The sequence below is a fragment of the Amycolatopsis decaplanina DSM 44594 genome, assembly GCF_000342005.1.
In the GTDB taxonomy this organism is placed as follows: domain Bacteria; phylum Actinomycetota; class Actinomycetes; order Mycobacteriales; family Pseudonocardiaceae; genus Amycolatopsis; species Amycolatopsis decaplanina.
Map to the genome: position 1 here is coordinate 401,806 of NZ_AOHO01000055.1, position 47,600 is coordinate 449,405.

Annotated in this window: 51 protein-coding genes and 1 pseudogene (1 of these 52 running past the window's edge); 26 read left to right on the forward strand and 26 right to left on the reverse strand. The window is 69.6% G+C overall.

Annotated elements, in window-relative coordinates:
- From H074_RS19045 to H074_RS19060, 4 genes are all read right to left on the reverse strand, one after another.
- A protein-coding gene (locus H074_RS19045; protein ID WP_007031677.1) for a class I SAM-dependent methyltransferase crosses the window boundary here: on the reverse strand, positions 1-377 show its beginning. 793 nt of this gene lie to the left of the window's left edge; the window shows 377 of its 1,170 coding nt (coding positions 1-377); the start codon lies at positions 375-377; its stop codon lies beyond the left edge, outside the window.
- Positions 378-1,340: a class I SAM-dependent methyltransferase gene (locus H074_RS19050; protein WP_007031678.1), complete on the reverse strand. Its 963-nt coding sequence runs from the start codon at positions 1,338-1,340 to the stop codon at positions 378-380. It abuts the gene before it with no gap.
- 5 nt (positions 1,341-1,345) lie between these two features.
- Positions 1,346-2,125 carry an enoyl-CoA hydratase/isomerase family protein gene (locus H074_RS19055; RefSeq protein ID WP_007031679.1) on the reverse strand — a complete coding sequence of 260 codons (780 nt, stop codon included), beginning with the start codon at positions 2,123-2,125 and terminating at the stop codon, positions 1,346-1,348.
- Between the two features lie 94 nt (positions 2,126-2,219).
- Complete coding sequence (locus H074_RS19060) at positions 2,220-3,032, reverse strand: ABC transporter ATP-binding protein (RefSeq protein WP_007031680.1); 813 nt, start codon at positions 3,030-3,032, stop codon at positions 2,220-2,222.
- A gap of 322 nt (positions 3,033-3,354) precedes the next feature.
- Here H074_RS19060 and H074_RS19065 point away from each other — a divergent pair, with 322 nt between their 5' ends.
- Entirely contained in the window at positions 3,355-3,903 is a 549-nt protein-coding gene (locus H074_RS19065) for a cysteine dioxygenase (RefSeq protein WP_007031681.1), read from the forward strand.
- An 11-nt stretch (positions 3,904-3,914) separates the two neighbouring features.
- Complete coding sequence (locus tag H074_RS19070; protein WP_007031682.1) at positions 3,915-4,310, forward strand: rhodanese-like domain-containing protein; 396 nt, start codon at positions 3,915-3,917, stop codon at positions 4,308-4,310.
- A 7-nt stretch (positions 4,311-4,317) separates the two neighbouring features.
- Here H074_RS19070 and H074_RS19075 read toward each other — a convergent pair whose 3' ends face one another.
- From H074_RS19075 to H074_RS19090, 4 genes are all read right to left on the reverse strand, one after another.
- Positions 4,318-5,151 carry a hypothetical protein gene (locus tag H074_RS19075; protein WP_039922789.1) on the reverse strand — a complete coding sequence of 278 codons (834 nt, stop codon included), beginning with the start codon at positions 5,149-5,151 and terminating at the stop codon, positions 4,318-4,320.
- Between the two features lie 76 nt (positions 5,152-5,227).
- Positions 5,228-5,869 (reverse strand): putative T7SS-secreted protein, encoded by a 642-nt coding sequence (locus H074_RS19080; protein WP_007031684.1) that lies wholly within the window; start codon positions 5,867-5,869, stop codon positions 5,228-5,230.
- A 17-nt stretch (positions 5,870-5,886) separates the two neighbouring features.
- Positions 5,887-6,255 carry a hypothetical protein gene (locus H074_RS19085; protein WP_007031685.1) on the reverse strand — a complete coding sequence of 123 codons (369 nt, stop codon included), beginning with the start codon at positions 6,253-6,255 and terminating at the stop codon, positions 5,887-5,889.
- 21 nt (positions 6,256-6,276) lie between these two features.
- Positions 6,277-7,131 (reverse strand): hypothetical protein, encoded by an 855-nt coding sequence (locus tag H074_RS19090; RefSeq protein ID WP_007031686.1) that lies wholly within the window; start codon positions 7,129-7,131, stop codon positions 6,277-6,279.
- Between the two features lie 322 nt (positions 7,132-7,453).
- On the opposite strand from H074_RS19090, the gene H074_RS19095 reads away from it, so the two are divergent.
- A complete protein-coding gene (locus H074_RS19095; protein ID WP_007031687.1) occupies positions 7,454-7,648 on the forward strand; it encodes a hypothetical protein in 195 nt (64 codons plus the stop codon).
- On the opposite strand, the gene glgP is transcribed toward H074_RS19095, so the two are convergent.
- Positions 7,645-10,185: an alpha-glucan family phosphorylase gene (gene glgP / locus H074_RS19100; RefSeq protein WP_007031688.1), complete on the reverse strand. Its 2,541-nt coding sequence runs from the start codon at positions 10,183-10,185 to the stop codon at positions 7,645-7,647. The genes H074_RS19095 and glgP overlap by 4 nt on opposite strands.
- A 138-nt stretch (positions 10,186-10,323) precedes the next feature.
- On the opposite strand from glgP, the gene H074_RS19105 reads away from it, so the two are divergent.
- On the forward strand, positions 10,324-11,793 hold the full coding sequence (locus tag H074_RS19105; protein ID WP_083920449.1) for a neutral zinc metallopeptidase: 1,470 nt from the start codon (positions 10,324-10,326) through the stop codon (positions 11,791-11,793).
- 78 nt (positions 11,794-11,871) lie between these two features.
- Here H074_RS19105 and H074_RS19110 read toward each other — a convergent pair whose 3' ends face one another.
- A complete protein-coding gene (locus H074_RS19110) occupies positions 11,872-12,843 on the reverse strand; it encodes a tetratricopeptide repeat protein (protein ID WP_007031690.1) in 972 nt (323 codons plus the stop codon).
- A gap of 98 nt (positions 12,844-12,941) precedes the next feature.
- Here H074_RS19110 and H074_RS19115 point away from each other — a divergent pair, with 98 nt between their 5' ends.
- Positions 12,942-13,358, forward strand: coding sequence for a hypothetical protein (locus H074_RS19115; RefSeq protein WP_007031691.1), 417 nt, complete (start codon positions 12,942-12,944; stop codon positions 13,356-13,358).
- A 1-nt stretch (position 13,359) separates the two neighbouring features.
- Here the strand turns inward: H074_RS19115 and H074_RS19120 are convergent, their stop codons facing one another.
- Positions 13,360-13,662 (reverse strand): thiamine-binding protein, encoded by a 303-nt coding sequence (locus H074_RS19120; protein ID WP_007031692.1) that lies wholly within the window; start codon positions 13,660-13,662, stop codon positions 13,360-13,362.
- An 87-nt stretch (positions 13,663-13,749) separates the two neighbouring features.
- On the opposite strand from H074_RS19120, the gene H074_RS19125 reads away from it, so the two are divergent.
- Positions 13,750-14,250, forward strand: coding sequence for a MarR family winged helix-turn-helix transcriptional regulator (locus H074_RS19125; protein ID WP_039922790.1), 501 nt, complete (start codon positions 13,750-13,752; stop codon positions 14,248-14,250).
- Between the two features lie 61 nt (positions 14,251-14,311).
- On the opposite strand, the gene H074_RS19130 is transcribed toward H074_RS19125, so the two are convergent.
- The 4 genes from H074_RS19130 to H074_RS19145 all read right to left on the reverse strand — a co-directional run bounded on the left by H074_RS19130 (position 14,312) and on the right by H074_RS19145 (position 19,364).
- Complete coding sequence (locus H074_RS19130; RefSeq protein ID WP_039922791.1) at positions 14,312-14,680, reverse strand: DUF3817 domain-containing protein; 369 nt, start codon at positions 14,678-14,680, stop codon at positions 14,312-14,314.
- A gap of 203 nt (positions 14,681-14,883) precedes the next feature.
- A complete protein-coding gene (locus H074_RS19135; RefSeq protein WP_007031695.1) occupies positions 14,884-17,271 on the reverse strand; it encodes a GH92 family glycosyl hydrolase in 2,388 nt (795 codons plus the stop codon).
- A 105-nt stretch (positions 17,272-17,376) separates the two neighbouring features.
- Positions 17,377-18,666 carry a flavin monoamine oxidase family protein gene (locus tag H074_RS19140; protein WP_007031696.1) on the reverse strand — a complete coding sequence of 430 codons (1,290 nt, stop codon included), beginning with the start codon at positions 18,664-18,666 and terminating at the stop codon, positions 17,377-17,379.
- Positions 18,667-18,758: 92 nt separating this feature from the next.
- Positions 18,759-19,364 carry a TetR/AcrR family transcriptional regulator gene (locus tag H074_RS19145; protein WP_007031697.1) on the reverse strand — a complete coding sequence of 202 codons (606 nt, stop codon included), beginning with the start codon at positions 19,362-19,364 and terminating at the stop codon, positions 18,759-18,761.
- Between the two features lie 206 nt (positions 19,365-19,570).
- Here H074_RS19145 and H074_RS19150 point away from each other — a divergent pair, with 206 nt between their 5' ends.
- From H074_RS19150 to H074_RS39360, 3 genes and pseudogenes are all read left to right on the forward strand, one after another.
- Complete coding sequence (locus H074_RS19150; RefSeq protein ID WP_039922794.1) at positions 19,571-20,557, forward strand: LacI family DNA-binding transcriptional regulator; 987 nt, start codon at positions 19,571-19,573, stop codon at positions 20,555-20,557.
- Entirely contained in the window at positions 20,554-21,615 is a 1,062-nt protein-coding gene (locus tag H074_RS19155; RefSeq protein WP_007031699.1) for a class I mannose-6-phosphate isomerase, read from the forward strand. The genes H074_RS19150 and H074_RS19155 overlap by 4 nt, the downstream gene beginning before the upstream one ends.
- Positions 21,612-21,752: pseudogene (locus H074_RS39360) on the forward strand (ATP-binding cassette domain-containing protein); the annotation flags it as partial. The gene H074_RS19155 and the pseudogene H074_RS39360, both read left to right, overlap by 4 nt.
- A gap of 35 nt (positions 21,753-21,787) precedes the next feature.
- On the opposite strand, the gene H074_RS19160 reads toward H074_RS39360, so the two are convergent.
- Positions 21,788-22,288, reverse strand: a complete 501-nt coding sequence (locus H074_RS19160; protein WP_235096813.1) for a hypothetical protein — start codon at positions 22,286-22,288, stop codon at positions 21,788-21,790.
- Positions 22,289-22,358: 70 nt separating this feature from the next.
- On the opposite strand from H074_RS19160, the gene H074_RS19165 reads away from it, so the two are divergent.
- The 6 genes from H074_RS19165 to H074_RS19190 all read left to right on the forward strand — a co-directional run bounded on the left by H074_RS19165 (position 22,359) and on the right by H074_RS19190 (position 28,283).
- The gene (locus H074_RS19165; RefSeq protein WP_007031702.1) at positions 22,359-23,405 is read left to right on the forward strand and encodes a sensor histidine kinase; all 1,047 of its coding nucleotides are present in this window, start codon (positions 22,359-22,361) and stop codon (positions 23,403-23,405) included.
- Entirely contained in the window at positions 23,402-24,172 is a 771-nt protein-coding gene (locus H074_RS19170) for a LytR/AlgR family response regulator transcription factor (RefSeq protein WP_007031703.1), read from the forward strand. The genes H074_RS19165 and H074_RS19170 overlap by 4 nt, the downstream gene beginning before the upstream one ends.
- Positions 24,169-24,516 carry a hypothetical protein gene (locus H074_RS19175; RefSeq protein ID WP_007031704.1) on the forward strand — a complete coding sequence of 116 codons (348 nt, stop codon included), beginning with the start codon at positions 24,169-24,171 and terminating at the stop codon, positions 24,514-24,516. Before H074_RS19170 ends, H074_RS19175 begins: the two co-directional genes overlap by 4 nt.
- Positions 24,516-26,249, forward strand: a complete 1,734-nt coding sequence (locus H074_RS19180; RefSeq protein WP_007031705.1) for a sodium/solute symporter — start codon at positions 24,516-24,518, stop codon at positions 26,247-26,249. The genes H074_RS19175 and H074_RS19180 overlap by 1 nt, the downstream gene beginning before the upstream one ends.
- Positions 26,250-26,316: 67 nt before the next feature.
- On the forward strand, positions 26,317-26,658 hold the full coding sequence (locus tag H074_RS19185) for a DUF485 domain-containing protein (RefSeq protein WP_007031706.1): 342 nt from the start codon (positions 26,317-26,319) through the stop codon (positions 26,656-26,658).
- Positions 26,655-28,283 carry a solute symporter family protein gene (locus tag H074_RS19190; protein ID WP_007031707.1) on the forward strand — a complete coding sequence of 543 codons (1,629 nt, stop codon included), beginning with the start codon at positions 26,655-26,657 and terminating at the stop codon, positions 28,281-28,283. The genes H074_RS19185 and H074_RS19190 overlap by 4 nt, the downstream gene beginning before the upstream one ends.
- Before the next feature lie 63 nt (positions 28,284-28,346).
- Here H074_RS19190 and H074_RS19195 read toward each other — a convergent pair whose 3' ends face one another.
- Both H074_RS19195 and H074_RS19200 read right to left on the reverse strand, forming a co-directional pair.
- Positions 28,347-29,090: an isocitrate lyase/PEP mutase family protein gene (locus H074_RS19195; RefSeq protein ID WP_007031708.1), complete on the reverse strand. Its 744-nt coding sequence runs from the start codon at positions 29,088-29,090 to the stop codon at positions 28,347-28,349.
- Positions 29,087-29,551: a carboxymuconolactone decarboxylase family protein gene (locus H074_RS19200; RefSeq protein WP_007031709.1), complete on the reverse strand. Its 465-nt coding sequence runs from the start codon at positions 29,549-29,551 to the stop codon at positions 29,087-29,089. Before H074_RS19200 ends, H074_RS19195 begins: the two co-directional genes overlap by 4 nt.
- A 46-nt stretch (positions 29,552-29,597) precedes the next feature.
- On the opposite strand from H074_RS19200, the gene pdxR reads away from it, so the two are divergent.
- Positions 29,598-30,977 carry a MocR-like pyridoxine biosynthesis transcription factor PdxR gene (gene pdxR, locus H074_RS19205; RefSeq protein ID WP_007031710.1) on the forward strand — a complete coding sequence of 460 codons (1,380 nt, stop codon included), beginning with the start codon at positions 29,598-29,600 and terminating at the stop codon, positions 30,975-30,977.
- An 80-nt stretch (positions 30,978-31,057) separates the two neighbouring features.
- On the opposite strand, the gene H074_RS19210 is transcribed toward pdxR, so the two are convergent.
- Entirely contained in the window at positions 31,058-31,738 is a 681-nt protein-coding gene (locus H074_RS19210) for a peptidylprolyl isomerase (RefSeq protein WP_051071957.1), read from the reverse strand.
- A 146-nt stretch (positions 31,739-31,884) separates the two neighbouring features.
- On the opposite strand from H074_RS19210, the gene H074_RS19215 reads away from it, so the two are divergent.
- A complete protein-coding gene (locus H074_RS19215; protein ID WP_007031712.1) occupies positions 31,885-32,472 on the forward strand; it encodes a hypothetical protein in 588 nt (195 codons plus the stop codon).
- Positions 32,473-32,607: 135 nt separating this feature from the next.
- Positions 32,608-32,961 carry a beta/gamma crystallin domain-containing protein gene (locus tag H074_RS19220; protein WP_007031713.1) on the forward strand — a complete coding sequence of 118 codons (354 nt, stop codon included), beginning with the start codon at positions 32,608-32,610 and terminating at the stop codon, positions 32,959-32,961.
- A 46-nt stretch (positions 32,962-33,007) separates the two neighbouring features.
- Here the strand turns inward: H074_RS19220 and meaB are convergent, their stop codons facing one another.
- Positions 33,008-33,973, reverse strand: coding sequence for a methylmalonyl Co-A mutase-associated GTPase MeaB (gene meaB, locus H074_RS19225; RefSeq protein ID WP_007031714.1), 966 nt, complete (start codon positions 33,971-33,973; stop codon positions 33,008-33,010).
- A 5-nt stretch (positions 33,974-33,978) separates the two neighbouring features.
- Entirely contained in the window at positions 33,979-35,160 is a 1,182-nt protein-coding gene (locus H074_RS19230; RefSeq protein WP_007031715.1) for an acetyl-CoA C-acetyltransferase, read from the reverse strand.
- Between the two features lie 131 nt (positions 35,161-35,291).
- Between H074_RS19230 and mce the strand changes: the two genes are divergently transcribed.
- Entirely contained in the window at positions 35,292-35,741 is a 450-nt protein-coding gene (mce, locus tag H074_RS19235; protein ID WP_007031716.1) for a methylmalonyl-CoA epimerase, read from the forward strand.
- Here mce and H074_RS19240 read toward each other — a convergent pair.
- Positions 35,735-36,301 (reverse strand): TetR/AcrR family transcriptional regulator, encoded by a 567-nt coding sequence (locus H074_RS19240; RefSeq protein WP_007031717.1) that lies wholly within the window; start codon positions 36,299-36,301, stop codon positions 35,735-35,737. The genes mce and H074_RS19240 overlap by 7 nt on opposite strands.
- Positions 36,302-36,317: 16 nt before the next feature.
- The gene (locus tag H074_RS19245) at positions 36,318-36,686 is read right to left on the reverse strand and encodes an SPW repeat protein (protein ID WP_039922799.1); all 369 of its coding nucleotides are present in this window, start codon (positions 36,684-36,686) and stop codon (positions 36,318-36,320) included.
- A 205-nt stretch (positions 36,687-36,891) separates the two neighbouring features.
- On the opposite strand from H074_RS19245, the gene ccrA reads away from it, so the two are divergent.
- The 4 genes from ccrA to H074_RS19265 all read left to right on the forward strand — a co-directional run bounded on the left by ccrA (position 36,892) and on the right by H074_RS19265 (position 41,143).
- On the forward strand, positions 36,892-38,232 hold the full coding sequence (gene ccrA / locus H074_RS19250; RefSeq protein ID WP_007031719.1) for a crotonyl-CoA carboxylase/reductase: 1,341 nt from the start codon (positions 36,892-36,894) through the stop codon (positions 38,230-38,232).
- Positions 38,233-38,336: 104 nt separating this feature from the next.
- Positions 38,337-39,446 carry a coiled-coil domain-containing protein gene (locus H074_RS19255; RefSeq protein WP_007031720.1) on the forward strand — a complete coding sequence of 370 codons (1,110 nt, stop codon included), beginning with the start codon at positions 38,337-38,339 and terminating at the stop codon, positions 39,444-39,446.
- A 105-nt stretch (positions 39,447-39,551) separates the two neighbouring features.
- The gene (locus H074_RS19260; protein WP_007031721.1) at positions 39,552-40,001 is read left to right on the forward strand and encodes a universal stress protein; all 450 of its coding nucleotides are present in this window, start codon (positions 39,552-39,554) and stop codon (positions 39,999-40,001) included.
- Positions 40,001-41,143, forward strand: coding sequence for an adenylate/guanylate cyclase domain-containing protein (locus tag H074_RS19265; protein ID WP_007031722.1), 1,143 nt, complete (start codon positions 40,001-40,003; stop codon positions 41,141-41,143). The genes H074_RS19260 and H074_RS19265 overlap by 1 nt, the downstream gene beginning before the upstream one ends.
- Before the next feature lie 78 nt (positions 41,144-41,221).
- On the opposite strand, the gene H074_RS19270 is transcribed toward H074_RS19265, so the two are convergent.
- From H074_RS19270 to H074_RS19280, 3 genes are read right to left on the reverse strand one after another with little or no spacing between them, the layout of a single operon-like run.
- Entirely contained in the window at positions 41,222-42,454 is a 1,233-nt protein-coding gene (locus tag H074_RS19270) for an aldehyde dehydrogenase family protein (protein ID WP_007031723.1), read from the reverse strand.
- A 52-nt stretch (positions 42,455-42,506) separates the two neighbouring features.
- A complete protein-coding gene (locus H074_RS19275) occupies positions 42,507-43,220 on the reverse strand; it encodes a M50 family metallopeptidase (RefSeq protein ID WP_007031724.1) in 714 nt (237 codons plus the stop codon).
- Between the two features lie 43 nt (positions 43,221-43,263).
- The gene (locus H074_RS19280) at positions 43,264-44,196 is read right to left on the reverse strand and encodes a DNA-3-methyladenine glycosylase family protein (protein WP_007031725.1); all 933 of its coding nucleotides are present in this window, start codon (positions 44,194-44,196) and stop codon (positions 43,264-43,266) included.
- Positions 44,197-44,337: 141 nt separating this feature from the next.
- Here H074_RS19280 and H074_RS19285 point away from each other — a divergent pair, with 141 nt between their 5' ends.
- The 3 genes from H074_RS19285 to H074_RS19295 all read left to right on the forward strand — a co-directional run bounded on the left by H074_RS19285 (position 44,338) and on the right by H074_RS19295 (position 47,484).
- Positions 44,338-45,108, forward strand: a complete 771-nt coding sequence (locus tag H074_RS19285; protein ID WP_007031726.1) for a class I SAM-dependent methyltransferase — start codon at positions 44,338-44,340, stop codon at positions 45,106-45,108.
- Entirely contained in the window at positions 45,105-46,433 is a 1,329-nt protein-coding gene (locus tag H074_RS19290; protein ID WP_007031727.1) for a M20 family metallopeptidase, read from the forward strand. Before H074_RS19285 ends, H074_RS19290 begins: the two co-directional genes overlap by 4 nt.
- 91 nt (positions 46,434-46,524) lie before the next feature.
- Entirely contained in the window at positions 46,525-47,484 is a 960-nt protein-coding gene (locus H074_RS19295) for a S1C family serine protease (RefSeq protein ID WP_007031728.1), read from the forward strand.
- Positions 47,485-47,600: the final 116 nt, after the last annotated feature.

Sequence of the window (47,600 nt, forward strand, 5' to 3'; positions counted from 1 at the left end):
TCCGATCCCAGCGCCCGGGAGGCGACGCGGGCGATCTCGACCAGGTCCGCGCCGACGGAACACGTCACGTCATGGACGTCGCGACCGGCGAGCCGCGAAGCCCGGTGCCGGGCGACCAGAGTGGCGCTGGCCTGCTGGAGGGCGTCGCCGGTGAACAACCACGAGCCCGCGGAGTCCAGTTTGGGCGAGGACTTCCGCCGCAGCACCACCGTTTCCAGTACCGCGGCCGCGTGGTCCGGGGCGATCCGGCGCACGGCGGCGACGTCGGCGATGCGGGTCTTGTCGGTCAGCGGCAGGGACGAGCATTCGTCGAGCGCCGCGCTTCCCGCGCCGGAGCGCAGGAAGGCGACGTCGTCGAGCGTGAACTGATACGGCACCTACGGACGCTTGGTACCGGTGATCATCACGTTGTAGAACAGCTCGCGCGGCAGCACCTTGGCGAGCAGCTTCTTGTCCAAAGCGGACAGCCGCAGCCACAGCCGGTACGCGAACAGACGCCAGCGCAGGGTCAGCTTCTCCTGCGGTACGGCGGCTTCGAAGGTCCGGATCGGCCAGCCCGCGAGAGCGGCGGCGAACTCCTCGGTGACCGCGCGGACGTCCTGCGCGCCCGCGCCGCGGGCCATCGACTCGAGGTCGGACGGGTCGAACGTGTGGATGTCGACCACGGCCTCCAGCGCGGCCGCGCGGGAGGACTCGTCGAGTTCCTCCTGCGGACGGCGCCAGCCGTTCAGCACCGGGAGCTTGGTCAGGTTGGTGGTGAGGTACCACGTGATCTGGCCGAGCTTGCGGGCGTAGAAGTCGCCGACCTTCGTCGGCTCGCCCGCGAAGACGAACCGGCCGCCCGGCTTCAGCACCCGCAGCACCTCGGCGAACGCCGCGCGGACGTCCGGGATGTGGTGCAGCACGGCGTGCCCGACGACGAGGTCGAAACTGTTGTCCTCGTACGGGATCCGCTCCGCGTCGGCGACCCGGCCGTCGACGTCGAGGCCGAGGTTCTCGGCGTTGCGCAACGCGACCTGCACCATTCCCGGCGAGAGGTCGGTGACCGACCCCTTCTTGATCACCCCGCCCTGCATCAGGTTCAGCAGGAAGAAGCCGGTGCCGCTGCCCAGTTCCATCGCGGTCGGGTACGGCTGGCCGTCTTCACCGGCGACGGCGTTGAACACGTCCGTCGCGTAGGAGATGCAGCGCTCGTCGTAGGAGATGGACCACTTCTCGTCGTAGGTCCCGGCTTCCCAGTCGTGGTAGAGCACGTTGGCGAGCTTGGGGTCGCCGAAGGCGGCCTTGACCTCTTCGGCGGTGGCGTGCGGGTTCGGCGCGGGGTCGTTCACCTGGGTCATCGTGCTTACTTCCCCTCGAAGGTGGCCTTGCCGGGGCCGTTTTCGATGAACGACTTCATGCCGTTGCGCTGGTCCTCGGTCGCCCAGAGCGCGGCGAAGAGGTGGGATTCGAGCTTGAGGCCGCTCGCGAGGTCGGTGTCGAGACCGCCGTCGATGGCGGCCTTCGCGGCGCGAAGCGCCACGGCCGGACCTCCTCCGAACTGCGAGGCCCACTTGTGCGCGGCGGCGTAGACGTCGTCCGGCGCCACGACCTCGTCGAGGATGCCCAGCGCGAGGGCCTCATCGGCCTTCACGAAGCGGCCGGTGAACACGAGGTCCTTGGTCTTGCTCGGGCCGATGAGCCGCGCGAGGCGCTGCGTGCCACCGGCACCGGGGATGACGCCGAGCTGGATCTCCGGCTGGCCGACCTTGACGTTGTCGCCGGCGATCCGGCGGTCGGCGGTCAGCGCGAGTTCGAGGCCGCCGCCCAGCGCGTAGCCGGTGATGGCCGCGACGACCGGCTTCGGGATGTTCGCGATGGTGGCCAGCGACGCCGTCAGCGCCGCGCCGAACTTCGCGATCTCGGGGTACGTGCGCTCGGCCATCTCCTTGATGTCCGCACCACCCGCGAAGGTCTTCTCGCCACCGTAGAGGATCACGGCGCGTACGTCGTCGCGCTCGGACGCCTCACGGGCCGCCTCGGCCAGCTCGGCCTGCACCTGGTTGTTCAGCGCGTTGACCGGCGGGCGGTCCAGCCGGATCGTGCCGACCCCGCCTTCGACCTCAAGGCTTACGAACTCTCCCACGCCAGTCCTCCTCAACGGGCCGTCCACAACGACAGACTGCAGGCTACCGGTCAGTACGACCTCTTCGGGGGTCCGGGGGTCGCCCCCGGAAGACTCAGCGTCGACGGGCGAAGAAGCGATCACCGGACCGTTCGAGCAGGAGGTCCTGGTCGAACGTCTTGGACAGGTTGTCGCTGGTCACGACGTCGTCCACGAGGCCGGAGGCGACCGCGCGGCCGTCGCGCAGCAACAGCGCGTGGGTGAATCCCGGCGGGATTTCTTCCACGTGATGGGTGACGAGCACCATCGCCGGGGCCTCCGGGTCGAGGGCCAGCTCCGAAAGGCGGGCGACGAGGTCCTCGCGGCCGCCGAGGTCGAGTCCGGCGGCGGGCTCGTCGAGCAGCAGCATCTCCGGGTCGGTCATCAGCGAACGCGCGATCAGCGTCCGCTTGCGCTCGCCCTCGGACAGCGTGCCGAAGGTGCGCTCCGCCAGGTGCGCGATGCCGAGGGCGCCCAGGAGCTCCAGTGCGCGGTCGGTGTCGAGGCTGTCGTATTCCTCACGCCAGCGGCCGACGACGGCGTAACCGGCGCTCACCACGACGTCGACGACGCGTTCCTCGCCGGGCACACGCTGGGCGATCGCGGCCGAGGTGAACCCGATCCGCGGGCGCAGCTCGAAGATGTTGACCTTGCCGATCCGGTCGCCGAGCAGGTCGACCGTTCCGGTGGTCGGGTGGAGTTCGGCCGCGGCCAGCCGGAGCAGGGTGGTCTTGCCCGCGCCGTTCGGGCCGAGCACCACCCAGCGCTCGTCCAGTTCCACGGTCCAATCGAGGTCGGCGAGGAGGTCGTTGCCTGTTCGGCGGACCCCGACACCGGTCATCCTCACCACGAGGTCGTCAAGTTCGCTGGGCTGGATCGGCTCGCTCACGCGCCCATTGTGTCCGCACACGCGCGCGTGTGTGCACCGGGCCGCCGGTCGGTGGAAAGCGGCTGGTCCAGGAAGTGAGACGAAGCGACCCTGGGCAGGACACTGTGGCAGCATCGAGGACGTGATCAGGTCCGTGGCCGCCGCCTTCCCCGTCATCGGGGGCTCTTTCTGGCGCCGTCGTGCCATCGACCTGCTCCTCGTCGCCTCGTGCGGGTGTACCACCGCGCGACACGGCTGAGTTCCGCTCTTCCGACGGCACACCCGTGTCGCGCCGCGTTCGGCCCTGCCTCCGAGCCCGCGAACTTTCACGAGGAGCCTCACCGTGACCACGTCCATCACGCCCCGTCAGGACTTCGAGATCCACCCTCGGCTGGTCGACCCGCTGCTGCCGGAACTGCTGCACCCCGAGCGTCTGCTCTGGACGCCCCGGGAGCTGGCCGAGCTGACCTCGACCGTCACGACCGAGCTGACCGCGGGCCTGCGCGGCCTGCTGCGATTCGACGAGGACCACCGCTGGTGGGCACGGCTCGCGCTGACCGACGGCGTCGAGCTGTGGCTGCTGTCCTGGCTGCCCGGCCAGCGGACCAAACCGCACGACCACGGCGGCGCTTCCGGCTCGTTCACCGTGCTGCAGGGCGAACTCGGCGAGGAGTACCGCTACCCCGGCGGCCCGGTCCGGCGCCGCACGCACGCCGCGGGCGAGGGCATCGGCTTCGGCGCGGGCCGCGCGCACCAGGTGACCGGCATCGGCACCGAGCCCGCCGCCAGCGTCCACGCTTACTCGCCGCCGCTGGTCGCGACCCGCGAGTACCGCACGCTCGCCGACGTCCCCGCCGAGATCCCCTCGCCGGCCCCGATACTGGGCCGATGAGCACTGGGCCGATGAGCGCGATCGACACCCTGCTGGCCGCCGCCCGGGCCGGATTGGACCGGGCGGCGCCCGAGGAGGCGCTGAGACTGCAGCGCGACGGCGCCCTGATCGTGGACATCCGCCCGCACGCCAACCGGCTCGAAGAGGGCGAGATCCCGGGCTCGGTGGTCGTCGAGCGGATCCATCTCGAGTGGCGGCTCGCGCCGGACAGCGATTGGCGGCTGCCGCAGGTGAAACCGGACTCGACGGTGATCGTCGTGTGCAACGAGGGGTACTCGTCGAGCCTCGCCGCCGCCGACCTGCAGCGGCTCGGCCTGCCGGGGGCCACCGACCTCGAAGGCGGATTCCGCGCATGGCGTTCGGCCGGGCTCCAGATCCGGGAGGGCGGCACCCCGGCCGTCCCCTGAACCCGCGCTAGCGGCGGACCGCCAGCCGGGCGATCGAGGCCGGGGAGAGTGGAAGCGCGGCGTGGATTCCGGCACCGCGCGTCGGCCTGGGGTTGACCAGCACGCCTGTCGCCGCGTCACGCCTGGCGGCCGCGAGCACGACCTCGCGGCCGGTCCGGTGCCGGATCCGGGCCCAGCCCGCGCCGGTGAGGGCGCGGTACTCGGCCAGCAGGCGCTCGTCGGTGAAGACGCACAACCAGTCGCCGTGCGCACCGAGGCGGGCCGGGATCGGGGCGCCCGCCTCGTCCGCCGGGCCCCACACCGTGCCGTCGAGGAACATCCGCATGACCGACGGGACGGGGTCGCGCGGACTTCCGCCGGTCTGCTCCCGCTCCGGGCGGACGTTCTCGGCGATCCAGCGCGAAGCGAGCCTGAAGTCTTCGCCGGTGAGGTCCTCCTGGAAACCGTCCAGGCTGTTCTTGACGCTCCCGAGGAAGTCGTAGAACCGCCGGGTGCAGGTCCGCTCGGAGACCGCCACCCGGCCACGGCCGACCATGGTCCTGATCCGGCCGACCATGCCCGCCCCGCCGTTCACCGGATCCACGCCGAGGTTGTAGGCGGTCCAGACGATCTCGGGCATGAGCGGGTCGGCGAACCGCTCGAGTACGCGGTTCAACCGCAGAAGGACGATCTCGCGCACCCGGCCGGGCTCGGCGTCCTCGGCGATCCCCCAGATGTCCCGCAGTTCCGGCCCCAGCGCCCGGCGCAGCCCCTCCTGCCGGATGCCGGCGCGGGCGTGGACATGATGCAGCCGGTCCTTGGCCCTGCGCGATTTTTTCGTTTCCTTCGCCGAAGCCACCATTCCTCCGCGATTCGGGATCGGCCCGGCAAAGTGTATTTCACCTGGCTGTCCACTATTGTTCGGCGGAAATCGAAGACTAGGGATTTCCTTTGTTCGCCACCGGCTTGACAAGCGGGGGCATCGACCAGAATCGCCACATGGCGTCACTCAGTCCCTGCAGCCGCCGATCGAATTCGACCGGATCGGCCAGCAGAAGGGCAGGCGCCAGCTCGGTCTGCCCGGGAGCGGCGTCGGGAGGCGGTGAAGCCGGCCTCTCGGAACGCGAAGGCAGCGATTCCCGGGGCACGCGCCGATCGACGTCACCGAGCACCGTCTTCAACGCGGCCAGGCCTTTGCCCACCTCGGTGAGCGTGGCCGCGGCCAGTGCCGCCGCCTCGGTCCGTTGGGCGACCAGCCGTCGGATGAGCGACGGATCCGAAGTGTCCCGCGCGTTTCTGGTCAGCTGTTCCAGGACGGCGACGAAATCGTCCAGCGCCCGCGCCGCGCGGGCGTGCTCCTCCGCGACCATCCGGCACCGGGCGACCAGCTCGGTCCGGCGGCCCGAATACGCGTCGTGTCCCTGGCCGGACCAGCCATGAGGATCGACCTGGCGCAACTCGACGGCTTGGTCTTCCAACGACCGGGAAACGGCTCGCAGGCGTTCCGCCTCGCTTCGGAGCACACTGACGGTCCCCGCCGTCCAGGGCGCACTCGCCCCGTCCGGGTCTTCCGGATTCATCGTCCGTCCTCTTCGCTTCAGCCGAGAACGGCCTGGATGGTGTTGGCGTTCTCGGGGACGAAGGCGAGGCCGGCCTGCCACACAGGGCTTTCGGCGGCTTCGATCGTTCTGACCTTCTCGATCGCCTCTTCTTCCCTGTTCCGGTAGTCACGCGCGGCCTCGCCCAGCCGGTCGCCGAGCCGCCGCACGTCCTCGGCCAGCACGGCGACACTGTGCGCGGAAGCCTCCTGGAAGCTCTCCAGCGCCGCCACGAGCACGGGATCCCCCGCTTCGCTCGCCGTGGCCTTGAACCTCAGCGCCGGTTGCCTGGTGATCATCTCGGTGATGTCGTGGAGCCTGCTGCCCGCCCGGATCAGCTCGTCGGGAACGGCCTCGAAATTGATCATGTTCGCTCTCCTCGGGTCCGATCAGCACTCGCGGACGAGCCGGGCGATCTCCTCCGGCGGGAGGGGCAGCGTGGCGTCGGCACCGGCGCCCATCGCCGGACTCGGATCGATCAGGATCCCGGTCGGGAAGATCCGGCCCGCCGCCGTCCGCACGACGTCACGACCGGTCCATCGGCCGGTCCGGGTCCAACGCGCCCCGGTGGACTCGCGATAGGTGGCCAGCAACCCCTCTCCGGTGAAGACGCACAGCCACTCGCCTCGGGCCCCGAGCTTCGCCGCGAGCGGGACACCATCACCGTCCGCGGGTCCGTGGACAGGGCCGTCGAGGAACATCTTCAGTACCGGCGCCATCGGCGTCCGCAGACCGCGGATGGCGGCGGACAGTCCACCTGGGACCGCGACGGGTTCCGGTGCACCGGGCCGGATGTTCCCGGCCAGCCAGCGCGAGGCCCGGCCGAGGTCCTCGCCGGTGATCACGCTCTGTCCGGCGCTCAAGCTCTTCACGACAGCGGGCAGGAAAATGTCGTTGAACCGGCGGGTGCAGGTCCGGACACTGCATCCGACGCCACCCTGTTCCACCAATCTTTCGAGCCGCCGGACGACGCCGCTTTCCTCATCGGGCGAAGCCGCGCCGAGGTTGTACGCGGTCCAGACGATCAGGGGCATTTCCGGTTTCGAGAACTGACCCAGAACACGGTTCAGCCGCACGAGCACGATCTCCCGCACGCGTGACGCCTCGGCGTCTTCCTCGATACCCCAGCGATCGAGCAACTCCGGTCCCATCACCCTGGCGAGCCCGTCCTGCCAGATGCCGTTGCGCTTGTGGATGCCGAGCACACTGTCCTCGGGCTTTTTTCTTTTCGTCGTCGAAGCCACTATTCCTCCCCTGCGCGACCTCAAGAACGAAGAGCCTAGGCGACCGTAATTCGATGCACGAATCGCCCCCATCCACCTGGAAAACCGGCTTTCACCTGCGGATCTGCCAATTTTTGGACAGCTTCCGGGCCCGATTTCGTCATTTGTTTGCCACCGACTTGACAACGAACGAAGATGACCAATCGGTGGCGCACGAAAACCGTACGTACGTCTCCTGACCACTTCCTGGCCAAGGTCCGGCAGGGGATGCGCGAAGACGATCACTCCGCTTAGCGTCGAAGAGACAGCCGCTCGCCGAGCGGCCAGAAACCGGGAGTACGGAATGGAACTCGTCGTGATCGTCGGGCTGGCGATGCTGGTCGGGGCCGGGGCGGGCTGCCTCGTTTCGGCGCGGTGGCATCAGCGTCGCCGGGCGGAACTCATTCAGTTCGCCCAGGCATGGGAATACGCGCGGTACGCCGGATACGTCTCGGCGCACCGGTACCCGACCGGGACCGGTGCGCCTTTCTTGAGCTAGGCGTGGACGACGCGGGCCAGTTCCGCCGGCGTGGCCAGCAGACGGTGTTTCGGCAGCACGCGGACGGTATAGCCGATCGAGCCCGGATGCGGCAGTTTCAGCCGCGCCGCGAACGCGCCGATCCCGTCGCCCGACATCGGGACGGTGACGGGGTCGCTCAGTTCGTCACCGTCGCCCACCTTCCCGACGACGGCCTGGATGTCCACTTCGGACGGTTCGAGGCCGGCGAGGTCGATCCGGGCCCGGATCGTCACCTCGGTCCCCGTGACCATCGGCGCGGCGTCCTCGACGAGCAGTTCGGTGTCGAAGATCCGCACCCGCGGCCAGGAGACGTCCAGTTTGGTCCGGTAGTCGGCCAGCGACAACGCGCCGCGGTACCCGTCACCCGTGGCCTCCGCGACCATCCGCGACGCGGGCAGATAGCCCGATTCGACGTACTCCCGCACCATCCGCGAAGCCTGCACGCGCGGCCCGAGGGTCTCCAGCGTGTGCCACACCATCGACATCCAGCCGCCGGGCACACCGCCGGCGTCGCGGTCGTAGAACAGCGGCGCGATCTGGTGGCCCAGCAGGTCGTAGAGCGCCGCGGCCTCCAGTTCGTCGCGGCGCAGCGGGTCGGCGACGCCGTCCGCGGTGGGGATCGCCCAGCCGTTGCTGCCGTCGTAGCACTCGTCCCACCAGCCGTCGCGGATGGACAGGTTGAGCCCGCCGTTGAGCGCGGACTTCATCCCCGAGGTGCCGCACGCCTCCAACTGCCGCACCGGCGTGTTCAGCCAGACGTCGCAACCGCGGTAGAGGTAGCGCGCCATCGACATGTCGTAGTCCGGCAGGAAGACGATCCGGCGCCGGACCTCGGGATCGTCGACGAACCGGACGATCTGCTGGATCAGCTGCTTGCCGCCTTCGTCGGCCGGATGCGACTTGCCCGCGACGACGAGCTGGATCGGGCGCCGCTCGTCCAGCAGCAGCGCACGCAGGCGCTCCGGGTCGCGCAGCATCAGCGTGAGCCGTTTGTACGTCGGCACGCGGCGGGCGAAGCCGACGGTCAGCACGTCCGGGTCGAAGACCGTGTCGGTCCACCCGAGTTCGAGCGCGGACGCGCCGCGCTGCATCCACGCGGCCCGCACCCGGCGCCGTACCTCGGCGACCAGCTTCTCGCGCAGCTCCCGCCGCAGTGCCCACAACTGCTCGTCGCTGACGCCGTCCCGCAGCGGCTTTCCCTGAGCGCCGTCGAGGCCCAGTTCCTCGTGGTTGCGCCCGAGCAGCGCGCTCAGCTCGCGCGCCACCCAGGTCGGCCCGTGGACGCCGTTGGTGACCGAGGAGACGGGCACCTCGTCGAAGTCGAACCCGGGCCACAGCCTGGAGAACATCCGCCGCGACACGCGGCCGTGCAGCGCCGAGACGCCGTTCGCGCGCTGGGCGAGCCGCAATCCCATGTGCGCCATGTTGAACAGGCCGGGGTTGTCCTCCGCGCCGAGCGCGAGCACACGGCGCGGGTCGACGTCCGGGACCAGCCTGCCGTCGGTGAAGTACCGCTGGACGAGGTCGACGGGGAACCGGTCGATACCGGCGCTGACCGGCGTGTGCGTGGTGAACACGGTGCCGGCGCGGACGGCGGGCAGCGCCTCGTCGAACGCCAGCCCGTCGGCCTGGATGATCTCGCGGGCCCGTTCCAGCCCGAGGAATCCGGCGTGACCTTCGTTGGTGTGGAACACCTTCGGCTGCGGATGCCCGGTCAGCTCGCAGTAGCGCCGCACCGCGCGGAAGCCGCCGATCCCGGCCAGGATCTCCTGCCGGATGCGGTGGTCCGCGTCGCCGCCGTACAGCCTGTCGGTGACCGCGCGCAGGTCCTCGTCGTTGGCGTCGGTGTCGGTGTCCAGCAGCAGCAGAGGGATCCGGCCGACGCGGGCCTTCCAGATCTGCGCGTGCAGCGTGCGCCCGGCGGGCATCGCGACGTCGACCAGCACCGGCCGGCCGCCGTCGGTCAGCAGCTCCAGGGGGAAGGCGTTCGGATCGATCACCGGGTAGTGCTCGACCTGCCAGCCGTCGAGCGACAGCGCCTGCCGGAAGTACCCGGCGCGGTAGAGCAGCCCGACGCCGACCATCGGCACGCCGAGGTCCGACGCCGCCTTGAGGTGGTCCCCGGCGAGCACGCCGAGACCGCCGGAGTAGTTCGGCAGCGCCTCGGTGACGCCGAATTCCATCGAGAAGTACGCGACGGCGGGCGGGAGGTCGGCGTCGTCCTGCTTCTGGTACCAGCGCGGCTCGGCGAGATAGCGGTCCAGATCGGCGACCGCCTCGCGCGCGTGGGCGAGGAAGGCGTCGTCGACGGCGAGTTCGTCGAGCCGGGCCGGGGGCAGGGCGGTGAGCATCCGCAGCGGGTCGCGGACGCGGTTGAACAGCTCCGCGTCCATCGACGCGAACAGGTCGCGGGTGGGCGGATGCCAGGTCCAGCGCAGATTCGTGGCGAGGTCACCCAGGCCGGAGAGCGACTCCGGCAGGCTCGCGCGGACGGTGAACCGGCGGACTGCTCTCATGAAGAGCGACCATATCGCCACGGTCCCCGCCCCGCTCAAGACCCACTTCGGGGATTACCTGCACGCGGGCCATAAGCGCTGGGTAGGGTCCCTGCTTGCCGGAGTACGCGGCCCGGTCGGGGCCCTGACGACAAGCGAGTGAACATGATCCAAGGGGGAGTGCGGGGCTTTCGACGTCCGGCTCTGATCGCGGTCGTGGCGGTGCTGGCCCTCGGGCTGAGCGCTTGCGGCGACAAGGGAAGCTCGGCCGGGAAGCAGGGCAGCCAGCCGGGAGCCGGTGACATCGCCGGTCTGCCGGTCACGCATTTCGAGAGCGGGCTGAAGCCGGACGCGCCCAAGCCGGACCTGCAGGTCCGCAACGAGGACGGCTCAGAAGACGACCAGCTCGCCATCGCCGCGATCGCCGACGCGCAGGCCTACTGGACCGAGGTCATGCCGCGCGACTTCGGTCAGCCGTACGAGCCGCTGAAGTCGCTGCTGTCCTACAGCGCGAAGACCGACGACGAAGAGACCGAATGCGGGAGCGTCAAGAAGCTCGTCAACGCGTTCTACTGCCCGCCGGGTGACCTGGTGGCGTGGGACCGCGGCGTGCTGCTGCCCATGCTGCGCGAGCGGTTCGGGAAGATGGCGGGCGCCGTCGTGCTCTCGCACGAACTCGGGCACGCCGTGCAGTACCGGCTCGGCGAGAAGGCAGGCATCAAGAAGACCACCCCCTCGATCGTCAAGGAGCAGCAGGCCGACTGCTTCGCCGGCGGTTACTTCCGCTGGGTCGCCGAGGACAAGAGCAAGTTCTACCGGGTCTCCACCTCCGAAGGCCTCAACCAGGTCATGGCGTCGCTGTTCCTGATCCGCGACCAGGCGGGCACCAGCGCGACCAAACAGGGCGCGCACGGCACGGCCTTCGACCGCACGTACGCGTTCCAGGTCGGGTTCGAGAAGGGCCCGAAGGAATGCGCCGCGATGAACGAGGAGAACATCAAGGCGCGGATCACCGAGCGCCCGTTCGACAAGGGTGACAAGGGCAAGGGCGACGAGAAGCTCGACGCCGAGATCATCGGGATCCTGAAAAAGAGCCTCGACGAGGCTTTCAAGGGCGCCGGTGTCCCGGGCCCGGAGATCACCGAGGACGGCAACGGCAGCTGCCCCGGCGGCCCCAGCACGCCGCCCGCGTCGTATTGCCCGTCGAACAACACCGTCAGCATCGACATGGCCAAACTGCGCGAACTGGCCCAGCCGGTCGACCAGCAGGCGGAATGGGAAAGCGGGCACAGCGAGGGCAAGGGCGACTTCGCCGCGTTCTCGGAAATCGCGTCCCGGTACGCGATGGGCATCCAGAAGGGTGTCGGCGCGTCGATCGACAACGCGAACGCGGGACTGCGCACCGCCTGCCTGGTCGGCGCGTGGGCGAAGGCCAGCACGGTGCCCGGCGCGACGCTGCGGCTCTCGGCCGGTGACCTCGACGAGGCCATCTCGGACCTGCTGAGCCCGGAGAGCCTGGTCTCGGCCGACGTCAACGGCAAGCGCGTGGACAACGGTTTCGAGCGGGTCGAGGCGCTGCGGAAGGGCTACCTGGAGAGCTCGTCGGTCTGCTCGACCCAGTACGGCTGATCGCCCGCTCCAAAATACGTGAAGGCCCCCTTCACTGCGCTAGGCGCAGTGAAGGGGGCCTTCACGTATTCCGGGAACTCAGTACAGCGCGCTGGCGAGGTCCCGCCGCGCCTTCATGACGCGCTCGTCCGCCGAGTCGAACAGTTCGAACAGCGCCACCAGGTGCTCCCGCACCTTGTTGCGCTCGTCCCCCGCGGTACGCCGCACGACGGCGATCAGCCGCGCGAAGCCCGCCTCGGGCTGCTGTCCCGCGACTTCGAGGTCGGCGGCGGCGAGCTGGGCGTCGAGGTCGGCCGGGTCGGCGTCGGCCTTCGCGATCGCGTCCGGGCCGGCGGCCTCGGCGCGGGCGGTGAACTTGACCTGCGCGAGCGCGGTCTTGGCCTCCTCGTTCGCGGGCTCGACGTCGAGGATGCGCTCGTAGGCCGCCTGCGCCGCGGCGAAGTCACCGCGTTCGAAGGCCTCCTCGGCCTCGGTGAACCGCGGGTCCTCCGGCACCTCGACACCGCCGCCGTTCTGCTCGGCGGCCTTGATGCCGGGCAGCCGGTCGCGCAGCGCGTCGAGCAGCGAGCCGAGCCACTTGCGGATCTCGGGTTCGGGCAGCGCGCCCGAGAACGCGTCGACCGGCTGGCCGCCGCCGATGGCGATGACCGTCGGGATCGACTGCGCGCCGAAGAGCTGCGCGATGCGCGGGTTGGCGTCGACGTCCACCTTCGCGAGCACCCAGGCACCGCCGGACTCGGCCGCGAGGCGTTCCAGCACCGGGCTGAGCTGTTTGCACGGGCCGCACCATTCGGCCCACAGGTCGACGACCACCAGCTGCTGCAGGGAGCGCTCGACGACCTCGCTCTGGAAGGTCGCCTCGGTGACGTCGATCACGGCGCCCGCCGTGGCGGGGCCGCCGGGCGCGGCGCCGTCCGCGGGCCGCGGTGGGGCCGGAGGCTGTTTCTGGGGCGCTTCGGCACGCGCCTTGAGCGCGGAAAGGTCGACCGCGCCGGAAAGCGCGGCGGAGAGGGCCGCCGTCTTCGATGCTGATCCGCGTGGGTGTGTCACGGTTCCATCCTGGCACGCATCCCCGAGCCTTTCACCGCATGCCCCCGGCTGCCCGCTTGGCAGGACGGCCGGAGTTCCGGCAGGCTCGCCACGAGGGGGTGATCGACATTCCGACACGCAGGACGGCCACCGTGGCCGTCGCGATCGCCATCGCCGTCACGTGGGTGAGCGTCATCACGGTGCTGATCGCCCATCAACCCCACCCCGGTGTCGCCAGTCCCGGGCAGCTCCGGGAGGGCCTCACCGACGCACTCAACGAGCACGACGTCGAGGCCCTCTCCGAACTCATCGACTATCCGCCCGCGTCGGCGGGCGACTTCGCGAAGTCCTATATCGACGCGCTGGCGGGCCGCGGCGCCCACGACGTCACGGTGAAGTTCGCCCCGGACGAGCTGGCGCCCACTTCGGCGACGGTCAGCGGGAAGCTCGGCGACGGCAGTTCCTTCGGCTATCGGGTGGCCATCGCGGTCAAGGACAAGCTGTGGCTGGTCGCCTTCACCCCGCCGCTCCCTTGACTCATTCGCTCAGATGCTTCTCGACGCGCTCCACCTTCGCGGTCAGCTGCCCTTCGTAGCCCGGCCGGATGTCGGCCTTGAGCACCAGCCCGACCCGCGACGAGCCCTCGCCCGCCGCCTCGACGGCCCGCTTCACGACGTCCATCACTTCGTCCCAGCTGTCACCTTCCAGGTTTGTGAACATCGCGTTGGTCGAATTCGGCAGGCCGGACTCGCGCACCACTTTCACCGCGCGGGCGACCGCCTCGCTGACGCCGCCGTCCTCCTCGGCCGCGGACGGGCTGACACTGAAGGCCACGATCATCTTCTGCTCCTCGTTCAGACGCTTTTGCCACGCATAACACCCGGTGGTGCGCCGTGGTACGGGTACCCGCTGGTAACTTCGGGCGCCATGAGCCCTCCGTTGCCGTTCGATCCGATAGCCCGCGCGGCGCAGCTGTGGGAAGCCCGTATCGGGCCGTCCGAAACCATGGCCGCGGTGACCGGGATCATGCGCGTGCAGCAGATCATCCAGTCCGCCGTGGACGGCGCGCTCAAACCGCACGGGCTGACCTTCGCCCGGTACGAGGCGCTGGTCCTGCTGACCTTCGCCCGCGCGTCCCACCTGCCGATGCGCGTGATGGGCGAGCGGCTGCAACTGCATCCGACGAGCGTCACCAACATCGTCGACAGGCTGGAGAAGGACGGCTTGGTCAAGCGCGTGCCGCATCCGACCGACCGCCGGACCACGCTGGTCGAGATCACCGACGAAGGCCGCGCACGCCGCGAAGAGGCCACGAAGGCGGTCACCGAAATCGACTTCGGGCTGACCGGGCTCACCGGCAAGCAGACCGAGCAGCTGACCGACCTGCTCACCAAGGTCCGCAAGGCCACCGGCGACTTCACGGAATAACCGAGAGCACACGAAAGGCCCCCTTCCATCAGGACGGGGGCCTTCGCGTATTTGCCGAAGATCAGGCGGCGGCAGCGGTTTCCGGGGTCCGGGTGAACAGGCCGACACCGCCGTGCGACAGCCGCTGCGGGCCGTCGAGCTTGCCGTTGCGCAGCGCCCAGGACTCGAACAGCCAGGTGAACAGCGGCGGAATGCTGGAGAGCAGCGCGAGGATCAGGGTCTTCGGGCGCCAGCCGAGCGGCTTCGCCACGGACAGGGAGACCAGCACGTAGAGGACGAACACGACGCCGTGCACCATGCCGAGGACGGGAACGCCGCCCTCGCCGAGCTTGACGGCGTACTTGAGGAACATCCCGACCAGCAGCCCGGCCCAGGAGAGGGCTTCGGCTACCGCGGCCACGCGGAATACTAGAGCGGCCTTGCTGGACACTTTCTCCTCCTGTGGGGTCTCACCACTATGCGTGCACACATGACTACGTCCGACGAGCACTGTCCAAGGCGGACTCGCCAAGAACGTCAACAGCACTGTCGGACGTGGTAATACCAGTGTGAGGCGTGACGGCCCTCACCGGAACACCGGGGGTCGTGATGCTGCTCACGACCCCCGGCACGAACCGGTCTAAACCACTCGGATCACCCGGCGCAGGGCGACTTCGGCGCACCTTCGGGGCCGCTCGCCCAGGTGGCCTTCGCCACATCTTCGGTGAGCTTGAAGTCCAAAGTGGTCCCTCGCGTCAACTGTTCCAACCCGACGTACGCACGCTGCGACCCGGATCCCAGCCCCTGGACGTACTGGAGCTTCGACCCGTCGGCGCCGTCGGCCTTGATCGTGATGTCGCGACCGTTCTCCAAGTGCACCACCGACTTCTCGAACCTGGGCGCGTTCAGCAGGAACTGCCCGGTGCCCGGCACCGCCGGATACAACCCCAGCGCGCTGAAGACGTACCACGCGGACATGGTCCCGAGGTCGTCGTTTCCGGTGACACCGTTTGGCGCGTTGGTGAACAACGTGTGCGCCGCGCGGACCACGGCCGAGGTCTTCCATGGCTGCCCGGTCAGCGTGTACATCCAGGGCGAGTGCAGGTCCGGCTCGTTGTTCGGGTTGTACCGGAACTGGTTGTAGTAGTTGTACGGGCCGACGACCCATTCCTCGCGCACGGTCTTCGCCGGGTCCTTGAGCAGATCCCCGTAGGCGAAGAAGTCGTCGAGCCGCTTGCCGGCGTTCTCCTTGCCGCCCATGCGTTCGACCAGACCGGGCACGTCCTGCTGGGTCAGCCATTGGTACTGCCACGACGTACCCTCGTGGAACCCGTCCTGGCTCTGCGGGTCGAACGGCTTGCCCGCCGGGCTGAACCATTCGCCGCCTTCGAGCTTCGGCCGGTAGAAACCGGTGAAGCCGCGGTCGGTCACCGACGAATCCCACAAGGTGCGATAGGCGCGTCCCTTGTCCGCCAAGGCCTTGGCGTCGTCCTTCTTGCCGAGCCCGGCGGCCATGATGGACAGCGAACAGTCAGCGAGCGCGTATTCCAAAGTGGCCGAAGCGCCGTGGTTCGGGTCTGTGTCCTGTCCCTTCTTCGGGAAGTCCTTGTCGTACTGGACGAACCCGTCCTTCTGGTAGCTCACGTTCCCCGAGCGGCCCTGGAACGGCGAGGACGCGGGCGGGATCTCCCGCGAGTTCTGCAGAAGTGCCTGGTAGGCCTTGAACTCCTGCCCGGACAGCGCGCCGAAACGCCACAGGTCGACGAGGAACGGGGTGACCGGATCGCCGGTCATCGTGTTCGTCTCCTGGTTCGCGTACGCCCAGCGCGGCAGCCAGCCACCCTGGTCGTGGATGGCGAGCACCGACTTCGCGACGTCCTTCGCCCGCGACGGCCGCAGGAGGGCTAGCAACTGGTTCTGCGTGCGATAGGTGTCCCACAACGAGAAGAACTCGTAGTACGTCCAGCCCAGCGCGCGGTGGATCTTGTCGTCGAACCCGCGGTAGCGGCCGTCGGCGTCGTTGCCGGTCAGCGGCTGCAGCAGCGCGTGGTAGAGCGAGGTGTAGAACACCGTGCGGTCGTCCTTCGTCCCGCCCTTGATGTCCACTGAGGACAGTTCTTTGCGCCAAGCGCGCTGGGCGCCGTCCCGGACCGAGTCGAACGAACGACCCTTCTCCGAGGCCAGGTTGAGCCGGGCACCGACCGCGTCCACATGGGAGATCGCCGTCGTCGCGGTGACCTGCCCGCCGCCGAAGGTCAGCCAGGCGCCGCGCAGGCCTTCACCGCCGGCCGACTCCTTCGAGCCCGGAGTGCCGCCTGTCGGCGACCAGGTGCCGAAGGACTTGAACGGCTTGTCGAACGTCGTGGTGAACCAGGTCTTGTACGGTTTGCCGCCACAGAACGCCTGCGCCTGGACCATCCCTTCGACCGTCCGGTCCCCGACGACGCGGATCTGGCTCGCCGTCACGGGCTCCTTGTCGTTGGCCTGGCCGACGTTGACGAAAACGTTCGCATCGCCCGATTTCGCGAAGGTGTACCGCTCGACGCCGGTTCGCGTGGTCGCGGTGGTCTCCGCGTCGACGTCGCCGTAACCGGTGAGCCGCACCTTGTAGTAGCCGGGTTTGCCGACCTCGCCCTCGTGCGTGTACGGCGAGGCGTACTTCTTGTGGTCGAACGTCTCGGGTTTCGTGGTGTCGAACGTCGCGCCGGGCCCGACCGCGCCGGTGGTGGGCAGGGACGACACGAGACCGCCCTGCTCCCAGCAGCCCGCGCCGGACAGGAAGAAATGCCCGAAGCCGCGGATCGCGGTGTCGTCGTAGCGGTAACCGGCGTAATGCGAGGAGATCGGGCTGACCTGCGTCATCCCGAACGGCGCCGAAGCGCCGGGGAAGGTGTTGCCGTCGTCCTTGGTGCCGATGAAGGTGTTGACCGCGTCCACGGGGTCGCCACCGGGCGCCGCCGCCGCGACGGGCGTGAGCAGCCCGGCGGGGAGGGTGAGCGCGGTGAGCAACCCGGCGATGCGGATCGAGGTGCGTGCAGGCATGGGAAAGGCCGCCTCCTGACAACGTTGTCGCTGCCCGCTCACCTTCGACAAGAACAGACCACCTGGTCAAGAGGTCCGCCAAACCCTGTCCGATTCGGGACATGCTCATCCGAGCGCTTCGGCGACCTCCACCGCCGCGCGTTCGCCCGCTTCGATGGCGCCGTCGAGGTAGCCGGGGTGCTCACGCGCGGTTTCCGAGCCGGCCCAGTGCACGTGCCCGGACGGGGCCGACGAAAGCGGCGGGAAACCGTCGGTGGCACCCGGCTCGGGCAGCGCGGTATAGCCGCCGCCCACGTGCTCGTCAAGGTGCCAGGCCTTTTCGTGCCAGCCGGCGGGTTCGAGTACGGCGGAGCCGAGATGCGGGACCAGCGGCCGGAGCAGCGCGTCACGGCGGGCCGCAGCGTCCAGCCCGTCGAGCCACCGCGCCCGGGGACCGCCGACCAGCACGCACAGATGTCCGGGCCCGCCGGGAGAGGTCGTGTCGAACACCGTCTGCCCGAGGCCGTCCAGGGAGAGGAACTCGCCGTCCGCGCGCTCCCGCCAGAACGGCCGCTCGTAGACCGCGATCGCCTTGTGCACCGTCCCCATGGAGGTGTTCTTTTCGAGGTCGAGCCGCTGCCGTGGGAGCGGGGGCTCGTGCGCGATCCGGGCGGCGACCGGCGGCGGCACGGCGATGACGACCTTCGCCGCCCGCAGCCGATCCACGCCGGTGCGCACGGTGACCCCGTCGTCGTCCCGGACGATCGAGGTGACCGCGGCCCTGGTCCGCACCCTCGGGCCGAGTTCGGCGGCGAGACCGTCGACGAGCGCTCCCATGCCTTCGGCGAGCAGAGCCTCCTGCGCCCCGCCGCCCGCCGACAGCATGGTCCGCAATCCGCCCTGGACCCGGATCATCCTGGCCATCGCTTCGACTGAGAACCGCTCGGGATCGACCGTCCACGACACCGCGACCAGCGCCTCCAGCAAGCCGCGTGCCCGGCGGCCCGGCACCGCGCGCAGCACCGATCCGAGCGTCGTGCGGTTCCACCGCTTCGGTGTGCCCGTCCGGGCCAGCACACCCGCCACTGCCAGCGCGAGACCGGCGGGCAGCAGGGCGAGCGACCATGGCGGCACTCGCTTGCCTGCCTCGATCAACCCGGGAAACATCCCGGCGCGCATGGGGAACTTGGTGGCGCCGAACTCGGTTGCCAGCGCCGTGACCCGGTGATGATCGGCCCCGATCCACTGCCCGCCGAGGTCGAGCCGGGAACCCAGCACGGTCGTTTCGCTCAGGACACGTCCGCCGATCCGGCCGGCGGCCTCCAGTACGACGACTTCGACGCCTCGCCGGTGCAGAGCGCGTGCCGCCACCAGCCCCGACAAGCCGGCACCGACGACCACGACAGTCGTGTCCATTCGCCATCCTCCACAACTCAGTCAGTCGTATGACTTGACAATAGGACAGTGGACAGCGATCCGCAACGACCATGGTCACGTGCGGGAAACCGTCAGGCGGGCCGGATCTCCGCCGAGGCGATGAGCATCGCGATGACGGTGTCGAGATCGGCGCGGGCGCGCTCTTCGTCGGGGTCGCAGACGTACTGCACGATGAGCCCGTCGACACCGGCGAGCATGACCCTGGCGAGCCGGTCGTAGGACAGGGCGCACGTTTCGCCCGCGTTGACGGCCGCCTCCCGGCACCAGTCGGTCAGCACCGTGACGTAGCGCCGGTACTGCCAGCTCGCCATGCTTTCCTGCCCCGGCTTGCGAAGCGCGTAGTGCAGGAGTTCGCCCTGCATCAGCTGCAGCTTAACGTGATCGGCGACCAGCTCCGACCAGAAACTCGTCAGGCCCTGGCGGATCGCGTGCGCCAGCCCCCGGTCGAGTTCGACCGTCCCGGTCAGCACGGTCGAGATCTCCTCGACCACGTCCTCGATCACCGCCCGCAGCAACGCCTCCTTGCTGGAGAAGACGTATTGCAGCGTGCCGAGCGGGACGCCGGCCTCGGCGGCGACCGCGCGCAAGGTCGTCGCGGCGACGCCGTCACGCAGCATCACCTCGCGCGCGGCGGCGACGAACTGCCTGCTGCGCACCGACGCTTCGACATACGGCATCCCACACTCCCCTCGATCGGACATGACCCTGCCACAGCGGGACGCGGAGCCCCGGTCCGCGTAACGGTTCGACCTCGGAAGGCGCCTCCAGGACGAACCGGGCATTGACATCGCAGCGGTGCCGGCGTTCAATTCCGGCCACTATGACAACGTTGTCTTCCAGTGGGCCGGACAACGGCCACCGCACCACCGGCCGACGGGCCACGATGAGTGACGTGGCCCGGCTCGCGGGCGTGAGCATCAAGACCGTCTCGCGGGTAGTGAACGACGAGCCCGCCGTCCATCCGGACACCGCGGAGCGCGTCATGGCGGCGATCGAGCAGCTCGGGTTCCGGCGCAACCTAGGCGCGCGGAACCTGCGGCGCGGCTCGACGACCGGGACGATCGGCCTGATCGTCGAAGACGTCGGAAACCCCTTCTACTCCGAGCTCAACCGGGCCGTGGAACGCATCGCGACCTCGTTCGGCCGCCAGGTGCTGACCGGTTCGTCGGAGGAGAACTCCGACCGCGAACGCGAACTGGTCCTGGAGTTCTGCTCCCGCCGCGTCGACGGCATCCTCGTCGTCCCGGCCGGGATGCAGCACGGCTATCTGGTCCCCGAGATGCGCGCGGGCACGCCGGTGGTGTTCCTCGACCGGCCTGCCGGCGACATCGTGGCCGACACGGTGCTGGTCGACAACATCGGCGGCACCGTCGAAGCGGTCGCCCACCTCGCGAAACACGGCCACCGCCGGATCGCGTTCCTCGCCGACAGCCCGGACATCTTCACCGCGGGCGAACGTCTGCGCGGCTTCCGGGAAGGCTGTGTCCGCAACGGGATCCCGTACGACGAGAACCTCGTCGTGATGCGGACACCGACCGCCGAGAGTGTCGGCGAGGCCGTGCGACGGCTGCTCACCGGGCCGAACCCGGCCACCGCCGTGATCGCGGGCAACAACCGGGTCGCCGTGCACCTGCTGCGCGCGCTGGCGCACGCCGAGCGGCGTCCCGCGATGATCAGCTTCGACGACTTCGAACTGGCGGATCTGCTGGATCCGCCGGTCTCCGTGATCGCGCACGACGTGAGCGCGCTGGGCCGGGCGGCCGCGGACCTGCTGTTCGCCCGGGTCCAGGGAGATCAATCCGCACCGAGAAAGGTAGTTCTGCCCGTGCATCTCGTAGCCCGCGGTTCCGGGGAGGTCGCCCCTTCATGAGCGGCCACCTCGAACCGATCCGCCTGCCGGCGAACCAGCCGCCGCAGTTCTACCGAGGCGGCGACGCCATCGCCGCGTTGCGGGGCGCCCCTTCCGAGTCCAAGTTCGGGCCCGAAGACTGGGTCGGCTCGGCCACCACGATGTTCGGCCAGGAGACCAACGGCCTGACCAAGCTGCCCAGCGGGGTCTGGCTGCGCGACGCCGTCCACGAGAACCCTTCCGCCTGGCTCGGCGCCGAGCACGTCGAGGCGCTCGGCGATTCGACCGGCCTGCTGGTGAAGCTGCTCGACGCGGGCCAGCGCCTGCCGGTGCACTTCCACCCGACGGACTCGTTCGCGAAGCGGCACTTCGACTCGCACTTCGGCAAGACCGAGGCGTGGATCGTGGTCGGCACCTACGGCGACGACCCCCGCGTCTACCCCGGCTTCAAGGAGACCGTCGACAAGGCGACGGTCAATGAGTGGGCCCGCACCCAGGACGCGCCCGCCATGCTCGAGGCGCTGAACAGCGTCGCGGTCACCCCCGGCGACACGGTCTACATCCCGGCGGGCCTGCCGCACGCGATCGGCGAAGGCGTGTTCGTGGTCGAACTCCAGCAGCCGACCGACTTCTCGCTGACCCTGGAATGGCGGGACTTCCTGGCGAACCCGGAGAAGGCACACCTCGGGATCGGCTTCGAGACCGCCATCGAAACCCTGGACACCTCGGGCTGGGACGAGGAGCGGCTCGGCTCGATCATCAAGCGCACCGCGGGCGAAGCCGCGTCCACTGTGGACCTTCTCGCCGACGGCAGTGACGCGTTCTTCCGTGCCGATCAGCTCCGTCCCGCCGCTTCCGTTTCCGGTAGGTCGACAACGTTGTCACTCGATCCGTCGTTCGCGGTACTGGTCGTCATGGACGGTTCGGGCACGCTCCGCACCGAACACGGCGGCGAATACGCGCTGCGCAAGGGCGAGACCTACGTGGTCCCGCACGACGCCGGTCAGTCCACTATGGAGGGCGACGTCACGGTCATCCGCTGCCGGCCGCCCGCCCCAGGGAAGAGGGAGCGATCGTGAGCGAACTCCTGCTCGACGCCCAGAACCTGGTCAAGCGCTATGGCTCGGTGGAGGCGCTGCGCGGCGCGTCTTTCCAGGCACGGGCCGGTGAGGTCACCGCCCTGATCGGCGACAACGGCGCCGGGAAGTCCACTTTGAGCTGCTGATGTCCTCGTGAGTGGTAAGGACGGTTCTAACCGTCCTTACCACTCACGAGCGTGGGTGGAGCCAGCCTTTCCAGCGCTCCGTACAGCGCGGCGCCTCCGCCCAGGTGCCCCAGCGCGTAGGCGTACTCGCCGTCCTCCAGGAGCACCTCGGGTCCCGAACCGGTCCACTCGAGCCGGTAGTGCCACCAGTGCATCCACCGCCCCACGCGCCGCTTCTCGCGGTGCACCCTCAGCCGCGTGACCTCGGTCCACCGGACCTCGAAGTCGTTCTCCCTGGCCGCCACCGCGAAGCCCGAGGCCGAGATCGTCAAGGAACCGGCCGACCGCCGCAGGCCGAGCAGGATCAGCCCCGCGAAGGCCACGCTGAGCAGGCCGAACAGGACGCCATACCCGGTCTGCCGCACTTGCCCGGCCAGCGACACGACGACGGCCACCACACCGCCTCCGCCGAACACCACGAAACCCACCAGCGCGAACCGCCGCATCACGACGTCCAAGCGCAGCATCACCGCATCCCCTCCGGCCATGTCCGGAGCGTAACCGGCGAAACCACACACCGACGTTAGGATCTAGGCCCGACGTCGTGGAGGAGGCCGGATGACCACCCGTCTGCCCTGGCGTCCCGCCGTGAGCGCGGATCCGGTGCCGGTGCTCGCCGCCGCCCAGCGCGTCTCCGACGACCTCATGGACGGCCTCGCCGGGCCACGCGCCCGCCACGCCGCGCACGGGCTCCGGCGGCTGTTCGGGGTCTCCGGTCTCGGTCTCGGCGACCTGTCCGGTTCGCTCGTCTGGTCCGGCCGTCCGGCGGCGGACGACGTCGTGATCGCGGCTCTCGACGAGGTCCTGCACTCCGAGACGCCGGTGTCCGAGCCCGGACTGCTGGCACTGCCGCTGCACGTCCACGACGAACTCGCCGGTGTCCTCCTGGTCACCGAAGGCAAGACCGCCGTCGCCCGCCAGGCCGCCGAACTCGTCGTCCACGCGCTCGAACGCGGCAGGCTGGAGGCCTCCGCCGAGCAGGCCGCGGAGGCGGAACTGCGCGCGCTGCGGGCCGAGATCTCGCCGCATTTCGTCTACAACGCGCTCACCGTGATCTCCTCGCTGGTCCGCTCAGACCCGGATCGCGCCCGCGACCTGATGCTCGACTTCGCCGAGTACACGCGCTACAGCCTCGCCCGGCACGGCGAGTACACGATGGTCGCCGAGGAGTTCCGCGCCATCGAGACGTACCTGGCGTTGCAGCGCGCGGTGCTCGGCGAACGGCTGCGGGTGCAGGTGCGCGTCGCGCCGGAGGTGCTGGCCGTCGCGGTGCCGTACCTCGTACTGGAACCGTTGGTGGAGAACGCGATCCGGCACGGGATCGAACCACGCGCCGAGGCGGGGTTCATCCAGGTTCAGGGAATGGCGGAAGGGAACGACTGCGTGATCAGCGTCGAGGACGACGGTCTCGGCATGGACCCCGCGCGGGCGGCGGCGATCCTGGCCGGGCGCGGCGACGACGGCGGCGTCGGACTGGCCAATGTGGACAGAAGGCTGCGCAGCGTCTACGGGCCCTGGTACGGCCTGACGGTCGAGACCGAGACCGGCGCGGGCACCAGGGTCGTGGTGCGCGTGCCCCGATTCCAGCCGGGGGTGCTGCCGTGACGAACGGGCTGCGGGTGCTGGCAGTCGACGACGTCCCGCCCGCCCTCGACGAGCTGTGCAGCCTGCTGCGTGAGGCACCGGAAGTCGCCGAGGTGGTCGCCGCCGGTGACGCGGTCAACGCGCTCAAACTGTTGCAGGGCAGTCATTTCGACGCCGTCTTCCTCGACATCTCCATGCCCGGCCTCGACGGGCTCGAACTCGCCTCGCTGCTGGCGCGGCTCAACGAACCGCCGGTGATCGTGTTCGTCACCGCGCACGACGGTCACGCCGTGGCCGCGTACGGCATCGGCGCGGTCGACTACCTGCTCAAACCGGTCCGCGCGGAACGGCTGTCCGCCGCACTGTCCAAAGTGGTCAGGATGGCGGGCAACCAGGCCGACGAGCCGAAACCCGCGCCGGACGCGATGTCCGCGCTGCCGGTGGAATCCGGTGGGCGCACCCGGTACGTCCGGCGCGACGACGTCCAGTTCGTCGAGGCGCACGGCGACTACGTCCGGCTGCACACGAAATCCGGCGTCCACGTCACACGGATGCCCATCTCCCGGCTCGAAGAGTATTGGGAGGGAACGGGATTCACCCGCGTGCACCGGGGTTTCCTGCTCGCCGTGGACGCGGTGCTCGAACTGCGCAGCGACACCACCGGCGGGCTGCTGGCGCATACGGAGGCGGGCGACGTGCCGGTGAGCCGGCGCCACGCGCGCGATCTGCGTGACCGGCTGCTCGCCGCCGCGCAACGGGGCGAACTGGGGCGGGGCAGCCGCCCGTGAGCCGAGTCAAACGGGTCGCCGTCACCAGCCCGCAGACCCGGCTCGCGCATTCGCGGCGCCGGGCACGGGGGCGCTGGCGTGTCCCCCGGCTGGCGGCGAACGACGCCGAACGCGCGGATCTGCTGTACCGGGCCCAGCGCCGCCGCGGGCTCCCCGCGCTGGCCGGGATGTTCGGGCTGGTGTTCGGGCTCCCGCTGGTGTTCGGACTCTTCCCCGGGCTGGATTCGGTACGGCTGCTGGGTATCCCGCTGTCCTGGCTGATGATCGCGATCCTCCCGTACCCGGCCATGGCGCTGCTGTCGTGGTGGCAACTGCGCCGGGCGGAAAAAATCGAGGACGAGTAATGGTGGCCGCGTTCGCGGTGGCCCCCGTCGTGCTGGTCACCCTGCTGATCGGGTTGCGCGGGGTCGCGGCCATGCGCACGACGTCGGACTTCCTCGTCGCCTCGCGCCGGATCTCGCCGCTGGTCAACTCCGCCGCGGTCTCCGGTGAATACCTGTCCGCGGCGTCGTTCCTCGGCGTGGCGGGGCTGGTGGTGAAGGACGGCATCGGCGCGCTCTGGTATCCGGTCGGATTCACCGCCGGGTACATCGCGATGCTGGTGCTCGTGGCGGCTCCGATGCGGCGCTCCGGCGCGCTCACCGTCCCGGACTTCGCCGAAGCGCGGCTCGCCTCCCCCGCCCTTCGCCGCCTCGCGGCCGTCGTCGTCCTCGTGATCGGAACCCTCTACCTGGTCCCGCAATTCCGGACCGCGGGGCTCGTGCTGACCGCCGTCGGCGGGACGCCGTACTGGGTCGGCGTCGTCATCGCGGGCACCGCCGTCAGCGCGACTCTGGCGCTCGGCGGGATGCGCGCGGCGACCTATGTCCAGGCCTTCCAGTTCGTGCTGAAACTGCTGCTGTTCATCATCCCCGCGATCTGGCTGGTCTCCCAGGTCTCCCCTGAGCAGCGATCGGCCTCGGTGCACCCGGTGGAGTTCACCCACTTCGCCCGTGACACCAAGCTGTCCTTCGAGATCGACGTGACGCTGACCCTGCGCGAGCCGACCACCCTGCTCACCCCGGAAAAGCATGTCGTGCCGCCGGGAGAGCTGGTGGCCAGGAGCGGGGAGAGCCTGGAATTCGCCGAGGGCACCCCGGTTCCCGCCGTCCGGGGCGGTGCCCCGCTGGGCGGGCCGGACTGGCAACGGCCGCTGCTCGACCTCGGCGACCACGGCTATCCGCTGCTCGGCACGTGGGCGATCCTGATCGCCACCATGCTCGGCACCATGGGCCTGCCGCATGTCCTGATGCGCTTCCACACCAGCCCGGACGGCCGCGCCGCCCGCCGGACCGCGGCGATCACCGTCGCCCTGCTCGGCGTCTTCTACCTGTTCCCAGGGGTTTACGGTGTCTTCGGCCGCGTGCTGGTGCCCGAACTGTACGTCTCCGGCGCGACGGACACGGTCGTCGTCGCGCTGCCGGCGCAGGTCGACCACGGCTGGGCGGGGTCGCTGTTCACCGGGCTGCTGACGGCGGGCGCGTTCGCCGCGTTCCTGGCGACGTCGCTCGGGCTGCTGCTGGTGATCTCCGGCGCGGTCGCGCACGACCTGGCGCCCGGCGGCCTGCGGAGACTGCGGTGGTCGGTGCTCGGGGCGGCGGCCGTGATGGTCCTGCTCGCGCTGCCGTCGGCGAGATTGGACGCGGGCGTTCTCGTCACCTGGGGTTTCACCGTGGCCGCATCGACGTTCTGCCCGTTGCTGGTGCTCGGCATCTGGTGGAACCGGCTCACCGCCGCGGGCGCGATCAGCGGTGTCCTCGCCGGGCTCGTCGCGTCTTCCGGCTCGATCCTCGTCGCCCTGTTCGTTCCCAGTCTGAGCGGTCTGCCCGCCATCCTGGTGTCGCAGCCCGCGCCTTGGTCGGTTCCACTGGCATTCGGCGTAATGATCGTGGTTTCCTGGCGGGGCAGGCCTCCCGCCTGGTCGACGGCCGCCATGCTGCGGCTGCACTTGGACGATCGCACAGCCGGGACCCCTTCGTCGTGGTCCGACCACCGTTCGTCGACCGTTCGTCGTCTCGGCAGGCGTTTGAACCGCTGAAGGTTCCGGTCCTCATGACCCCTCCCTAACGTGTCGCGGAACACATTCGCGGTGCGAGGAGAGCACGATGAGTACCGAAACGAACGCTCCCAGTCCGCCGGAAACGGACTGGGACAAAGCCCATGACAGCGCGGAGTTCAAGGAACTGCGGGCTCGGTTGCGCCGGTTCGTGTTCCCCGTCTCGGCGCTGTTCCTTCTCTGGTACCTGCTCTACGTGCTGCTCGCCGACTACGCGCACGGCTTCATGAGCACGAAGCTGGTCGGCAACATCACCGTCGGCCTGGTCTTCGGTCTGCTGCAGTTCGTTTCGACCTTCGTGATCACGGGGCTCTACGTCCGCTACGCGAACAAGAAACTCGACCCCATCGCGGAGAAGATCCGCACGGACATCGAGAGTGAGACCAAATGACCCTCGCCGCCGGAGTCGAGGGCAGCAGCCCCGTACTCAACATCACCATCTTCGGCCTGTTCGTGCTGGTCACGCTGTTCGTCGTGTTCCGGGCGAGCCGCAACACGAAGACGGCGTCCGACTACTACGCCGCGGGCCGCGCGTTCACCGGCCCGCAGAACGGCGTCGCCATCGCCGGCGACTACCTGTCCGCCGCGTCGTTCCTCGGGATCGCGGGTGCGATCGCCGTCTACGGCTACGACGGTTTCCTTTACTCCATCGGCTTCCTGGTGGCGTGGCTGGTGGCGTTGCTGCTGGTCGCGGAGCTGCTGCGCAACACCGGCAAGTTCACCATGGGCGACGTGCTGGCGTTCCGGATGAAGCAGCGCCCGGTGCGGGCCGCGGCGGCGACGTCCACCCTGGCGGTCTCGTTCTTCTACCTGCTCGCGCAGATGGCGGGCGCCGGTGGCCTCGTCGCGCTGCTGCTCGGGATCGAGAGCAAGGCCGGGCAGGCCGCGATCATCGTGATCGTCGGCATCATCATGATCGCCTATGTGCTCATCGGCGGGATGAAGGGCACCACCTGGGTCCAGATCATCAAGGCGGCGCTGCTCATCGTCGGCGCGCTGGCGATGACGCTGTGGGTGCTGGGCATGTACGGCTTCAACCTTTCCGCGCTGCTGCAGGGCGCCGTGGACAAGGCGGGCAAGGCCGGTGAGGCGCTGCTCGGGCCGGGCAACCAGTACGGGAAGACCGGCACCACGAAGCTCGACTTCCTGTCGCTGGGCATCGCGCTGGTCCTCGGTACCGCGGGTCTGCCGCACGTCCTGATGCGCTTCTACACGGTGCCGACCGCGAAGGAAGCCCGCCGTTCCGTGGTGTGGGCGATCGGCCTGATCGGCGTCTTCTACCTGTTCACCCTGGTGCTCGGTTACGGTGCCGGCGCGCTCGTCGGCGCGGACAAGATCAAGGCCGCGCCCGGTGGCGTGAACTCGGCGGCCCCGTTGCTGGCCTTGGAACTCGGCGGCCCGATCCTGCTCGGCCTGATCGCGGCGATCGCCTTCGCGACGATCCTCGCCGTGGTCGCGGGCCTGACGATCACCGCGTCGGCGTCGTTCGCGCACGACGTCTACGCCAACGTGATCAAGAAGGGCAAGGCGACACCGGCTTCGGAGGTGAAGGTCGCCCGGATCACCGCGCTGGTGATCGGCGCGGTCGCGATCCTCGGCGGCATCCTCGCCAACGGGCAGAACATCGCGTTCCTGGTGGCGCTCGCGTTCGCGGTGGCGGCGTCGGCGAACCTGCCGACGATCCTGTACTCGCTGTTCTGGAAGCGGTTCAACACCCAGGGCGCGTTGTGGAGCATCTACGGCGGTCTCGCGGTCTGCATCGTGCTGATCATCTTCTCTCCGGCGGTCTCGGGTAAGCCGGTCGACGCCAAGACCGGCAAGAGCGCCTCGATGATCCAGGGCGTCGACTTCCATTGGTTCCCCCTGGACAACCCGGGCATCGTCTCGATCCCCGTGGCGTTCTTCCTCGGCTGGCTCGGCACCGTGCTGTCCAAAGAGCACAACCAGAAGAAGTACGCCGAGATGGAGGTCCGGTCCCTCACCGGCGCGGGCGCCGAGAAGGCCGTCGCCCACTGATCGCCGGGACGGTGCGGCCGGCATCCAACGCCCCCGGCCGCACCGTCCCGGTTCCCATTTCCCCTAGTACGGCAGTTTCCCCGCCGCGAGCCCGGTCAGCTTCGCCCGGAGATCGGCGCGGACCGACTTCCAGAGCCCGGTGCCCAGCGAGATCCGCGCCACCCCCAGTGTGGCGAGCGCGGAGAGATCGGGGCCTCCGGGCACCGGAGCGGCGTTGACCGCCGCCGGCGCGACCGCCTTCACGAACTCGCCGAGCACTTCCGGCGACTTCACCATGATCGGGTAGACGCAGTCCGCCCCGGCCTCGAGATACGCCTTGGCCCGCGCGATCGCGTCGTCCAGGACGGCCCGCTCGTCGGACGCGCCCAGGAAGACGTCGACGCGGGCGTTGATCACCAGCGCGTCTCCGGCGGCCTCGCGCAACTCCGCGACCCGTTCCGCCTGCGCCTCCAACGAGCGAACTCCGCCCGACGCGTGATCGGTGTCCTCGTAGTTGCAGCCGACTGCGCCCGCCTCGGCCAGCCTCGCCGCGAGTTCTCCCGCTTCGAGCCCGTACCCGCCTTCCGCGTCGACGGTCACCGGGACCGAGACCGCCCGCGCGATCCTCGCGGCCGCCGCGAACATCTCGCCGGCGGGTGCGTCTTCCCCGTCTTCGTAGCCGAGGACCTTGGCCACGGCGAAGGAACTCGTCGCCACGACCGGGAACCCGGCGGCTTCCACAAGACGCGCGCTGTCGGCGTCCCACGCGTTCGGCAGGAGGAGCGGCTCGCCCGCGACGTGCAGTTCCCGCAACCGCGCCGCGGTCATTCGGCTCGCTCGGGCAGCGGCGCGTGGCTGGTCACGCACATCCGGTTCCAGCTGTTGATCGCGATGGCCTCCCAGACGACGGCGCGGTACTGCTCCTCGGTGAAGACGCGGGTGGCCTCTTCGTAGACGTCGTCCGGGACGTCGTGCAGGGTCGCGACGTTCGTGATCGCCTCGGTGAGCGCGAGCGCGGCGCGCTCCTGCTCGGTGAACAGTTCGGTCTCACGCCAGCCCTGCAGCACGAAGAGCCGTCGAGGTGACTCGCCCATCTGCAACGCGTCGTGGGAGTGCATGTCGAGGCAGAACGCGCAGTGGTTGATCTGCGACGACCGCATCTTCACCAGTTCGAGGATCTTCTGGTCGACGCCGGCGTTCGCGGCGGCCTTCTCGACTTCGGCCTGCAGTTTCGCCATGGCCTGGTAGATCTCGGGCACTCGTTTGCCCACGTGGATTCGCTCGGTCATACCTGTGAATCTAGTGGCGACTGGCCCACGAGTATGGTCCAGTCACATGGCGGAATCATGGTCCAGTTCGGGAATAGACGTCCATCTGGACTGGCGCCCCGAGAGCGGCCGGACCGGGCTCGCCGCAGCGATCCGCGCGGCCATCCGGGAGGGGCGCTGGCAGGCGGGCGCCGCGGTGCCCTCGACCAGGGCGCTGGCGCGGGACCTCGGGGTGGCCAGGGGGACGGTCACCCGCGTCTACGCCGACCTCGCCGCCGAGGGATACCTGCGGACGGCACAGGGCGCCCCGACCCGCGTCGCGACGGCGGGCGCACTGCCCGCGTCGCCGCCGAGGCCAGTGCCCCGCGACCCGGCGCCGCGCTGGGATCTGCGCCCCGGCAGGCCGAACCTGTCCGCGTTCCCGCGGTCAGCCTGGCTCGCGGCGACCAGACGGGCGCTGCACCAAGCGCCGATGTCGGCGTTCGACTACACGGCCGAATCCGGCGCGGCGGAATTGCGGGAGACGCTCGCCGCGTATCTGGCCCGCAGCCGTGGCGTGATCGCCGACCCCGCCCGCATCCTGGTGTGTTCGGGGTTCTCGCACGCGATCGCGATCCTGGCGCGGGTCCTGCACGCGCGCGGCGCGGACGAGATCGCCTTCGAGAATCCGTCGCTGCACATCTACCGGAACATCGCCGCCGCCAACGGCCCCCGCGTGGTCGGCGTCCCCGTCGACGACCACGGGATCACGGTGTCCGCTTTGGACAGTCCGGCCGTCGTGGTCACCCCCGCGCACCAGTACCCCCTGGGCGTCACCCTCGAGCCTCGGCGACGGGCGGAACTCACCCGCTGGGCGGAGGAGACCGGCGCCCTCGTCATCGAGGACGACTACGACGGCGAGTTCCGGTTCGACCATCAGCAGGTCGGCGCGTTGCAGGCGCTGGCACCCGAACGCGTCGTGTATGTGGGCACGACGAGCAAGACACTCGCGCCGTCACTGCGCCTGGGCTGGATGGTGCTGCCGCGGTTCCTGGTCGAACCGGTACGCGCGGAGCTGGCCGCGAGCGGGGCGCGGCCCGCGCTGCTGGACCAGCTGGCGATGGCCGAACTGATCGAATCGGGCGCCTACGACCAGCACATCCGCCGCTGCCGCATCGAATACCGCTCCCGGCGGGACAGGCTGCTCGCGGCCCTGCCGGATTCCGTGCTGCCGCAGGGGATCTCCGCGGGGCTGCACCTGGTGCTCCAGTTCCCCGGCGAGGTTCCCCGGGAGATGGAGGTGCTGGCCGCCTGCCGGCGTCGCGCTATCGGGCTCGAAGGACTCAGCGGCTACTGGATCGGCGAGCCTCGGCGCGAAGGCCTCATCATCGGGTATGGCGCCGCCGCGAAGCACGCTTTCGGCGGCGCCACCCAGGCCTTGCGCGAGGCCATCTTCGAGGTCACCTAGCCCCGAACCCTCGCAATTCGTCACCTACTTGCGATGGTGAGAAATACGCACTATCGCAACCAGGTGACGAATTGCGCGGGTCAGCAGAACCAGGGGCGCGCCCGGAGGATGTCGGTCTTCAGGACGGGAGCGCCGTCGACCGGGGCGGGGTTCTCCGGAGTCGGCTTGATGCCGCCGGCCGCGACGTCGTCGAGGGTTTCGAGGCCTTCGTGGCCGACGGTGCCGAAGATCGTGTAGTTCGGGCGCAGCGCGGAGTCGCCGTACACCACGAAGAACTGGCTTCCGTTCGTCGCCGGGCCCGCGTTGGCCATCGCGAGGACGCCGCGCGCGTACACCTTGCGCTCGCCGGTCGGGTCGGTCGGGGCGGGCGGCAGGCCGACGGGCAGTTCGTCCTTGTACTTGTAGCCGGGGCCGCCCTCGCCGGTACCGCTCGGGTCACCGCACTGCAGCACCTTCAAGGTCGGGTACGCGGTCAGCCGGTGACACGTCGTGCGGTCGTAGAACCGGTGCTTCGCCAGGTGCAGGAAGCTCTGCACCGTGCAGGGCGCCTTCGCCCGATCGAGGGTCAGGTCGATCTTGCCCTGGTTCGTCTTCAGCTGGACCGGCACCTTGCCCTGGTTCGGCGTGCGACGGGGGTCCGGCGGCAGCGGGACCGGGCGCACGGCCGGGTCGTCCGGTGTCTCCGTGTACTGGCACGGCCCCTTCGTGACCTTCGGTGGCGCGCCCTCCGCCGACGCCGTTCCGGTGCCGGCCGCGAGCATCAGCCCGGCGCCCAGCACTGCCACAAAGACCTTCGCGATCCTCTGCACGGTTCCTGCCTCCCAGCCGTGGACGAAGAAGAGAGCATAGGGTGAATCCCCGCCGCTCACACAGGTCCGGAAGTAGGTCCGCGGTTAGGGTCGGAGCCGTGGAGATCGCCGAACGACACCAATGGCAGCTGAACGCCCTGACCTTCCTCTACGCGTACACGCAGTACGTCCTGGTGCACGAGAGGGTCATGGCGGGGCTGCCGCCGGAGAAACCGGCCGAACTCGACAAACCGCGCATGCTCAGGCTCGCCAAGGTCGTCGACGACATGATCCTCGACTTCCGCAAGGAGGACGGGCTGAGCGACCTCGAACGGCGCCGGGTCATCCGCCTCGCCAGGGAGATCAAGTCGCACGTCCGGGAGAAGTGGCCGCCTCGCGACCCGTCGCTGACCGAGTGGATCGCCTCGGCCGCGGCGCACTTCTACTGCGAGGAGCACATCAACAACGGCTACGTCCGGATGGGCCGCGTCTTCGACCCCGACATGGCCGACAGGTTCCTGGAGCGTGTGGAGTTCTGCCGGGGGCAGACCGTCACGATCACGAATTACGCCCACAAGGTGGCCGACGGCGAGCAGCTCACCTACGGCGAGACCAACCAGCTCGAGGTCTGGAAAGAGGACGCGATCGCCCATTTGGACAATCTCGACAGCGACTTCGGCGACATCAAGATGTACGTCGAATTCTGACCGCTGCACGGACGGCCAGACTTGCCTGTCCCAACGTACCCGCGAAACCGCGGGAAATTGACACCGGCCTCGCACGATCGAGATGCTCGTTCTCGCCCGAAGCACACTCCTTTCCCTTCGCTGAAGGAGAATTCCGTGATCTCGAGCAAGAAGAAGGCCCGGCGCATCCTGGCCGCGGCGGCCGCCGCTGCCGCCGCGTTCAGCCTGCTCGTGCCGACCGGCACCTCGTTCGCCATCGACCACATCCCCTGTCGCGACGGGGAGAACTTCCTGAAGATCTGGTCACACCTCGGCGGGAGCACCAGCGTCGACTGCTATGCCAACCGCGGGAGGATCGGCTTCGGGGGCTGGTGGATCGACAGGATCTACACCGGCAACAACGACCTGATCTACTACGACAGCAATGGCGCTGACGTGAGAATCAACCGGTGGACCGATATCAGTTTCCCGAATCGTCCGCCGAAGGTCCGTGTCATCGAAATCCTCTGAACGAATCCTCGTGAGTGGTAAGGACGGTTCTAACCGTCCTTACCACTCACGAGCGGAGGTCGGCTATCAGTTCTCCGGCCGCGGCGAACGGGTCGAGTTTCCGTGCCACCACGCGTTCGGCCAATTCGGCGAGCCGGTCTCCGGAGCGCAGATCGACGAGTTCCGCGCGCAGCCGCTGCACGGCGATCGCCTCGACCTCGTCCCGGGCCCGCGCCGCACGACGGCGAGGCAGTTCGTCGCGCCGGACCAGCCAATCATGGTGTTCGTCGAGCGCGCGGACGACGTCCTCGACGCCCTCACCACGAGAGGCCACCGTTCGCACGATCGGCTGACGCCAGCTCGGACCGCGGATCTCCCGGCGTACCAAGGAGATCATCTGCTTGAGGTCGTGCACGGTGGCGTCCGCGCCCTCACGGTCGGCCTTGTTGACCACGAACACGTCCGCGATCTCCAGCACGCCCGCCTTGGCCGCCTGGATCCCGTCGCCCATCCCGGGCGCGAGCAGGACCACCGTGGTGTCGGCCAGTTTCACGACGTCCACTTCGGACTGACCGACACCGACGGTCTCGATCAGCACGACGTCGAACCCGGCCGCGTCGAGCACGCGGACGGCCTGCGGGGTCGCCCACGACAGCCCGCCGAGATGACCGCGGGTGGCCATCGAACGAATGAAGACGCCGGGGTCGGTGGCGTGTTCGGTCATCCGGATCCGGTCACCGAGCAGCGCTCCGCCGGAGAACGGCGACGACGGGTCGATCGCCAGCACCCCGACCCGCAGGCCCCGCGCCCGCAAGGCCGTGAGCAGCGCGGACGTCGATGTCGACTTACCGACACCGGGCGGACCGGTCAGTCCGACGACCCGCGCGTTGCCGGTGTGCGGCGTCAGTTTCGCCGCGACCTCGGGCAACCGCGGATGGGCGTCCTCGACCAGCGACAGCAACCGGGCGATCGCGCGGGGGACGCCGTCCCGCGCGCGACCGACCAGTTCGTCGATGTCCAGCTGTACCGGCAAGGGCTTTACGGAACGCGAAGCAGCAGCGCGTCACCCTGGCCGCCACCACCGCAGAGGGCGGCCGCGCCGAGCCCGCCGCCGCGACGGCGGAGTTCGTGGACCAGGTGCACGGCCAGCCGCGCGCCGGACGCGCCGATCGGGTGACCGAGCGCGATGGCACCGCCATCGACGTTGACCTTCGCCGGGTCGAGCCCGAGCTTGTCGGCCGAGACCAGGCCGACGGCGGCGAACGCCTCGTTGATCTCGACGAGGTCGAGCGCGTCCGCGGTCAGCTTCTCCTTGGCCAGCGCGGCCAGGATCGCGTTCGACGGCTGCTCGTGCAGGCTGGCGTCCGGACCGGCGACGACACCGTGCGCGCCGATCTCGGCGAGCGGGGTCAGGCCCAGCTCCTCGGCCTTGGCCTTGCTCGCGACGATGACCGCGGCCGCGCCATCGGAGATCTGCGACGCCGAACCGGCGGTGATGGTGCCGTCGGAGGCGAAGGCGGGACGCAGCTTCGCCAGGCCCTCGGCGGTGGTGTCGGCGCGGACGCCCTCGTCCTGGGAGAAGACGACCGGGTCGCCCTTGCGCTGCGGGATCGTCACCGGCGCGATCTCGGCGTCGAAGCGGCCCTCGGCGATGGCGGCGGCGGCACGCTGGTGCGAACGCGCGGAGAACTCGTCCTGCTGCTCACGGGTGACCCCGTAGCGGCTGTTGTACTTCTCCGTCGAGGCGCCCATCGCGACCTGGTCGAAGGCACAGAACAGACCGTCGTAGGCCATGTGGTCGACGAGCGTGGTGTCGCCGTACTTGAAGCCCGCGCGGGACTTCGGCAGCAGGTGCGGCGACTGGGTCATCGACTCCTGGCCACCGGCCACGATCAGGTCGAACTCGCCCGCGCGGATGAGCTGGTCGGCCAGCGCGATGGCGTCGAGACCGGAGAGGCAGACCTTGTTGATGGTCAGCGCCGGGACGCTCATCGGGATACCGGCGGCGACCGCGGCCTGGCGGGCGGGGATCTGGCCCGCGCCGGCGGTGAGCACCTGGCCCATGATCGTGTACTGGACCGCGTCCGGCGAGACACCGGCCTGCTCCAGCGCCGCCTTGATGGCGAATCCACCGAGTTGCGCGCCCGAGAAATCCTTCAAGGAACCGAGCAATCGCCCGATCGGTGTACGGGCGGCACCCAGGATCACGGAACCGGACACGGCGTCCTCCAAGCATCGGCGCAAGGGCAAAGGGGGTCTTCGCGACCATACCCGGGTCGCGGGTCTCTTGATGGAGCCAGTGTGAGGCGGCGCACGCCGGGCCGCTCGCCCGCGCACCTATCCTGCTCTGCATGAACCAGGCGCTGAAACCGTTCGTGACGGCCATCGACCACGTCGGCATCGCGGTACCCGACCTCGACGCCGCGATCGCCTTCCACACCGGGCATTTCGGCCTGGAGGTCGCGCACGAGGAGATCAACGAGGAGCAGGGTGTCCGCGAGGCGATGCTGCGCGCGCCGGGCACCGCCGGGACCGAGACCGCGATCCAGCTCCTCGCGCCACTGCGCGACGATTCCGCGATCGGCAAGTTCCTCGCGAAGAGCGGCCCCGGACTGCAGCAGCTCGCGTATCGAGTGTCCGATGTGGACGCCGCCGCCGCGGCGCTGCGCGCGCAGGGACTCAGGCTGCTCTACGACGAGGCGAAGCGCGGCACTGCCAATAGCCGGGTGAACTTCGTTCACCCGAAGGACGCCGGCGGTGTGCTGGTGGAACTGGTCGAGCCCGCGAAGGACGGTCACTGACCGCGTGTCAGTGCCTCGGCGATGAAGAGGACCTCGCGCTCGATCTGGGCGGGATCCTCTTCATCGTCGTTATGCCGTGCGGTCGCGTGCCGGTGGCTGAGCGCCCGCGCGAGCAGCCCGGACGCCGAATCGACGTCGGCGGCGGCGATCTTCCCGCCGGTCGCGGCCACGATCACCGCCTGCACCTGTCGGACGAGTTGCTGAAAGCGATCGGCCAGCGCGTCGCGGACCGCGCGATGCGTGTCGGCCTCGCGCCACAACAGGTGTGACAGCGCCAAGGACCGGTTGAACCGCCTGTCGAGTTCCACGACAAGGCCGCGAAGGCTGCCCGCGAGGTCGCCGGGGACCACCACGACGGCCGGTTCGATCCGGGCGTCCGGCAGTTCGGCGACCAGCGCGGCCAGCAGGTCCGACTTACGCCGGAAGTAGTAGTGCACCAGGCCTTTCGGCACACCTGCCCGCTCCGCGATCCGTGAAGTGGGGGTGGCTTCGAAACCGGATTCGGCGAAGAGCGCCTCCGCGGCCCGCAGGATGCGCTGTTTCGCCGAATCCTCTGTCACGCCGTCTCCTCCTGGGTCAGTGCTGCCCTGCCGTCCTGTGCGTCGCCTGGGCGATCGGCATCGCAGCCGCCCCGGCCACCACGGTCAGGACACCGCCGATCCAGGCCGTCCAGGACGCGCCCGTCAAGCCGGCGTACCCCATCACCCAGGGCGAAATGAACAGCAGTGCGCCCAGGACGATCTGGATGCCTTCGCCGTAAACCATGCCAGGCATCGCCAGTGACGCGAGGCCGTCGAGGGCGATCAGCGCGCCGAGGACGACAAGCGTCCACAGAGCGGTGTTGTCCGTGGTCATCCAGAGGGGTGAAAGCGCGACGACGACACCGATGACCACCTCCGCCCAGTCATGGGGACGGGTCCAAGGGCGCGTCGTGGGTTCATTCATGCGTGCTCACCTCCGAAAATCGACTGAACCTGCAGGTCGGAGAGATCTCCACGATCGATGGTCCGCTTGATTGGCCGGCCGGTCAAGACGGGTCGATAACACTTCGGAATGTGGACGTGCTCCACGTCTCGTACAGTTGTGGACTTGGTTACCCGTGAGTAATTTAAGGCGCCAACACGCCGTCACCCCTTTCGCGGAGGTTCCGATGACGCAGCTCGGCGAGATCCAGCAGGCCATTCTGAACGATGACCTCGGCGCCGTGGCGTCGCTCGACGTGCCGGAGACCTATCGCGGGGTGACCGTGCACAAGGACGAGGCCGGCATGTTCGAAGGCCTCGAAAGCCGGGACAAGGACCCGCGCAAGTCGCTGCACGTGGACGAGGTCCCGACGCCGGAACTCGGCCCCGGCGAGGCGCTGGTCGCGGTCATGGCGAGCGCGATCAACTACAACACCGTCTGGACCTCGATCTTCGAACCGGTCTCGACGTTCAAGTTCCTGGAGCGCTACGGGCGGCTTTCGCCGCTGGCGAAGCGCCACGACCTGCCGTACCACGTCGTCGGCTCGGACCTGTCCGGTGTCGTGCTGCGCACCGGCGCCGGGGTGCACAACTGGAAGCCGGGCGACGAGGTCGTCGCGCACTGCCTCAACGTGGAACTCGAAGGCCCGGACGGGCACAACGACACGATGCTCGACAGCGAGCAGCGGATCTGGGGTTTCGAGACGAACTTCGGCGGGCTCGCCGAGATCGCGCTCGTGAAGGCGAATCAGCTGATGCCGAAGCCGGACCACCTCACCTGGGAGGAGGCCGCCTCCCCCGGTCTGGTGAACTCCACGGCCTACCGCCAGCTCGTCTCGCGCAACGGCGCCGACATGAAGCAGGGCGACGTCGTGTTGATCTGGGGCGCTTCGGGCGGCCTCGGCTCCTACGCGACGCAGTACGCGCTCAACGGCGGCGCGATCCCGGTGTGCGTGGTCTCCAGCCCCGAAAAGGCGGAGATCTGCCGGAAACTGGGCGCCGAGCTGATCATCGACCGCAACGCCGAGGGCTACCGGTTCTGGAAGGACGAACACAACCAGGACCCGAAGGAGTGGCAGCGGTTCGGCAAGAAGATCCGCGAGCTGACCGGTGGCGAGGACCCGGACATCGTCTTCGAGCACCCGGGCCGCGAGACCTTCGGCGCGTCGGTCTACGCCGCGCGCAAGGGCGGCACGATCGTCACGTGCGCGTCGACATCGGGCTACATGCACCAGTACGACAACCGCTACCTGTGGATGAACCTGAAGCGGATCATCGGCAGCCACTTCGCCAACTACCGCGAATCGTGGGAGGCGAACCGGCTGATCGCGAAAGGTCTGATCCACCCGACGCTGTCGAAGACCTACGCGCTCGAGGACACCGGGCAGGCCGCGCTGGACGTCCACCGCAACGCGCATCAGGGCAAGGTCGGCGTGCTCACCCTTGCGCCGGAAGAAGGTCTGGGTGTCCGGAACCACGAGTTGCGCGAAAAGCACATCGACGGGATCAACGCGTTCAGGAACGTTTAGCGCCCCGGAACGCGCTTTCGCCGCGCGTTGCGTGGGTGCTCACCCTTCCGTGACTCCAGCTCGACTACGGTAGAAGGATGAGCCTTGGCGAGGAACGGGAGCTAGTGCCGCTGGGAGCCGGCTTCGACGTGGCGAAGCGCGGTTACAGCCGTGCGCAGGTCGACGAACATCTCGAACGGCTGGACGCCGATCTGAAGATGCTCACCGCCGATCGCGATGCCGCCATCGGACAGGCGGGCGACCTGGCACGGCAGCTGGAGATCGCGCGCGGCGAGATCGCGGATCTGCGCGGGCAGGTCGACAGGCTCGCCCAGCCGCCGACGAGCGTCGAAGGCCTTTCCGAGCGCCTGCAGCGCATGTTGCGGCTCGCGCAGGACGAGGCCGCCGACACCAAGGCGCGCGCGGAAGCCGAAGCCGGGCACATCCGCGCCAAGGCGGAGACCGACGCGAGCGCCATGCGGGCCCGCTACGAGCAGCTGCTCAACGAGCTCGACCTCCGTCGCAAGGAGATGGAGGCCGAGCACCGCGGCGTGCTGGAGAAGGCACGCGCCGAGGCGAAGGACATCACCGACAAGGCGAAGGCCGAGCGCGACAAGCTCGACGCCGAATCGCAACAGCGCCGCGCGCAGGTCGAAGAGGACTTCGAGATCGCGATGGCGTCGCGGCGCACCGAGGCCATGCACGCGCTGGCCGAGCAGGAGGCCGCGAGCAAGGCCGAGGCCGCCCGCCGCGTCCGCGAGGCCACCGAGGACGCCGCCGCCATCCGCGCGAAGGTGCTCGAAGAGGAGACAGCGGCCAAGGCCGACATCGAGCGCCGTCAGCGCGAGTCCGTCGCCGACGCCAACAAGCGTAAGCAGGACTCGATCACCGAGGCCAACGCCCGGCTCGCCGAGGCGGCCGACGAGGCACGCCGCCGCGTCCGGCAGGCCACCGAAGAGTCCAACCGGCGGATCACGCAGGCCACCGAACGGGTCGAAGCGCTCCGCAAGGTGCGCTCCAGCCTTGCCGAGCAGGTCCGCACCGCGCGGACCGCGCTCGCCGAGGCGACGCACGTGCTCGGCGACGAGCCGCACGTCCCGGCGGACCTGAAGGCGAAGCCGTCGCCCGACTCGGAAGCCACCGTGCAGATCCGGACGGCCGATGTGCCGAAGGCCACATCCGGCGCGAAGCCCTCATCGCGACCTGCGGCAGCGCAGAAACCGACTGGCGAGTAACCTTTTCACCCGACCGTGCTCGCGACGGCCTGCGGGTCCGCCGGAGAGCGGTTATCGTCGCTGCTCGCGCGCAGGTGCGGGCTGTCAGATCGGTGGAGGTTGCGGATGGCTGCATATCGGACCGTGGTCGTGGGCACGGACGGATCGGATTCCTCGTTCGCCGCGGTCGACCGGGCGGCGGGTGTCGCCGGGGACTCCGGAGCGACCCTGGTCATCGTGTGCGCCTACTACCCCGCCAACAAGGGCGACGTGGAGAAGGCGCAGGACGTCCTCGGTGACGAGGCGTACCAGGTGGTGGGCTCGGCACCGGCCGAGGACACCCTCCTGTCCGCCCGCGACAGGGCGGCGAAGGCCGGGGCGAAGACCATCGAGACCGCCGCTGTCGTCGGCGACCCGGTCGACTCGCTGCGCAAGGTCGTCGCCGAGCGCTCCGCGGACCTGCTGGTGGTCGGCAACCGCGGGCTGAACACCCTCGCGGGCCGCATCCTGGGCTCCGTGCCCTCCGAGGTCGCGCGGAAGTCCGGGGTGGACGTGCTCATCGTCCACACCACCTGATGCCCGAACCCGGCGAGATCTCGCCCGACGCGCTGCAACAGCGCCTCGAACGGATCCTGCTCGGCGGAAAGCGCAAGTACACCCGGCTCGAAGTCGCCGAGAAGGCAGGCGTTCCCGAGGAGCGCTCTCGGCGGCTTTGGCGTGCGCTGGGCTTCGCGACGGTCGATGACGACGAGGTCGTCTTCACCGACGCCGACATCGACGCGATCCGCACGGCGGACCAGCTGATGAACTCGGGTCTGATCGATCCGGGCATCGAGCTGGCCGTGACGCGCGCGCTGGGCCAGCACCTTTCGCGGCTCGCGGAATGGCAGGTCCACATGCTGTGGACGATGATCACCGAGAACAAGGAGATCGGCAGCAGCGAACGGCAGATCGGGCGGCTCGTCGAACGGCTGCTGCCCGAGCTGGAGAAGGTGCAGGAATTCGTCTGGCGCCGCCATCTCGCCGCCTACGCCGGCCGGGCGCTGGCCCTGCCGGACGAAGACCTCGAAGCGAGGACAGAGGTGGTCGGGTTCGTCGACATGGTCGGCTACACCCGGCTGACCAGGCAGGTCGACGAAGAAGAGCTGACCGACATCCTCGACCGGTTCGAGTCCGTCGCCACCGAGGTGGTCGCCGATCACCACGGGCGGATCGTGAAGATGATCGGCGACGAGGTCCTGTTCGTCGCCGATTCCGCCGTGGACGGCGCCGAGATCGCCCTCGCCCTGTCCGAACGCGCCGACGCCGACGAGACCCTGCCCGCGGTGCGCGCCGGCCTGGCGTCGGGCCGGATCCTCAGCCGGTTCGGCGACGTCTACGGCTCGGTCGTGAACCTCGCCGCCCGCCTCACCTCGACCGCGCGACCGGGCACCATCCTGGTGGACAAGGAACTCGCCGGGGAGCTCTCGGGATTACCGCAGTACGAGGTACGCACGCGGCGGCCGGTGTCGGTGCGGGGGTACAACCGGCTGCGGCCTTCCTCGCTGCGCCGGGCGCGAGACCGGCCTTCGGGCATGTTCGCGTCCTCGCAGCAGCTTGCCGCGGAGATGCTGGGACTGGCCGATGCCACTCCGGCTCCCGACCCCGTCGCGGACGAGGCCGAGGACGCCACCGCGGACTCGTTGCCGCCTCGGCCCAGGCGGCGACGGCGTCGCTGACCCCCTGCCGGGAGAGCAAGGGACCTTTGCTACCGCCCGCCTCCCCCTGCCGGGAGACATCCGCGAAGAGCGAAGCCGTCAGGCGGGCAGCACGGCGTACTGCCGCACATAGAGGTCGGTGTAGGTGACCGGACCGCGCGGGCCGGGGACCTTGTCCAGGTTGATGCCGGTCTCGGGGACGGCGAGGAGCTTGAAGCCGTCGAGCAGCCGGGTCGGGGCGTTCCAGAAGACGCCGGTGCCGGTGTACGCGTCGAAGAACGCGTCGGCGGCTTCGCTGCTTTCGGTCGCGATGCCGGCGGCCAGGCCTGAGGTCCGCTCATTCGCGATCTCCGCCGCTTCGGGAAGGCCCGAGACCTTCGCGACGGTGACGGTCGCCTCACGGTCCGAGTCGAGCGCCCATTCGTAGCCGATGGCGTGCTCGTGCGGGGCGAGCGAAGGCGTGACGCCGCGTTCAGCCAGTGCGCCGGAGATGCCGGGCCAGACGCGGTCATGGGCGTCCTCGTGGATCAGCAGCAGGTTCAGCCGGTTGCAGACACCGAGCCGGTCGAGGCTGTTGAAGACCAGGTCGCGCACCTTGTCGGTGTCGGCCGCTTCGTCGACGTACAGCACGCCACCGCCGTCTGCGTGGGCCAGCGTGCGGACGCCGTGGACGGCCGCCTCGGTGGCCAGCGCCCGGGTGCTGTCACCGCTGCCGCGCAGGATGACCAGCGGTACGAGCGCGGGGAAACGGACCAGCGCGGAAGCCGCTTCGCGTTCGGCGCGCGGCACCAGCTGGATGACGTCCGCGTCGATGCCCGCCTCGGAGAGCGCGGGCGCGATCACGGTCTCGCGCAGGCGCTGGGCCGAACCGAGCGCGGCGGAGCCCGTGCGGAGCACGCCGCCGTTACGCGACTTCACCAGCTGCGAGGCGACGTCCACCGTGACGTTCGGGCGCGCCTCGTAGTTCGCGCCGATCACGCCGACCGGGCGGCGGCGTTCCACGAGCCGGAGCCCTCCATCCAAAGTGGACACGTCGACGGACCGCTCCTGGTGCGGCGCACCCGCCAGGAGACGGAGCTGTTCGGCCATGCCGGTCAGCCGCTCGGGGGTGATGGTGAGCCTGTCGAGCAGGCCCGCGCTCATGCCGTCTTCGCGCGCCTTGGCGATGTCGGCCTGGTTCGCCTCGAGCACGACGCCGGCGTGCTCGACCAACTTGTCAGCCATGGCGTTCAGCGCGGCGTCGATCGCCTCCGCGGAGGCTGCCGCCAGCGACGGCGCGGCCCGTTTCGCCGATCGAGCGCATTCCTCGACGGCCTTGGCGACCTCGTCCATCTGCTGACTCCTTCCGCACGGAACGAGCCATCAGTCTGCCGTACCGCCCCGGTCAGGCGACGGTCGGCTCCAGCAGCCACAACCCGCCCGCGAAGAGACAGCTCACCGTCAGCACGGCCATCACCAGCACCCACAGCACCGCGGGCATCCCGGTGAGCCTGCCGAGCTGATCGGCGTCGGAATCCCTCGCCGCTCCCCGGCGCCGCTTGATCTGCAGCTCGACCACCGGCCGGACACCGCCGAAAAGCAGGAACCAGGTCAGCAGGTAGACGAAGATCGCCTGGAACCAGGACGGCGCCACCAGCGCGACCAGCCCCAGCACCACCGAGCTGGCGACCACGGTGAACACGCCATAGGTGTTGCGCACCATCACCAGCACGCCCAGCAGCATCAACGCCATCATGATCAGCACCACGGTGATCAGGTCCGACGAGAGCAGCCCCGCGAACACCAGTCCGAGCACCGCGGCCGCCGGGTACCCGGCCAGCGCGGTGAACGCCATCCCCGGCCCCTCCGGTTTGCCGCGGGAGACGGTGACGCCGGAGGTGTCCGAGTGCAGCTTGATGCCCTGCAGCCGGCGGCCGACCAGCACCGCCGCCAGCGCGTGACCCGCCTCGTGGACGAGTGTGATCAGGTTGCGGGCGATCCGCCATGGCCTGCCCGAGAGCACCACGAGCAGTGCGAGACCACCGGTGACCAGGGTGATCGTGCCGGGCGGGGTGGACTGGGCGATGTCGGAAACCGTTTCGGCGGGAGACGAGCTCACCTCACCAGCTCACCACAGGCCGGATATGTCCTGTGTCAGGCGGTCATCGAACCCCCGATCCCGCGCGTGCGAAACTCCGGTCGTTGCGCAGCGCGAAGGCCACCCAGCTGCGGAACGGCCGCCACACCGCGGACAGCTCCTCCAGCTCCTCGGGCGGCGCCAGCGGCAGGTCGTACGCGGCCCGCATGGCTTCCTGCAAGCGGGGCTCGTCGCCGGGGAAGACGTCCGGGTGCCCGGCGCCCCGGATCAGGATCAGCTGTGCCGAGAACGGGCCGATCCCCGGCAGGCGCTGCAGTCGGCGCAACGCGTCCGGGACCGGCATCGCGCGCAGATACGCGGCGTCGAGCAGACCGTCCTTGGCGGCGTTGGCCACCGCGCGCAACCGCTCCGCCTTCACCTCCGGCAGATCGCGCCCGGCCTCCGGCCCGGCCAGTACGTCCGGCGCCGGGAACGACCTGAGGATCTTCCCGCCGACGTCCACCGGCCTGCCGAACTCCTCGGCGAGCCGTCGTTTCACGGTGGCGGCCTGCGACATCCGCGTCCGGTGACTCAGGATCGCCCAGCAGGCCGCTTCATAGGGCGAATGGAACAGCACGGGCCGCAGGCCGGGGTAGGTCTGCTGCAGACGGCGCACCACCGGATCCGCCGCACCGATCCTGGCGAAGCCGACGCCGTCGACGTCCACCGAAAGGATCCGCCGTACCTGCGCGCCGACCTCGACGGCGAGCCCTTCTTCGGCGAAGACCTCCACCTCGATCGAGCCGGGCGATCTCTGTCTGACGGCCGCACCGACATGCTCCCAACCCGCTTCGGCGGGAAAGGCGAAGCGCAGGGTGCCGGGTTCGGCGGCGGCGTCCGCGCGGCACGCGGGTGGGAAGTCGGTCAGGAACCGGATGGACTTGTCGAGGTCGAACGGGCCGCGCACCGGGATGCGGAGCGTGGTCGAGGCGGTGTGCTGCAGGATCGAGCCGGTCATTTCGGGCTCCTTCGGCTGGGGAACGGCGACTCCCTCCGACGTTAGAGACGGCCACCGACAGTTTCGGGTCGCGGCGGCGGGAATGTCGCGAACGGGCCGGTCATGGCAGATTCTCGGGTGACCACCGTGAAGGGAGCAGCCATGCCGGACCATCACGAACGGCTCGTGAGCCTGCTGCGGCCGGACATCACCACCACCGGCGCGGAGAAGGGTTTCCTTGATCTGCTGGGAGAAATCCCGCAGGCGGGGCCACCGACCGGACTCGCGCAGCGGCTGATGCGCACCTCCGCCGTGCCGATGATCTACGAGCGGTACTGGCGCCCGGCGCTGGGCAGGGTCGCGAAAGGACTGGACGGCCCGAGCATGGCGGACGAGGTCCGGATCGCGACCGAAGCGCTCGGTTTGCGCCCCGGCCAGGTCGCGCTGGACGTCGCCTGCGGCACCGGCCGGTTCACCCGTGCCTTCGGCGAGGCGGTCGGCCCGGACGGGCTGTCCATCGGGCTCGACGGTTCGGTCACCATGCTGGAGAAGGCACTCGCCGCGCCCAATCCCGCCTCGGTGACCTATCTGCGCGCCGACGCCGTCGACCTGCCGCTCGGCGATTCCACTGTGGACGCCGTCTGCTGCTTCGCCGCGCTGCACATGTTCGCCGACCCGGACGCGGCGCTGGATTCGTTCGCCCGCGTGCTGAAACCCGGCGGCTCGCTGGTGATGCTGACCAGTGCCCGGCACAGCGATCAGCCGATGCGGCTGGCGGACACCGTCCTCGGCAGGCTGAGCGGACAGCGGATGTTCGACCGCGGCGAGATCGCGGTGAAACTGTTCCGGCGCGGCTTCGACCACGTCGACGAGCGGTACTCCGGTGTCACGCAGATCGTCACGGGCGAGCTAGGAGTTAACATCCGGAAATGATCCGCTCTGAGCACGCTTCGCCGATTCCCCCCGACGACAGCTACCTCCGTTCACTGGTCGAAGCGACCGCGGACGCCGTCGCCGCGGCCGAACCCCTCGGCTCGCCCCATGACGGCGCGGACGCCGCCACGCGAGACGCCGTCAGCATCGAAATCCGCGTGCTGGAGGCGGAACTGGTCGAGCTGAGCCAAGACCTGCACGCCCATCCCGAAGAGGGTTTCGCCGAGCACCGTTCGGTCCGCGCGCTCGGCGACCTGCTCCGGCGGCACGGCCACGAGGTGACGATCGGCGCGGGCGGGCTGGACACCGCCTTGGTCGCGACCACCCCCGGAAGCGGCCCGCACATCGCGGTCCTCTCCGAGTACGACGCCCTTCCCGGGCTCGGCCACGGCTGCGGGCACAACGTCATCTGCACCGCGGGTGCGGGCGGTTTCCTCGGCGCGGCGGCGGTCGCCGAACGGCTGGGCGGCCGGGTCTCGCTGATCGGCACGCCGGCGGAGGAAGGCGGTGGCGGCAAGGAGACCATGGCCCGCGCCGGCGTTTTCGACGACGTCGACGCCGTGGTCATGCTGCACCCGTTCAGCCACGACATCGCCATGCACCCGTTCCTCGGCAGGCGGCAGCTGGAGATGGTGTTCCACGGTGTCGGCGCGCACGCCTCGGCTCAGCCGTTCATGGGACGCAACGCGCTCGACGCCGCCGTCGCCGCATACCAGGGCGTCGCGGCGCTTCGGCAGCATCTGCCCTCCAGCGACCGCGTCCACGGCGTCTTCACCGACGGCGGTGCGCGGCCGAACATCGTCCCCGAACGCGCGGCGCTGCTGTTCTACCTACGGTCCGCGCAACCGGACACGCTGCGCGACCTCGCCGAGCGGGTTTCGGCGATCGCGCGGGGCGCGGCGGAAATGACCGGCTGCGGAGTCGAACTGCTGTGGGACGCCCAACCCGCGTACCTGCCGATCCGGTTCAACACCACCCTCGCCGGACGCTGGTCGGCGCATCAGGTCGACGCCGGCCGCAAACCGCTGCCGCCGGGGATCGTGCCCGAATTCCTCACCGGCTCGACCGATCTCGGCAATCTCTCCTACCGGATGCCCGCGATCCACCCGATGATCGCCATCGCCGGACCGACGACCGCCTTGCACACCAAGGAGTTCGCGGCCGCCGCCGGTTCGCCGGACGGCGATCGCGCGGTCGTCGACGGGGCGCTGGGGCTGGCGCTGACCGCCGTCGACTACCTGGCCGATTCGAAACTCCGCGCCGCGGTGCACGAGGAATTCGAGGCGTCGGGCGGGGCCTTGGACGTCCCCGCGTTCTTCGACTGAGGAAACGCTGAGATTTCTCAGCTGATTCTTCTCAGGAAAGCACTGGGGTATTCCACAGCCGGTTCACAAGTACGGGCGCGAATCTTGTTCCATGACCGAGAACGAGAGTCGGCCCGGCCCCGCCTCCACCGGCGGGCACCAGCCGCCGCACCAGCAGCAGCACCCCGGCTACACCCCTTGGCAGGCCGCGCCGAATCCGCTCTTCACCGCGCAGCCTTCCCCGGCTCCCGCGCCTCGCAAGAAAGGCGGCCGGGTCGCCGTCCTCGTCAGCGCGACGGCGCTCGCCGCCGCACTCGTCGGCGGGGTCGGCGGAGCGGCGATCGTGGGTTTCGGCTCCGCGTCGCCGGCGTCGGGCACGGGTTCGTCCGCGGTCGCCAACGGGCAACTGGCCGGGAACACCACTTCGGGTGACGTCAGCGGGGTCGCCGCGAAGGTGACGCCGAGCGTCGTCCAGGTGAACGTGTCCACCGCGCAGGGTGAGGCCGTCGGCTCCGGCGTCATCCTGACCGCGGACGGCCGCATCCTCACCAACGCCCACGTGGTCGCCGACGCCGAGGGCGACGTGACCGTCACGTTGTCGGACGGCAAGCAGTACAAGGCGAGCGTGGTCGGCGCAGACACGAAGGCCGACATCGCCGTGCTCCAGGCGAAGGACGCGAGCGGGCTGACCCCGGCTTCGCTCGGCGATTCCGGCAAGCTCGCCGTCGGCCAGCAGGTCGTCGCGATCGGCTCGCCCGGCGGACTGCAGAACACCGTGACCACCGGGATCGTGAGCGCGCTGAACCGCAAGCTCGACGAGCTCGGCAGCGGCCAGGAGCGGCGCTCGCCCTACAGCCGGACGACGAACGAGGCCGGGCCGAGCTACACCGCGATCCAGACCGACGCCCCGATCAACCAGGGCAACTCGGGCGGGGCGCTGGTGGACGCGCAGGGGAACGTCATCGGCATCAACTCCGCGCTGTACAACCCGACCTCGACCGGCAGCATCGGCATCGGTTTCGCGATCCCCATCAACGACGCGAAGAAGATCGTCGAGCAGATCGCCGGCTGACCCGGCCGTCTGGACCGCTGTCAGGGGGCGGCCCAGCAGGCGATGTCCGTGAAGGCCTCCTTGAGGGACTCTGGGTCCCTCAAGGAGGCCTAATGGGTTGTGTTCGAGTCTGGTTT

Bases quoted from the DNA above. Each gene is read 5' to 3' on its own strand.
- H074_RS19050 (WP_007031678.1), bottom strand. From the start codon at position 1,340: ATGACCCAGGTGAACGACCCCGCGCCGAACCCGCACGCCACCGCCGAA.
- H074_RS19070 (WP_007031682.1), top strand. From the start codon at position 3,915: ATGAGCGCGATCGACACCCTGCTGGCCGCCGCCCGGGCCGGATTGGAC.
- H074_RS19075 (WP_039922789.1), bottom strand. From the start codon at position 5,151: ATGGTGGCTTCGGCGAAGGAAACGAAAAAATCGCGCAGGGCCAAGGAC.
- H074_RS19080 (WP_007031684.1), bottom strand. From the start codon at position 5,869: ATGAATCCGGAAGACCCGGACGGGGCGAGTGCGCCCTGGACGGCGGGG.
- H074_RS19085 (WP_007031685.1), bottom strand. From the start codon at position 6,255: ATGATCAATTTCGAGGCCGTTCCCGACGAGCTGATCCGGGCGGGCAGC.
- H074_RS19095 (WP_007031687.1), top strand. From the start codon at position 7,454: ATGGAACTCGTCGTGATCGTCGGGCTGGCGATGCTGGTCGGGGCCGGG.
- glgP (WP_007031688.1), bottom strand. From the start codon at position 10,185: ATGAGAGCAGTCCGCCGGTTCACCGTCCGCGCGAGCCTGCCGGAGTCG.
- H074_RS19120 (WP_007031692.1), bottom strand. From the start codon at position 13,662: ATGATCGTGGCCTTCAGTGTCAGCCCGTCCGCGGCCGAGGAGGACGGC.
- H074_RS19125 (WP_039922790.1), top strand. From the start codon at position 13,750: ATGAGCCCTCCGTTGCCGTTCGATCCGATAGCCCGCGCGGCGCAGCTG.
- H074_RS19135 (WP_007031695.1), bottom strand. From the start codon at position 17,271: ATGCCTGCACGCACCTCGATCCGCATCGCCGGGTTGCTCACCGCGCTC.
- H074_RS19140 (WP_007031696.1), bottom strand. From the start codon at position 18,666: ATGGACACGACTGTCGTGGTCGTCGGTGCCGGCTTGTCGGGGCTGGTG.
- H074_RS19145 (WP_007031697.1), bottom strand. From the start codon at position 19,364: ATGCCGTATGTCGAAGCGTCGGTGCGCAGCAGGCAGTTCGTCGCCGCC.
- H074_RS19150 (WP_039922794.1), top strand. From the start codon at position 19,571: ATGAGTGACGTGGCCCGGCTCGCGGGCGTGAGCATCAAGACCGTCTCG.
- H074_RS19155 (WP_007031699.1), top strand. From the start codon at position 20,554: ATGAGCGGCCACCTCGAACCGATCCGCCTGCCGGCGAACCAGCCGCCG.
- H074_RS19160 (WP_235096813.1), bottom strand. From the start codon at position 22,288: ATGGCCGGAGGGGATGCGGTGATGCTGCGCTTGGACGTCGTGATGCGG.
- H074_RS19165 (WP_007031702.1), top strand. From the start codon at position 22,359: ATGACCACCCGTCTGCCCTGGCGTCCCGCCGTGAGCGCGGATCCGGTG.
- H074_RS19180 (WP_007031705.1), top strand. From the start codon at position 24,516: ATGGTGGCCGCGTTCGCGGTGGCCCCCGTCGTGCTGGTCACCCTGCTG.
- H074_RS19185 (WP_007031706.1), top strand. From the start codon at position 26,317: ATGAGTACCGAAACGAACGCTCCCAGTCCGCCGGAAACGGACTGGGAC.
- H074_RS19190 (WP_007031707.1), top strand. From the start codon at position 26,655: ATGACCCTCGCCGCCGGAGTCGAGGGCAGCAGCCCCGTACTCAACATC.
- H074_RS19195 (WP_007031708.1), bottom strand. From the start codon at position 29,090: ATGACCGCGGCGCGGTTGCGGGAACTGCACGTCGCGGGCGAGCCGCTC.
- H074_RS19200 (WP_007031709.1), bottom strand. From the start codon at position 29,551: ATGACCGAGCGAATCCACGTGGGCAAACGAGTGCCCGAGATCTACCAG.
- pdxR (WP_007031710.1), top strand. From the start codon at position 29,598: ATGGCGGAATCATGGTCCAGTTCGGGAATAGACGTCCATCTGGACTGG.
- H074_RS19210 (WP_051071957.1), bottom strand. From the start codon at position 31,738: ATGCTCGCGGCCGGCACCGGAACGGCGTCGGCGGAGGGCGCGCCACCG.
- mce (WP_007031716.1), top strand. From the start codon at position 35,292: ATGAACCAGGCGCTGAAACCGTTCGTGACGGCCATCGACCACGTCGGC.
- H074_RS19245 (WP_039922799.1), bottom strand. From the start codon at position 36,686: ATGAATGAACCCACGACGCGCCCTTGGACCCGTCCCCATGACTGGGCG.
- ccrA (WP_007031719.1), top strand. From the start codon at position 36,892: ATGACGCAGCTCGGCGAGATCCAGCAGGCCATTCTGAACGATGACCTC.
- H074_RS19260 (WP_007031721.1), top strand. From the start codon at position 39,552: ATGGCTGCATATCGGACCGTGGTCGTGGGCACGGACGGATCGGATTCC.
- H074_RS19265 (WP_007031722.1), top strand. From the start codon at position 40,001: ATGCCCGAACCCGGCGAGATCTCGCCCGACGCGCTGCAACAGCGCCTC.
- H074_RS19270 (WP_007031723.1), bottom strand. From the start codon at position 42,454: ATGGACGAGGTCGCCAAGGCCGTCGAGGAATGCGCTCGATCGGCGAAA.
- H074_RS19280 (WP_007031725.1), bottom strand. From the start codon at position 44,196: ATGACCGGCTCGATCCTGCAGCACACCGCCTCGACCACGCTCCGCATC.
- H074_RS19285 (WP_007031726.1), top strand. From the start codon at position 44,338: ATGCCGGACCATCACGAACGGCTCGTGAGCCTGCTGCGGCCGGACATC.
- H074_RS19290 (WP_007031727.1), top strand. From the start codon at position 45,105: ATGATCCGCTCTGAGCACGCTTCGCCGATTCCCCCCGACGACAGCTAC.
- H074_RS19295 (WP_007031728.1), top strand. From the start codon at position 46,525: ATGACCGAGAACGAGAGTCGGCCCGGCCCCGCCTCCACCGGCGGGCAC.